This window comes from Rhodococcus sp. 06-221-2 (genome assembly GCF_002258365.1).
Taxonomy (GTDB): domain Bacteria; phylum Actinomycetota; class Actinomycetes; order Mycobacteriales; family Mycobacteriaceae; genus Rhodococcoides; species Rhodococcoides fascians.
The window spans coordinates 1-45507 of sequence record NZ_NOYJ01000032.1 but is presented as its reverse complement, the minus strand read 5'-3'; the positions used below and the strand labels follow the sequence as shown (position 1 = coordinate 45507).

Genomic DNA, 45507 nt, shown 5'->3' with positions numbered 1-45507 from the left:
TCCTGAGCCAGGATCAAACTCTCCGTAAAAGACTCTCGATCAACAGTCGAAACTGCAAATCAGTCATAAACATAAAGAGTCAAATCACTAGCAAAAAAACTCAACTAGCATTTTAAAACAACACCCGACAACAACCACCACAAGCGGATGGCTGATACATCGAATGCTTTCACCAAATAAAATTCGGCACTGACATTCATCGACACACTGTTGAGTTCTCAAAGAACACGCACACACCATGGTCACCGTGTGAACGGCAACGCCCGGGGCTTACACGCTCGAACCCCAGACATGGCTGATAACCTCTGCCTTGTCTGGGTTGTTCAGGACGTACTCCGTACAACCTCGTTGTCCCGGTTTGTGAAGACCGGGTCGGTGTCCGTGTCGCTCTGACTCGACAAAAGTTACGCGAAGACCAACGCTTACGCAAATCGCCAGGTCAGATGTAATTTTCTTGTGAACATCTAGGTCGAGCGTTCAGTCAGACGACGGCGATGGCGTCTATCTCGACCAACATCTCCTCGCGCGGAAGCCCCGTGAACACGGTCGTCCGGCTCGGCAGCACGTCGCCTGTCGTGTTCGCCGAGACGAACTCGCCATAGGCGTCGTTCATGATCGAGAAGTCCTCACGCTTGGTCAGGTACACGCGCAGCATGACGACGTCGTCGAACGTCGCTCCGCCGGCTTCCACGATTGCCTTGACGTTCTCCAAGGTTCGAGTGGTCTGCGCGGCGACGTCACCTGGGAACAGGTATTCGCTCGTCGCCGGATCCACCGGGCCCTGACCCGAAACCTGCACGAACGGCCCTTTCCGCACCCCCTGGGAGAAGGTGTGTGCCGGGGCCGGGGCACCGGTGGTGCGGATTTCGATCTTTTCGCTCATGATTTTCCTTCCATCGAACTGTCGTTTGTCAGTGAGCGGTCATGTCGATCGGGCGGCCGCCAGCCCAGTCCTTCGGAAATTGCCGCTGCCGTGCCGCGCACTGCGGGCAGCGCAGCCAGTACCTGCTGATGGTCGAGCAACATGTCCGGTACCGACATGGACACCGCGGCCACCACGTCTCCGGTCCCGTTGCGCACCGCGCAGCCGATGCAATTGACGAAAGACTCGTGTTCTTCACGGTCCTCCGCAAAACCCTGCTGGTCCACGAGCTCGAGCTCGCGCAGGTACTGCTCCGGTGTGCTGATCGTGCGTTCCGTGAACGGCGTGTACGTGATGCGTCGAGCGATCTCTTCTCGTTCGGCGCGCGGGCGGCCTGCGACCAGTATCTTTCCCACCGCGGTGCAGTGCAGCGGTGCCGGCCGGCCGACGCGTGAGTACATCCGCACGCTCTGCTGTGCGTCGAACTTGTCGATGTAGATGACCTCCCCCGCCTCGTACGTGGCCAGGTGCACCGTCTGGCCCGTGTCGGAGTTCAGTGCAGCGAGATGCGGTCGCGCGACGGTGCGCACGTCTCGCTGCTCGAGCGCGTGATTTGCGAGCTCGAACAGCCTCGAACCGAGTTGGTACCGGTGATCTGCTCCATGGCTGACAAACCTGTCCGATTCCATGGTCCGAAGCAGTCGCAGCACCGTCGTCTTGTGTACACCGAGGACGGCGGCGAGTTCGTCGAGTGACTTGGATCCGTCCCCGAGCAAACCCAGGATCGTCAGCGCCCTCGACAAGCTCTGGCTCACAACGCCGCCTCGGTGTGCACCGCTGCCACGGCCGCGTAGTCGAGTGTCGCCCACGCATTGTCGTCGATTCCGGCCAGTGCTGCCAGCTCGTCGTGCGGCAGGACTTTTGCTACATCACCGTCGCCGGTCAATGCGCCTGCGGCACAGAGATGTCCGAATCGCACACGCTGCACCGCGCTGTATCCCATCAGCAACGCGGCCAGAAAGCCGCCGGCGAAAGCGTCACCTGCACCGATCTTTTCGACGACGTCGAGTGTCAATGCGGGAACGTCGACTCGCGCGACTCCCTCGAATGCCGTGACCGTGTGCGCATCGTTCTTGATCACCAGATGACGGGGCTCGGGAAACATCTCGCGTAGTTCCACCGGACTCGAGGTCCCGAACACCGAAGCGGCCTCGTCGGCACCCATCGACACGATGTCGCTACCGCGGACGTGCTCACCGAGGACGCGGGCCGCGTCGTCCGAACGCCCGGCCCACAAGGCCGGCCGATAGTTGAGATCGAAGCTGACAGTGGACGGGCCGGCCATGAGGCTTCGCGTCAATTGTTCCGCAGTGGGTGAGATGGCGACGGTGATGCCGGTGAAATGGACGATGTCGGCGCAGTCGATCGCCGCTCGCACCTCGCCGTGAATATCGTTGGGCGAGAGCGCAGTAGCAGCCGACAGAGACCGGTAGTACGTCATCGCGCTGTCTCCCAGAGGCAGGTCGTGACGGTGATCGGACCCCGATCCGCGCTCCTTGATGTAGAGGCCCGTCGGCCGCCCGTTATCGACGATCACGCCCGACGTGTCCACACCGGCAGCATCGAGTTCCGCGACCAGATATCGGCCGAACCCGTCGTCACCCACCCGCGAGACCCACGCAGCCTCGACACCCAGTTGGACGAGGACACGAGCCACGTTGGCTTCCGCACCTCCAGCCGTGCGATGGAACGTCTCCGACCGTTCCAGTGGGCCAGGGTCCGCGACGAGGACAGCGAGGCCTTCGCCTACACACACCACCCGGGGGGCTGCCATGTCCGTCTCCTCGAACTCTTGCGGGAATGCATCGTTGGATGCAGACTACAAATGAAAGACACGATACGCAACCGTCGTTGCATATAGCGCAACGCAAAACTCGAGGAGACTGCCGTGATCGACACTGCCGGAGTCGAGGCGCTGAGTCGACGACTCCTGGGGCCCGAACACAAATCGCTTCCAGCGAGATCGTGGGGACAGAGCGCCGAGAGCTTTCTGGCCACCGCGCCGCGGCTGTCGGAGTTCACCACCCCAGTACTCACCCTCGACAGGACACGCATCGCATCGAACGTCGATGTGATGGCGCAGTGGACCGCGAAGGCGGGCGTCCTCCTGGCACCCCACGGCAAAACGACCATGGCTCCCCAACTGTGGAAGCAGCAACTGGATGCGGGCTGCTGGGCCATCACCCTCGCTACCGGTTGGCAAGTTCAGGTGGCACGCGCATTCGGTGTGGAGAGAATCGTTCTCGCCAATGCCGAAGTCGATCCTGTTGCTCTGAATTGGGTTGCTGCCGAACTGGACTCGCATCCCGAGTTCGAGTTCTACTGCTGGGCGGACAGCGTCGCCACGGTGCGAGAGATGAACCGCATCCTTGCCGACCACGGCGATCGACCGGTGTCCGTCGTCGTCGAACTCGGCGGCGAGCACGGACGAACCGGCGCGCGAACGACCGAGGAGGCCGTCGCAGTAGGACGGGAGATCGCCGCGTCACCGCGCCTCGCACTGGCCGGTGTGGGCGGCTACGAGGGTGCCCTGAGCCACGACCGTTCCGAGGCCGGTCTCGCGGCAGTACGCACCTACCTCGACACTCTCGCCGCACTACATCGCACCTTCGATGCCGAAGGACTGTACGGCGATCACGCCATTGTGACCGCAGGCGGGAGCGCGTACCAGGATCTGGTGGTCGAACGCCTGCATTCTCTGACCTCGGGCAACGGCGTGCGCACCGACGTCGTGCTCCGATCCGGGGCCTACGTGGCGCACGACGACGGCTTCTATTCGCAGATCTCACCGCTGACTCCCGCCCGAACCGAGACGCCGTTGGTTTCTGCGATGCACGGATGGGCGCGAGTGGTGTCACGCCCCGAGCCCGGCCTCGCATTGCTGGACGCAGGTAAGCGCGACTTTCCTTTCGACGAAGGAATGCCCGTCCCGCAACGTGTTCGAGGTGATGAGCTCCTGGATCAGGGCGCGGAGGTGACGGCACTCAACGACCAGCATGCTTTTCTTCGACTACCGGCAGACGACGCCGACGCACTTCCGGTGGGGGCGGTGCTGCGGCTCGGCCTCTCTCACCCCTGCACTGCGTTCGACAAATGGCGTCTGATCCCCGTCGTGGACGACTCGGACAGCGACGACCCACTCGTGGTCGATCTGATACACACCTTTTTCTAGGAAGCAGAACTTGATGGCGGACACACTATTTCGCGGGTTCGACGTCATCGACGGCACCGGTTCCGCGCGGCTGCGTCGGGACGTTCTCGTCCGTGATGGCACCATTGCAGCACTCGTCGAGCCCGGAAGCCTTTCCAGTGCAGACAGAATCGTCGATGCAGCACCAGGTCACGTCCTGTCCCCCGGCTTCATCGACATGCATGCGCACTCCGATCTGGGGTTGCTGACCGATCCTGGGCACTTCGCCAAGATCAGCCAGGGTGTCACCACCGAGGTGATCGGACAGGACGGCATCGCGTACGCGCCCATCGACGATGCGACGTTGGACGTCATCCGGCGACAGATCGCCGGGTGGAACGGCAATCCCGTCGATCTGGACTTCTCCTGGCGAACGGTTGCCGAGTATCTCGCCCGACTCGACCGTGGCATCACCCCGAACGCCGCATATCTGGTTCCGCAGGGAACGCTGCGCTACCTGGCCGTCGGTGCCGATCGACGCCCCGCAACGCCGTCCGAGATCACCCACATGCAGGAGTTGCTGGCGCAGGGCTTGCAGGACGGTGCCGTCGGAATGTCGAGCGGACTGACCTACACACCCGGAATGTATGCCGACACAAGCGAATTGCGAGCACTGTGTGAGGTAGTGGCAGACTTCGGCGGGTTCTATGCTCCCCACACCCGGTCGTACGGCGCGGGTGCACTGGACGCCTACCAGGAGATGCTCGATCTCTCCAGAGAAACCGGATGCGCCCTTCATCTGACCCACGCAACGATGAACTTCGGTGTCAATCGTGGTCGGGCACGTGAATTTCTCGATCTTGTCGACTCCGCGATAGCCGACGGCTGCGACGTCACGCTCGATACGTATCCGTACCTACCCGGGGCCACGACTCTGTCTGCGCTGCTGCCGAGTTGGGCGATGTCGGGTGGGCCGGACCGAGCGCTGGAACGACTCGACGATCCGGCCGAGCGTCGCCGCATAGCGCAGGACGTCGATGTCGACGGCTCGGACGGCTGCCACGGAGTCACCGTCGAGTGGGAGACGATTCAGCTCAGTGGAGTATCGAACCCGGAACTCGACCGGTACGTCGGTCGCACGATGGCCGACATCTCGGCGGACGAAGGGCTCGAGCCGGTCGACGTGTTCTTCGACTTTCTACGCCGCGACGCTCTGGCCACGACCATCCTGCAGCATGTCGGGCACGAGGAGAACGTTCGCGAGATCATGCAGCATCCGCGCCACATGGGCGGCAGTGACGCCATTCTCGTAGGCGAAAAGCCACATCCGCGTGCGTGGGGAACGTTCCCCCGCTATCTGGGCCACTACGTGCGGGACGAGCGACTGCTCTCACTCGAGGAGTGCATCAATCACCTCACGGGTCGTCCGGCTGCACGGTTACGACTGCGCAGGCGCGGCACGATCGCCGTGGGTCATGCTGCCGATCTCGTGGTGTTCGACCCGGACACCGTTCGAGACACCGCCACGTTCGAAGAGCCCAAACAGCAGGCCGCGGGAATCAGCCACGTGATGGTGAACGGCTCGTTCGCGATAGACGATTTCCTTCCCACCCACTCCTTGGCAGGCCATGCCCTGCGTATGGACTCAGCCAGAAAGCAGACGTCGTGAATGCACTGACGGCAATTCTCGAAGACCGCGCACTTGCCGTGGTGCGCGCGCCGCACATCTCGGATCCTGCCGCACTCGCACACGCCCTGGCCGGCGGCGGAATTCGCGCTGTGGAGCTCACGTTCACCACGCCGGGAGTCCTCGACCTCATCCGGGCCGCATCCGATGCGGGTGCCATCGTCGGGGCCGGAACGGTCCTCACAGCCGATCAAGCCCGGGCCGCCCTGGACTCGGGTGCCAGTTTCGTCGTGACACCCGGGCTGCGGTCAGACGTCGCCGCCGTGGTGACCGCCGCGCGCATACCGCTGATGATGGGGGCACTCACCCCGTCCGAGGTGATGACCGCGCTCGACCTCGGTGCAGACGCGGTGAAGATCTTCCCGGCGCGCACCGTCGGACCGGCCTATTTCAAGGATCTGCTCGGTCCGTTCCCGGATGCACGTCTCGTCCCGTCCGGCGGCGTCAACGCCGCAAATGCCGCGCACTTTCTGGCAGCCGGAGCAGTGGCAGTAACTGCCGGCACGGATGTGGTGCCGCCGAATTCTGTTGCTACCGCTCAATGGGACGACATCGCAGCACGAGCCCGGGCATTCGTCCACGCCATCGAAACCGCCAACGAGAAAGAACTGTCATGAATTCTGCCGTCGACTGGCTGAGAACCTCGACACCCGGCCTTCTGGTGCTGTGCGGCATAGCAATCGCCGTGTTACTCGTCGTGATCATCAAGATCAAACTGGAACCGTTCGTCGCACTGCTCATCGTCGGACTCGGCCTGGCCCTGGCCGCCGGTCTTCCGGTCAATCAAATCGTCGGAACCGCGATCAAGAGCAACGAGTCGTTGCTCGAGACCGGCTTCGGCGGAATTCTCGGGCATATCGCCGTCATCATCGGCCTCGGCACCGTACTGGGGGCCATACTCGAAAAGTCCGGCGGCGCACAGGCGTTGACCGCCAAGTTGCTCGGAATATTCGGCGAGCGCGGCGCACCCGTCGCGATGGGCCTGCTCGGATTGATCTTCGGTATCCCGGTGTTCTTCGACATCGGCATCTTCGTGCTCGCCCCGCTGGTGTACGTCGCCGCGCGCCAAGGCGGAAAGTCGCTGGTGCTGTACGCGTTGCCGATGCTCGCCGGCTTGTCGATGACGCACGCATTCTTGCCGCCGCACCCCGGGCCGGTGGCACTCGGTGGACTGCTCGAGGTCAATCTCGGTTGGCTGATCCTGTTCGGCTTCATCTGTGGCATACCCGGATTCATCGCTGCGGGCCTGGTGTGGGGAAACTGGATCGGCAAGCGCATCATCGTCGAGGTTCCGGACGACTTCATCAACGACGGGGACGACTCGCCCCGCGACTCGAACGGTGGCGCCGGTGCCGTCACCACCGCACGACCGGTGGTCACGACGCCTCCCTCGGTGGGCACCATCGGCGCGATCATTGCAGTGCCCCTGGTCCTCATCCTCGGTGCCACCTTCGGCAGCATCCTCCTCGACCCGGGCAATCTGCTCGAAGTGCTGACATTCTTCGGCACTCCGGCCGTCGCGCTGCTCATTGCCGTGCTGATCGCGTTCTACGTTCTGGGTATACGCCGCGGGTCCACCGTTCAGGAGCTGAGCAAGCTCACAGGTGAGTCGCTGCGCCCGGTGGGCATGCTCTTGCTCGTCGTCGGCGCGGGTGCTTTCTTCGGAAAGGTCATCTCTGCCACAGGGATCGGCACCGCACTGGCCGACACCATGGCGGCGGCAGGTCTACCGATCATCGTCCTGGCGTACATCATCAGTTGTGCACTGCGTGTCGCACAGGGTTCGGCCACCGTCGCGATCGTCACCACCGGTGGCATCGTGGGCCCACTCGTCGCAGCGCAGGACTACTCGGCCCCCGCCGTCGCATTGATCGCCATGTCCATCGCAGCGGGCTCGATCATCGCGAGCCACGTCAACGACGGAGGCTTCTGGATCATCTCGAAGTTCTTCAACCTCACCGTCAAGCAGACGCTACAGACGTGGACCGTCCTCGAGACGATTCTGTCCGTGGTCAGCTTCGCGGTTGCCGGCATTCTCTTCGCGATCATCGCCTAACTCGACGGCGCGGTCGGGTGTCGATGTCGGCACCTGATCGCGCCACTGGGAGTGCACCTGATCACCGACGAAATGGGTGTTCTCTGCCGACATTTCGCGGCTGCCCGACCGTCCGACGAGATCGTCGATTCGGTCGTCCAGGCTGTGGGCGCGAGCCATGGCGTCCGACGTACGTGCTTCACCCTCCGAAGATTCGACCAGATCGGCCAAACGAACCAACGCAGCCACTCGTCCCGTCAATTGGGTCCATACGACTTCCAGTGCGCGGCGACGTGATTCGACCTGTTCCGCCGTGTCCTCGTCGACCATCGTCCGACCTATACGGATCAACTCCTCCCCTACCGACCGCAAAGACGTTGCGTCGACCGAGATTTCGGCAAGCTCGACGAACAGATCGACCTGGCTTCGCTGAAACTCGAAGTACGTCGACTGCCACGCCGGCGAGCGATGTATGCGATCGAACGAGGTGCCCGCGAGAAACAGCAGCGTGTCGTAGCGGTCCGAGAATCGATCGTCTTTGCGATCGATCAACTGATCGACCACCCCGGCTGCCCACTGCACCCGTTTGTCGATGGGCGTTCTACGCGCAAGCGTGCTGACTCGATCCTTTGCGGCGTCCGCCAACGTCAGACCTCGCTCGGCGAGCACCCCGAATTTGATGGGTGCGGGCGTGTGCATCAGTGCATCGAAGACCGCGTCGCGCTGTTCCAGGTCGAGATGAATACCTTCGCGACGTTCCTTGCGTGCCGCGCGGACGCCGTTGGCGTAATGCCGGTTCGACATCACCACCGTGGTTCGCAGATGCTCGATCCGCTTGTTCGACTCCGCGACTCGCAACTTGTAGACCAGGGCCGCGCCGGGCTTACCCGACGAATCCTTGGCACGCCATCGATCCCGCTCGTCCACCAACTGCCGCAAGGTTCCGAATCCCCCGACCGACGGGAGAGAACGCCCCGCACGCCACCGAGCAATGAGCACCGTTCTGGTTGCTCCATCGACCCTGCCCGCCGCGACGGCCGTTGCGGCGGCGTCGGACAAGGGCTCGGAATGGCCGGGTATCCGACAGTCGGCACAGAGGCGATGCACCCGGTCATCGAATCGAGCGCGCTGCTGTGCCGAATCGCCTGCATCGAACTGAGACATGATTTCTCCTCGGTCGCACCGCGGTCCGGCGTGCTCGCCTTCGAGTGTTCCAGAAAGTTCAGATCAACCCCTTCAGGGTTTCCTCGGTGTGCGGCTTCTTCTCGGCCAGCAAGGTGCGCGCCTCGTCCAGCCCCTCCCAGACATTCCACATCAGTACCCCACGCACGACGGAATCGTCATCGAGGTAGTAGACGACGCCATCCTTGCCGATCGTCTTCCAGTCCTCCACAGTGTTCAGCGACGTTGCCACCGTTCCGATTGCCTGGTAGCCGTCGTCGTACACGTCGGAGTAGAAGTACGGAGTGTAGGTGTAGGCCGCGCCGGCACCTGCCATGTTGCGGCCTGCCGATTTGCCCATCTCGGTTGCGTTGTCCACGTGCTCGATGCGTCGGCGACCGAGAATGGCGTCCGGATAGTTGGCCACGTCGCCGGCGGCGTAGATGTGCTCGTCCGCGGTGCGCAGGAACTCGTCGACGACGATGCCGTTGTCCACCTCGAGACCTGCCGCCTCGGCCAGGTCTGTGCTGGGCCGGACACCGAGGCCGAACACGACCCCATCTGCTTCCACCGCGGACCCGTCGTCCAATTGCAGCTGGACACGTGCCGACGCCTCCGCACCCGACGTGACCTTGGTTCCTCGGCGCACGGTGACCCCGTGATCGGAGAACCCTTTGTCGAATCCGGCGGCCAGCGAGCGGGGGAACATGTGGCTGCCCACGACGTCGTCGGACGTGACGAGCGTGACTTTGACACCCTGTTGAGACAGCGCTGCTGCGATTTCCGTTCCGATGTACCCGCCGCCCACCACCGCTATGTGCTCCGCGGTCTCGGTCAGTTCCCGCAACATCCGGTAATCGGCGAAGGTGCGGAAGTAGATCACTCGCGGACTGGGCGACAGGTCGATCTGCGTCGGCGCTGCGCCGGTTGCGAACAAGAGCGTTCCGTACTCGTGGGTCTCACCGGCCGCTGTCGTGACCGCCTGCTTAGACCGGTCCACCGACGCGATACGCGTACCCGTATGGACCTCGGCACCGGTGTCCGAGGCGGTACCGAGCGGAACCTGATCACGGCCGAACTCGCTGTCGGTCCACAACTTCTTCGACAACGCGGGGCGCGTGTACGGCTCGTCGGAGTCGGCTCCGAAGATCCCGATGGAGCCCGTTGCGTCGTGTTCACGAATCCCACGAGCAGCACTGTCGGCAACCATTCCGCCGCCGATGATCAGGTAGTCGTATCGCATCGCTCACTCCTTGCACGTGGGGGGTATCGACGACCTGGCTACCCGGAACGGCGTGAGCGCAACCACTCCGACGCCTCGGTTCGGAAGGCCGGATCAAATCGAACCGAACGAACTGTATGCAGCATCACACCCCGTAGAGGTTGGCCCAGGCCCGTCCAGTGGGCATCTTGGTTTGCGAGACGAAACATCGCGTTCACACATTTTGGGTTGTAACGGTTCGGCTCGGACTAACGACTCACACCTCAGGACGCGAACAAAAGGAGACGATGTGACTGTTCAGATCGATTCGCTCGCAGCTGGCACCAGCAATGCCGACAATGCGATCGCAGACGTCGACCAACTCTTCGACGAAGTTTCAACGCTGGACGCCAACATCCTCGACGCCATCGAGCGCCGCACCCGCTTGGCGCGCACCCTCGCTGCCGTGACGCCCGACGCCACCGTGTCGGACACCACAGCAGACCCCTACGCCGATCTCGGCAACGACGGCCGAGTTTTCTCGCGGATGCTTTCCCGCCTCGCGCAGATCACCCGGTAACGTCCTTCCCCCTTTATTTCGCAGTCCGCGACCCCGTCGAGCACGTCTCGGCGGGGTCGCGTCGTGTCTGGGCACGGCACCGGTGAATTTGTCGACGGACCGTTGTCAGTACCGGCACGACCGTTGTTCGACGGTCGTGCCGGTACCCGACGAATAGGTGTCATCCATGTCCCGTTTGCTGTTCGCCAATATGCCCGTCCGCGATGTCGTGGCCACCCGCGCATTCTTCGAGGGTCTCGGGTTCGAGTTCAACGAGATTTTCAGCGACGAGAACACCGCCTCGATGATCGTCAGCGACCAGGCCACGGTGATGTTTCTGGCCACATCGAGGTTCGGGGATTTCATCTCCGATTCGATCTGCGACACGACGTCGGCTCGTGAGGTACTGATGTGTATTTCGGCCGACAGCCGCGCCGAGGTCGACTCACTCACGGACGCGGCCATCGCCGCGGGTGGATCGAAGTGGATGGAACCGCAGGATCATGGGTTCATGTACGGCCGAGCATTCCGTGATCTGGACGATCACGTGTGGGAAGTGATGTGGATGGACCCCTCGGCCGTTCCGACGAGCTGATGTCGCTCAGAGGCGGTCGGGCAGTCCGAATCGATCGAACAGCGACAGATCGAAGAAGCAGGCGACATGCCCGACGCCTCGAGCGTCGACGTCGAGAACGTGTAGTTGGAACGGTCGATGTATTCCGTCCTCGCCCACCATGTAGAGCCCGTACGCAGGTTGACCGTTCGCTGATGTCGCCACCATCCGCATGTCGCCCGCTCCCTGGGCGGGGCAGTTGTTTCGGATGAGCGATCCGATCGTCTCGGCTCCCTGATACCAGCCGACGAACGGGGGCATCTCCCACACCGCGTCCGAGGTGAAGAGTGTGACCAGCCGGTCGATGTCGTAACGCTCGAAGCACTCCACGTACTGGGCCAGGAGCTGGCGCAGTTCGGCAGATTCGATGGGTTCCACGTTGTCCAGTTCCGGAGCGATCTCTTCGAGTCGCTCGCGGGCCCGCTGCAGGAGGCTGTTGACCGCAGTGGTCGTCGTGGCGAGAACCTCGGCGACCTCGGAGGCCTTCCACTGCAACACCTCGCGCATCAACAGCACTGCGCGTTGTCTCGACGACAGATGCTGCAGCGACGCCACGAACGCGAGGCGAACCGACTCCCTCCCCACCACCAACGTGGCCGGGTCGTTCGAGTCGGCCAGATCCGAGTCGGCAATCGGTTCGAGCCACGGCACCTCGTTGTTCTGCACCAGCTCGTCGGTCGGGCCCGAACTCGGCGCGCCGAGTCCGGTAGGAAGCGGACGCTTGGCTCGCCCCTCGAGGGCGGTGAGGCACGTGTTCGTTGCGATTCGATACAGCCAGGTGCGCAGCGACGATCGGCCCTCGTACTTGGCGTACCCCCGCCAGGCGCGGATGTAGGTCTCCTGGAGCATGTCCTCGGCGTCGTGGATGGACCCGGTCATGCGGTAACAGTGCGCCAACAGCTCGCGACGGAACGGATCGAACTGCGCGACGAAGTCGTCGTTCTGCACAGATGCCACGGTCATGCGGAAGAGCTTAAACCGGGTTCGGTCGCATCGACGGCCGATCGCGCGCCACCGCCGGGATTGGTCGGGCCTCTGGGTTAACCTCGGCTCGTGACATCGCTCAGCAGCATCGACGACTTGGTAGAAGAGCTGTATCTGCATCGTCGTCGCGCGTGGGAAGCCGCACTCGTCACCGCACAGAATTTTCTGGAGACCATCGCCGACGAGATACTCGAAGATGTCGACCGAGACAGACTCAATGCCCAGACCGCGCGGATCAAGGACCCTGGTAGATCTGCCGACAAACTCCGTCGATATCTGTCCGAGGGACGCATCAGCGAACCGCACGACGCCGACGCCGTGGCCGACGCACTGCCCGATCTGGTCGGCATCAAGGTGCTGTGCAAGACCCCACGGGACCAGCTCTCGTTCGTCACCGCACTCGAGCGCGCGTGTACCGATCCGAAATGCTCGGTGCGGTTCGCGCAGCCGCCCACCGACTACGTCTCGTTTCCCAAGCCGAGCGGATACCGGGCATATCACGCTGTGCTTGTCGTACGAGTGGCCACTCATCAGGGCGACCTCGACGTGAAGGTGGAGGTTCAGGTCAAGACTCGGCTGCAGGACGCGTGGGGCGAGCTGACCCACGAGGACATGTACAAGCCCGGTGAAGCACTCAAACCGACCAAGAAGCACACGGATTACGCCGCGCACATGGCGCACCTGCTCGATCAGGTCGACGCCATGGCCGACGATCTCGCCGCGCAGCTCGACTCGCTGACCGCCGCCTCGAAGGACGGCAGCGTGGTGGCACCCGACCCGATCCCCAAGGACCCCGACTTCATCCGGGCACGCGTCACGCGCACCGGCCCTCGCTACGCCCTGGCCGTCGGTCCGGACGGGCGCCGTGGGCTCGTCCCCGCACGGTCGGTCAAAGCCGTGATCGGCTCGACCGATCGCATCGCAGTCAACGATTACCTCGAGGTGGGCGACTACATCGACGTCGTCGTGGAGGACTCCGAGGACGCGCTGTACTACCACCTGACCTCGCAGCCGCCGCGACGCACGCAAGGAAAGAAACGCAAGCGCTGACCGGCGTTTCTCAGGAAGATCTCACGTCGGTCCGGTAGACATGCCATCTCGTGACCACTACCGAGAAATCCCAGGTCGTCACCGACGGCGATAGCGTCGCCGCAACTACGACCGGCACACGTGCCATCGGCCGTCTGCGCAGAAGACTCCGGTCTCCCGATGTGATGGTCCCGACCGTCGCGTTCGTACTCCTTGCATCGCTGTACTCGACGATGTCCGTTCTCGGCCACCGTCAACTGCGCACATCGGGCTTCGACCTCGGAATATTCGTGCAGCAGGTCGCGTCGTACTCGCAGTTTCGGGCTCCGACCTCCGATCTGCTGGGCACCGGCTACAACACCCTCGGTGATCACTTCTCGCCGATCACGGCCCTGCTGGGTCCGGTGTATCGCGTCTTCCCTCATGCCGAGACGCTGCTCGTCGCTCAGGCGGTTCTGTTCGCGCTCGCGGTGATTCCGATCAGTCGATTGGCGGTGCAGAAATTCGGCACTGTCGTCGGAACAGTGATTGCCGGCGCGTTCGGCCTGTCGTGGGGCGTACAAGCCGCGCTGAACTTCGACTTCCACGAAGTGGCCTTCGCGATGCCGTTACTGGCAATGTCCCTGGTGGCTCTCGTTCGCGAACGCTGGGTGCCCGCTCTGGCCTGGGCTCTTCCGCTGGTGTTCGTCAAAGAGGACATGGGTTTGACGGTCGTCGTCATCGGCGCACTGGTTGCCCTGTTCACCACCGGCCGCCCGCGCATCCTGGGCGCGATGACCGCGGTGTGGGGGCTGACCTGGGTGGTAGTGGCCGTCAAGGTGATCGTTCCCGCGCTGAGCTCCGACGACTCGTACGGCCAGGGCTCGAAATTGCCGCCCATCGGCGAAGGGATCGCCGATACCGCGCACGGGCTGGTTGCCGGAGACTCCCGGGCCGCGACGGCGTTTCTGCTGCTTGCCGTCACGGGGTTCTTCGCGCTGCGCTCTCCACTCCTGCTGGTCGCGGTACCGACGGTTGCCTGGCGATTCCTCAGCGACAACACCAACTTCTGGAAACCGATCTACCACTACAACGCCATTCTGATGGTGATCGTCTTCGTCGCCCTGATCGACGCCTTGGCACGCAGCGAGCGCCACGCCCAGCTGACCGAACGAGGTCGACGAGCGATCGTCGCCTTCGTCGCTGCATTCGCATTGGTGGCACTACCGTTCCTGCCCATGTCGCGGATGGTGCACGCCGAGGAGTGGCGAGTCGATCCACAAGCAGCCACTGCCCGCGACATCTCGGCGTGGATCCCGGCCGGTGACCGCGTTGCGGCGTCGAACAACCTCGTGGCACAACTCGTCGCCGACCACGACGTCTCGGTGTTTCCGCAGCGACCGACCGACTCGACCGTCCCGGATTGGATCGTCGTCAACCGAGAACGGCCCGCGGGTTGGCCGACCGACGAACGCGGCGATCGGCAGGCGATCGACCGGGCACTGACCACCGGATACGACGTCGTCTACTCCGTGGACGGTATCGAGGTGCTGCACCGCAACTGAGCGGTCCCTACTAAGGTTTCGATCAGTTCGGGCATTTCGATACCACGGGGTTCTCGAACTCTCGACATTCGACCGATCACGACAGCTACGGCAAGGCAGGTACAGGACATCGACGCTCGAACCGGCGACCTCGGCACCACCCGAACAGCATCGAAGCGGTCACCGTGGAATCGGAAGAATCCGTACCGCGCGCAGGTGTCGAGCAACCGATTGCTGTCCGGTCCCACCTCTGCAAAAGAAGTACGACACTTCTCGATCGACCTCGGTGACAGCGGAATCACCTACGAGGCGGGAGACGGATTCGGCGTCAAACCCGTCAACGACGCCGCACTGGTCTCGGCCGTCATCGACCGTCTCGGTGTCCCCGCAGACACGGCCGTCCACACCAAGTCCGGAGAAATCAGCCTCGCCCAGGCACTGACCACCGAATACGAAATCGGCATACCGTCGATGGACCTGATAGAAGCCATCGCCGAGCGGGCCGGTGATGCCGAACTCGACCACGTGCTGCAGAACGGCGACCGGGCGTCGTTCGACGCGTGGACATGGGGACGCGACGTCGCCGACGTTCTCGACCTCGATCGGTCGGGTGCTCTCGACCCCGCCGAATTCCTGGGCCTGCTCCGTCCCCTGCAGCACCGCGTCTATTCGATCTCGTCGTCGCCGACAGCGCACGAGGGAAGCGTTCACCTCACCGTGTCGACCGTGAGATACCGATCGGCCGAGCGAGATCGCGGCGGGGTGTGCTCGACGTACTTGGCAGATCGTGTCGGCGACGCGCAGGAAGCGGGAGTGTTTCTCTCGGCCAACAAGTCGTTCCGACTTCCTTCCGACGACACTCCGATCATCATGATCGGTCCGGGCACCGGAGTAGCACCGTTCCGTGCGTTTCTGCAGGAACGTCGGGCTCGCGGTGCGTCGGGCCGAAACTGGCTGTTCTTCGGGGACCAACATCGAGCGAGCGACTTCCTTTACGAGGACGAACTCACGGACTTCGAGCGTGACGGTCTGTTGACCAGGCTGGATCTGGCGTTCTCGCGCGACCAGTTCGAGAAGATCTATGTACAGCACCGCATGCGCGAGGCCGGAAAGCAGCTGTACGGCTGGCTCGAAGAAGGCGCACAGATCTACGTCTGCGGAGACGCGTCACGCATGGCGCAGGGAGTCGACGAGGCACTCCACGAGGTCGTCGCCGAACACGGTGGGCGCTCCTCCGACGCCGCGGAGGACTACGTGAACGACCTCAAGCGCGCCAAGCGCTATCTGCGCGACGTCTACTGACGGGCCGTTCTTGTCGGACCCCCTCGCTACCGTCACGGGCACAGCAATGAAGTTCTCGTCCGAGTAGAGGGTGTGCACCGTGAACGCAGTGCAGAACGACCATTTCGACTCCACCACCGCGCGTGCATGGGGCACGTTCACCGAGAATCTGCACGCGCACCTGCGGTCGCTGCCGATGCGGGACTACATCACTGTGACGGCCGCGCAAGCCAGCCCGGGCGAGCGCGGGCTCCGGCCGTACATCGACATCGCAGCAACTCGAGACGGGGCTCTGGTGTCGATCGCGTCGCTGCCCTCGCTGCTGTATCCACAGGCACCCGAGTCGGTCACCCTCGACGTTCAGCTGCTCGACTTCGGGTGGCTGGACCGAGGCAAGCCCGTCGCAGACGGGTCGGTCATCGATCTCACGCGAACGGATTCGAGGGCAGACGCTGCTCTCGTCGCCGAGATGGTGACCCGGGCGTTCCGCGAGCTGTGGAACGTTCCCCATCCGTCGTTTCTCAGCGTGTGGGGCGTCGCCGCAGACGGAGCCGCCTCGGGGCCGATCGACCTCCAGCGCGGAATCGTCGGCGTCCGGACCAGCGCTGCCGTGGACGGCAGTGCCGAGTCGACGCCGACCGATCCCCCGTCCGACATCACCGACGTTCCCGACGAACTGCGATCACTGCACACCCTGTGCCAATTGACCGGTCGAAAAGCCGACGCGCAAACAGTGCACTCGGTGTGCGTGGGGGCGGACATCGATGAACTCGGTGTACACGCGCTCGCCCTGCATCGCTCGGCTGCCGCACACTCGGACCGCAGCGCAGCCGAGGGAACAGGCACCTCGATCGCGGTGTGGACGGGACTGGCCCGAACCTGGCTGTTGGTTGCCCGCAGTATCGCAGCTGCAGCCGGATCGGACCGGCACGCCTGTCGCTGAACTGCTACAGAATCCTTCGCCGCAATCCGCTGGCCCGCAGGACCTGACGTTCGACTCCGGCTCGGATGGCCTCCTCGGTGCCGATCACCCGTACATGCGACCGCGCACGGGTGATCGCGGTGTAGAGCAACTCGCGAGTGAGCAGAGTCGATGCTTCGGCGGGCAACAGAACCGACACGGTGTCGTACTGACTTCCCTGGCTCCGGTGAATCGTCATCGCGTACACGGTCTGGACGGCAGAGAGGACGTTCGGGTGAATGAGAACGTGGCCGCGACCCCGCGCGAAAGCAGCCATCGGAGTTCCGTTCTCACCCGACACCACAACACCCGTGTCTCCGTTGTAGATTCGCGCTTCGTGATCGTTGGCCGTCACCAGCAGCGGCTGACCGGGGTACCAGTAGGCGGGGTCGACGAAGGCCTTGTTCGCTTCTCCCACCCACTCGAGTGCCAGCCGATCCCACAGCGCAACGCCCCACCGCCCCTCACGGTGCGCGCACAGAAGTCGATGCTTCTCCAGTCCCAGCAGCGCCGCGGCGGCGTCACCGCGGGTTGCCGCCGCTGTGACCTCGGCGGCGGTGTCGACCACGTCGGCCCGCAATGCGTCGGTGTCCTCGGGTGCATGGAACGAGATCTGGTCGTCACCGGATTCGAGTAGTTTCATCACCTCGTCACCGCGGCCGTCTCGAACTGCGACGGCCAGACGGGCGATCGCGCCACCGAATCGTCGACCGCGGCTGAGCCGAACCACTCCGCCGCGCAACCTGTCTCGCTCGAACGCACTGAGCGCCGCCTCGTCCGGATCCTCGGCTGCGTCGAAATCCGCGTCGACCAGGTGCGCCAACACAGGGTTCTCGGTGCCAGTGACCGGCCGTGCGACGAGGTCGGCCAACACTGCTCCGGCGTCGACGGACGTCAACTGATCGGGATCGCCCACCAGTATCAACCGCGATTCCGGTCGAACTGCTTCGAGCAGCCGGCACATCATCGTCAACGACACCATCGACGTCTCGTCGACGACCACCACGTCGTACGGCAGTCGATCGTGGGAGTCATGACGAAACCTGGTCTTGCTGCCCGGTTTCCACCCGAGCAGGCGATGCAGAGTCATTGCTTTCAGTTCTGCCGGGAGACCCAGCAGTCCCGCTTGCTCGGCCACCGACTCCTGCAGACGAGCGGCAGCCTTGCCGGTGGGGGCGGCAAGACCGATTCTCACATCGCTGCCGTGTTCTCGAACCAACAGCGCCAGAATTCGAGCCACCGTGTGGGTCTTACCGGTGCCCGGCCCGCCCGCTATGACCGTGGTCCAGTGCGTCGCCGCGAGGGCTGCTGCAATCCGCTGTCGATCGGGAGGGGTGGTGGGTGCGCCGGATTCGTCGATGAACAATTCGGCCAACGCACGGTCGATCTTTGCACCGTCGACGACGGGGTGCGACTGCGATCGAGCGTCGAGTATTCCTCGAACTGTGTTCTCCTGCAAGTGATATCGATCCAGGTACAGCAGTTCACCCAGGTCGGTGCGCACCAGCTTGAGCGGCGTCAGCGGCCCGTTGGCGCTGCCGACCACGAGCGGGCTGACCGCCAACCCGTCGAGAACGTCGGACAGATCGGGCCAGGGAAGAAGGCTCGGATCCACGTCCGATTCCTCGTCCACCGTGACATCACGCAGTCGCTGCAGGTCGAGACATATCGATCCGGATCGCACTGCGCGCACCGTCAGAGCCGTGGCGAGCAGCACCGGTTCGGAGGCTTCCCCGGCCAGGGCACCGAGCCGCAACGCCACGTGCACGTCGGCCGCTGTCAGTACACCGGCGTCGTTGAAGGACCGCAGAATTCCGCTGCCGCGCAGCGCCGTCGAGACACTCGTCATCGTTGCACCTTTCCGGCGAGCAGATCCGACAACTCGACCACCAGTGCCGCAGGCGGATCCCAGTCGAACACACCGCAGCCGGCCGGAGTCTGCGGCCCCACCATGCCCCGAACGAACAGGTACCGTACTCCGCCGAGATGCGTCTCCGGCCGGTAGTTCGGTTGACGCCATCGCAAATACCTGTGCAACGCAACGGCATACAGAATGGCCTGCAGCGGATAGTGCGACCGCATCATCTCCTGCGCCATCTTCTCGCGCGTGAAATTGCCGGTCGTCAGATCGCCTCGGGCCAGGCGGTTGGTCTTGTAGTCGACCACGATGTAGCGAGGGCCGGGTACCCGAAGAACGGAGTCGATACTTCCGGTGAGAAAGCCGCGCAGTGGGGTGGCTTCCACTGAATCGAGCAGATCGGCGTAGTCCGCGAGGACATCCGCCGGGTCGAGATGTCGACGCAGCAGCTGCGCAACCGATGTCAGAGTCACGCTCGAGTCCACCGGGTCGTCGCCTCCGGCCAAGGGCAGCTCGAAATCCAACTCGGCCAGGTGGTCGTTCGGCGCGATGTCGGCCAGCGTCCCGAAGCCCAGCGGTGTCTGCATCACCGGCAACAGAGCGGCTGCCAGAGCCGTCGGATCGACATCTGCCATCCGTGAGGCAACGGCAGCTCTGCAGCGTTGCTCGAGTTCGGACAGTAGATCGGCTGCGGAGGTATCGACGTGTTCGAGGGCCTCGTGCACCAGGGTTCCGAATGCGGCACCGGCCGGCATGCCGTTCATCGGTGACGCGATCCCGTCCACGGGCTCGTCCGGGTTCGCGCTTCCCAGCGGAGGTTCGACAGGCTCATCCGCTTTCTCGGGCCGCTCGGCCTCACTGGTCACCCCCACCTCCGGCTCGACGGGCGACGCATCGTGCGCGTGAGCGGTCAAGGCCGAGTAGGACGTTCGACGCCACAGCAAATCCAGAGCACGCCCGAAGCGAGCGGCAGTGACGTCGCGGTGTTCCTCCTCGGGTCGAACCCACTGCTGATCCGAGGGTGGTGTGGGGCCGACTGCCTCGATCGAGATCAGATCCGCTGACGGACCGACCCAGGATTGCACGCGGTTGGCGGTAGTGGCGTCGTCGAGCACCTTGTACGACGGCTCCGGCTGCGCAATCCCCGGAATGCGGCCGAACAGCATGCGGTGCAACGACGACGTAGCAGTGTTGCGTCCCGGTGCCCACCACAACACCACCTGGCACTGGGCTCTGGTGAGTCCCACGTACAGCAGCCGTAGTTCTTCTCCGGCTTCTTCACGATCGTTGACAAGCTTTCGTGCTGCGTAGCCGGCCCCGGAGGGACCGCCGACGTCCCGGATGCGGTGGCCGTCCTCGTGCAGCAGCAGGGTCGACGGTGAGCTGAAGTAGAGCGTGTCCCAGGCGTACGGAAGGTAGACGACGGGAAATTCCAGCCCCTTGCTCCCGTGCGTTGTCATGATCTGCACTGCCGCCGAGTCACTGTCGAGCCGGCGACTGCGATCGGTGGAACCGCCGGCTGCCGGTTCCTTGATTCGATCGGTGAGCCACCGAGTGAGAGCGGTGATTCCGTACGATTCGGATACCGCTGCGCGATTGAGCAGTTGGGCGATGTGCCGCAAGTCGGTCATCGTGCGCTCCCCCGCCTCGACCGCGAGCAACCGAGCATCGAGACCCGACTGAGCCGACACCCGCTCGAACACTGCAGCGAAACCCGCCTCGTCGAACAGCACGGAGTACTCACGCAGCCGGCTGCTCACCTGCGACAGAGCGTCCTCGGCCCCGGAATCGAGTTGGGCGGCAGTCCAACCGAGCAAAGGTGTCAGGGCTGCGAGTCTGACGCGGTCGGTGCGGTGCGGTTGTTCGATCGCCTGCAGTAGCCACAACCAGTGTCGAGCACTGTCGGTGCCGAAGACGCTGGTGCTGCTCGACACCACCGACGGCACACCCACTGCGTCGAGCGCATCTCGAATCAGCGCAACCTGTTTGGTCGTGCGAGTCAACACCGCGATATCCCGCGGTTCGACCGTCCTCGGCCCGTCCGGCCGGTCCATGACGGCGTTCCCGGACAGGAGCGTCACGATCTCGGCCGCCACATCTGCAGCCACCCGAGAGCGGAGTCGATCCACCGCCGGGAATCCCGAACGCAACGGTCCTGCTCCGGTTCGGGGCAGATAGCGCAGCCGCAACGGAGGATGTCCTGTCATGCGCGAGAACGGGTTCCGCGCTTCGACGCGATGGACGACGATGTCGTCGTGTCCGAGGGCGGCACCTCCGTAGAGATGGTCCAACGCGTCGAGGAGCCCGGAGTCGCTACGCCAGTTCGCCGTCAGCTCGTACAGATGATCGGCCGACTGCACCGCATCCAGATAACTCAGCACTTCGGCACCGCGGAAAGCGTAGATGGCCTGCTTCGGATCTCCGACGAGGATCAATGTCGTGTAGCCGTGAAAGCCCCGGCGCAGGATGTCCCACTGCATGGGGTCGGTGTCCTGGAATTCGTCGATCAACACGACACGGAACCGGTCTCGCACGCGCGCGCATGCTGCCTCCCCGTGCACGGGATCGGACAACACCGAGTGCAGCAGTCCGAGTAGATCGTTGTAGTCGCGGATGCCGAGAAGACGTTTGCGACGCTCGACCTCACGGCGGGCCTCCCGAGCGAACTGCACCCGCAGGGCGGCTTCCCGGTTGCCGTCGTCACCGTCGAGGTCGTCGATGTCGGGATACAGGATCGACTGTTGATCTCCGACGGCAGCCGCGGCCAGTTGTTGGGCGTCGCGTCGCCCGAACGGTGGTGCCTCGTCGTCGCCGCTGAACATCTGCAGATATAGATCGTCGACCACCTGCTCGAGCAGATCCGACACCGACTCGACGAACGTGGATTCGGGTTCGCGCTCACCCGCGATACCCAGCCCGTCGAGCATGCGTTGACAGAAGCTGTGCGTGGTGACGATCGTCCCAGCGTCGAAGTCCGACAGCGCTTTACGCAGACGTCGGCGCCGCTTGTCCACTTCGTCGTCGTCTGCCGCGGCGAGAAAGGCGACGAGAGGGTCGCGCGCATTACGCGCAGCATCCGGATCCCCGAGGTCTCGGGCGATCGACGCGAACCGGCTGCGGGTGCGATCGCGCAGTTCCTGGGTCGCGGCCCGACTGAACGTCACCAGAAGTAGATCCGAGATCTCGGCCAGTCCTTCGGCGATGTACCGCGCCGCAAGTCCGACGATCGCGTACGTCTTGCCCGTTCCTGCACTGGCCTCGAGCACGGTCGTCCCGGTGGGCATCGGACCGAGTAGGTCGAATCCGCGTGCGGCGGTCATGCGTTCCCCATGTTCTCTGCGGCCAGCAATGGATCCCACAACCGGCGGGAGAGAACTCCGAAGCGGCTCTGCTCGTTCGCGGGGTCGGTCTCGTCGTCGAGAGGGCTCGGATCGAGCAAGGTTCCGAACGAGAGCGTCGGGCCGTGCACGTATCGCAACGATCGGTCGGTGCCGTCACCGAAATCGCCGCGCCACGCCCAACCGGCAGATTCGTAACCGTCCTCGATCGATCCGCCGCCGAACCGCTTCTCCGCGTAGGCAGCTGCCGTCCCGGTCGAGATCGGCAGCGGCGCAACCAATCCGCGATCCCGCAGGTCCACCACGTCGCGGAGTACCGCGAGGGGATTCGGAGGGGTCGTCAGGCGGGACCGGCGAGGCGGACGCATTCCGCTGGCGCGCCCGATGGTGACCGCGCTCCACTCCCCCGGCTCGGACGCTGCCACCGCCAGCAGACGCACCCACGCCGCGAGCCTGTGCTTGGCCGCCAGCCGTGAGTAGGACGAACGCACGAGTGTCCGGTCGTGAATGCCGGTGACGGTACCGGTCAGACGTCGCCCATCACCGAGATCGACCACGATGTCGGTGGTCTCGGCCGGGCCTTCGTGAAACGGCGCGGCCGCGTCGGCGATGATTCCGACGACTCGGCGGATGTCGGACATCTCGCGTCGACCTTGATGAAACGGAGGCAACGTGCCCCGACGCCATTCGGCGTCGGCGCATTCGCCGATGTCCGTGCCGGCCAGCACCGCTGCCAACATCCGATCGCCGATGTTCCACCGAGACAACGGATCCAGTTCGATGTCGAGACTGTCCGCCAGATCGTCTTCGAGCTCGGGAACTCGAAACCCGAGACGTTGACGCAGAAACGCCTGAACCGGATTCTCCACGAACGCGATCACGTCCGCGAGTTCCACGTCGCCCGAATTCGCTGGGGGCAATGCATCTGGCAAGAACAACGGCACCGGCACGGACGGTCGCTGCTGAGACACGGCGCCCGCCAACGCCACCGTGTCGAAGCTGAACGGGTGTCGGGCCTCGAAATTGCGAGGATCGAAGGGCTGCAGCGGATGCCGGTGTTCGACGCTACGGCCGGCGGTCACGTCGAGGACGTCCATCAACTCGCGCAGTGGGATCGCGGGCGGCTTGGTCGATCCGTCGACGGGGTCGGCACCGGTGTAGAAGAGCAGTAGCTTTTCTTCGGCGGACATCACGGCGTCGAGCAGTAGCTGTCGGTCCTCGCTGCGGATGTCGCGTTCGCCGACGGCCGGGTCGCGTGCGAGGACGTCGTCTCCGTCGAGGCTGCCGACGCGGGGAAACACCTCGTCGTCGAGACCGAGAAGGATCACGACGCGGTGCGGGACCGATCGCATCGGCACCATCGTGCACACGGTGAGCTCTCCGGTGCGAAAGTTCGCTCGTGTGGGGCGGCCGGTGAGCCGGCCACCGAGCATGGCGCGCACGTCCGCCAGCCGCAGCTCGGCGGTGTCGCCGTGTTCGGCGGCCTCGGCGATCTCGCGATGCGCTTGCGCCAGTTGCCATTCGTCGGCGGTGGGCACGTCGGCGAGCAGATCGAGGGTGCGGCCGAGCTGCCGCGTCCATTCGGTCACGGGGGCGCGCCCGGACAGCGCCCGTAGTACCGAGGCGAGCCGGTCGACCAGCTCGGCGAATCTGCCCACAAGCCCGATGTCGTTACTGTCCACGTCGTCGAGGGGCAGCGCGAGGTCGAGATAGTCGTTCCCACTCTCGTCCGCCGCCACTCCGAGGAGAATACGGTCGAGTGCGGACTTGAAGGTGTTCTGCCGAAAGTTGTTCAACCCGAAGGATTCTCGTTGTCGCACCGTCAAACCCCAGCGGGCTCCGGACGTGGCGACCCATTCGCGGAGGCGTTCGAGGTCGTCGTCGGTGAACGAGAACTTCTGCCGCACCGGGCCGCTCGCCGCGAAATCGAGTAGTTCGCTGGCCGTCACTCGCCCCTCGGAGAAGTCGAGCACCGTAGCCACCACATCCAGTACCGGATTGGTGCGACGCAGGCCCCTATCGGCAAGCCGGACCCGCAGTCGATGACCGGGATGCACCAATGTGGCTTGGCCGAAATTGGCACGGATCAGCGGCGCATAGGTCTCGACGTCCGGGCACATGACGAGCACGTCACGGGGTTCGAGAGTCGGGTCGTCGGTGAACAGATGCAGCAGAGACTCGCGCAGCACCTCGACCTGGCGAGCAGGCCCATGACATGCGTGAATCTGCACGCTGCCGTCGGCGAACGCTGGATCGCCGACCGTCGTTGCGTCGGAGGGCACTTCGTCGCCGGCGATGTCGGATTGGATCGTTCCGAGCAAGGTCCGCGTTGGTTCGGGCCCTTCGTGGTGCACGGTGTGATCGGCGATCGAGCCGATGGTTGTTTGCAGTTCCCGCACGTCGCGCGACAGACTCGCCAGCAGCGGGTGCTCGACGGCCAGAGCGGTCACATCGTCGCGCCGTCGGGTGGCCGCCGGGATGTCGGCGAGTGTGGCCCACATCGACGGGCTGGGGTGCGGGATCCAGATGTGGACGTCGCGGTGGTGCGCGAGCGCGTGCAGGATGTCGAGCTGGTCGGCGGTCAGCCGAGTCGGACCGAACACCGACAACCTGGACGGTAGGTCCACCGCGTTCGGTTCCGATCGCAGTGTCGAACACGTATCGGGAAGGCGCTCGGCGGGACTCGGACTGCCGATCCGCTCGCGTACCAGGCTCCATATCCGCGGTTGCCACGTCAGGTCGTCGTCCAGTTCCTGGCCGAGCCCGTCGGTGAATCGTCCGGCGCGCCAGTCGCGCAGCATCTGGGGTCGCTGAGATCCGTAGGCGCGGAACAGCTCCGCGATGTGCGCGGCCGTCGACCAGCGGCGCCCTACCCGATGATCGTCCGACCCTGAACCCAGATGCTTGGAGAGCACCGCGGCCCACGGTTCGGTGCGGCAGTCGTCGATCACCGACAGCGCGGTCCACAGCACTCGATTGTGAGACCACGGGTCGTCGTCGGGATCGATGCCGTCGACCTCGGAGATGGTGCGCGTGACCAACCTCGCCGGGCTCGGAAACTCGATGTTCGCAGCTATTCCATCACCGTCGGGAGCACCCAGGACGCTCGACAGACGCTGGGTGAGCCACCGCTCGACACCTCTTGCCGGCACCGACACGATTTCGGGCACGAAGGCATCGGGCAGCGGCTCGGACAGTACATCGGCGAGGGCCGCAGCGAGCGTTCCTGCACGTTCGGCGCGGTGGAGCGTCAACACGGTCGAAGTCCCCTGCCTGCTCGTCTGAGAACGCCCGAATTCGGACTGGTGACGACCCTACTCGAGCCACCGACAAGTTCTGTCCGGTGAGTCGAGCCCTCGGCACCGGTCCGTATGTGCAGAACCCGACAGCAACGGAGGAGAACGGCATGTTCAGATACATTTTCGCGGTCGTGGCGGTCCGGGATATCGATATCGCGAACGCCTGGTACGAGAAGTTGTTCGACCGCCGGGCGGACAACAATCCGATGTCGACACTGGTGGAGTGGCAGGCCGCTCCCGGAGCATGGGTGCAGGTGACCGTCGATTCCGAGCGTGCAGGCTCGTCGCTGTTCAATGTGGCGGTCGACGACCTCGAATCGTTCGTGTCGGCGGCCCACTCGCGCGGAATCGACTTCGCCGACATCGTCGAAGCGAACAAGGGCGTTCGGCTGTCCACGGCCACGGATCCCGACGGCAATTCCATCACCGCTATCGGCGGTTTTCGCGAGCACTACTGAGCCGGGGCGTGCCGTCTCGGCTCGAGGTGTAACGACGCTCGCACGCGGTGCGACATGGTGGAAGGAAATGCGACCGCCCGGTTCGGAAGAACGTGGGGTTGCTCCCGTCTCGCGGACACCCTTCGCCGCGAGGCCGACACCCCGTGACCCGAGGACGATCCGACATGACCAGTGCCTACCCACCACCGTTCCAGCGCCCCGCACCCGAGCCAGCTCCTTCTCGACGCCCTCTCATCGGTGTGATCATTGCCTGTGGCGCAATCATTTTCGGTGCCGTCTTCTTGATCGGAGCGATCGCATCGTTCGAATTCGGTGCAGTACTCGTCGGAGCGTTGATGGTCGCCTCGGGCATCGCGTATCTGCGGTTGTCCCCCGAGCGTGGACGCAAGGGTTGGGCCGTACCGGCGATCGCTGTTCTTCCGGCATTGATCGTCATGGGAATGACGGGATCGACCGAACCCGAGAAGGTGGCCGTCACCCCGGTCGCGGCCGTGCCCGCGCTCCCCACCGTGACGACGACCTCCGCACGTCCGACGACCACCACACCGGCACCGACCACGACGACCACGGCCGCACCCACAACAGAGCCCGTCGCCGCGATCGTGGAAATACCGACGACGTCGGAGTACATCCCCGATCCCGAGCCCGTCTACATTCCCGAACCTGTCTACATCCCGGAGCCGGTGTACACACCCGAGCCCGTCTACACCGTTCCCGCGCCGTTGGCAGCGGTGCCGGAGAGCGTCTACTACGCAAACTGCTCCGCGGTGCGTGCAGCAGGCGCAGCCCCTATCTACGCCGGCGACCCGGGATACGCGAGCAAACTCGACCGCGACGGGGACGGGGTCGGCTGCGAGAACTAGTTCACCATCCGCCGTGTCAGCTCCGCAGCCTCGCGAGAGTATGCGACGAGCATGACGAGGTCGACGGATGGCCGCGCCGACTTGACGGCAAGGACCTGTCGAGTGATGGCGTCGTGCATCGGCCAACCGTAGGAGCCGGCCGAAATGAGTGGGAAAGCAATGGATTTCAGATTCATCGACGCCGCCAACGCCAGGCTGCGCAGGTAGCACAGGCGTAGTAGTTCGGATCTGTCTTCGTTCTTCGAATAGCGCGGGCCGACGGTGTGGATCACGCAACTGGCGCGCAACCTGCCTGCGGTGGTGGCCACAGCGGCACCGGTGTCGAGGCCGTGGGGCAGGGTGGTGGCCCGCAATGCCTTGCATTCCGCGAGGATCGTGGGGCCTCCGGCCCGATGCAGCGCGCCGTCCACCCCACCGCCGCCGAGGAGTCGGGTGTTGGCCGCATTGACGATCGCGTCTGCGGCCACCTCGGTGATATCACCGTGCACTACGTCGATGATCGTCATGCGTCGTCCTTTCTCTCGGCGATCGCGATGGCGATGCGATCGAGGTCGTCGGCGCGCAGCCCCGGGTAGCCGTGGACCAGCTCGCGCCACTGCGTCGGGACCGCCGACGCGCCCCACCGTGCACCGAGAAGTCCGCCTGCGATCGCGGCGGTGGTGTCGGTGTCCCCGCCTGCTCGGACACACAGTTCGAGCGCGGCAGGAAGGGGCAACGATGCGTCTGCCGCGCGATGTATCGCCCACCAGGCCGTTTGGAGCGCGTGCACGACCCAACCGTTCTTCGGGAAGTCGGTCGGCTCGCCCTCCCGAGCGCTGCCGAGCAGCGGCTGCCAGAAGTCCCGGACATCGGGTTCTTCGTGGCGCAGGAAGTCGGCGATACCGTCGTACGTTCCGTGTAGCACCGCGTGCCGGATCGCGTGCGACCACAGTTGACATGCCTGACCGGCACGAGGATCGGAGTGGGTCAGCGCGCTGATCCGCTCCGCAGCAGCCCGGCATCCGGTCACGTCGTCGAGATAGGCCAGCGCGACGGGCGCGGTCCGCATCAACGAGCCGTTTCCACCGGTCCGGCCGGTCAGCGACGCCGCGACCGCGGCCATCTCCGATCCGGTGCTCGCTCTCTGCGACAGCACTTTCCGGGTCTGATTGCCGACGTCGGGAGGATTCACCGCGAACCAGGCGCGGAAGTTCGCTGCCACCTCGTCGACGTCTCCGCCGATCTCGAGAGCGCTCGCAACGCACAGTGCCATCGACGTGTCATCGGTCCATTCCCCCGGGGCCCAGTCGAATGCGCCGCCGCCGATCATCGCAATGGCGGTCTCGTGCGTCGGATATCCGAATTCGTACCCCGCGCCCAACGCATCGCCCACTGCAGTGCCGAGCAGTACCCCACGCGCCCGATCCCGCTGATTGTCGGTCAAGTTCATTCGCTGCCCCTTAGATCGTTGTTGATCTAACAATAGATCAGACTTGCGCTAAGCTGCAACCCATGACGTGGACGGACCGAGACGGCAAGGCTCTGACCGATTACCCGCGACCTTCGGTTGCGGTCGATGTCGCGGTCCTGACGGTCCGTGAACAGCAGCTACAGGTCGTTGTCGTGCCCTCTGAGCGGGGCCTCGCACTTCCCGGAACGTTTCTGCGCCCGTCGGAAACCCTGACCGAAGCCGCCGAACGCGCACTCGAGTCCAAGGCGAACATCGTCGATCTGCAGTTCCACCAACTCAAGCTCTTCGACGAGCCCGGCCGCGACGACCGCGGTTGGGTGCTGTCGATGGCGCACGGCGCAGCCACACCGAGTCGATCACTGCCTGCGACAGCCGAATCGGTCGCCATCGACGGTGTGGTGCCGGGCTCGACGCTGGCGTTCGATCACAGCGAGATGGTCACCGAGGCAGTGCTGGACCTCCGAGCTCGCTACGCGCGAGAGATCGACCCTGCAGGATTCCTGGATTCCACCTTCACGCTCCTCGAACTGCGGTCGCTGTACGAAATCGTCTTCGATCGCGCGTTCTCCAAAGACACGTTTCGCCGCCACGTCATCACCGCACTCGAGGGAACGAGCACGACGACGACGGCAGGTGGCGGTCGCCCGGCCGAGTTGTATCGCCGGGCACCCGATGCTGCACTGGCCGCTTCCGCGGACTCGTTCCTTCGCGGCTAGAGGCGTCGCGCGACGAAACCGGACATGCCAGCGGATAAGCTGCGAGCCATGGGATCGAAGCGGCCTGCCAACCGCGGACAGAAACGTGCAGAAAAGACCAAGGCCCGGCAACGGCGTCACCAGCAATCCCGGCCGGCACCGACCGGTGTCGTATCCGAGCGGATCAGCGATCTGATCGACGGTTTCGTCGAGTGGCTCGACGAGAGCGAGATGTCGGAGCAGGCCGAGGCAATCTCACGGTTGGTGTCGTCGACACTGACCCAGTTGTCCGGTGCGCGCCACGGGTTCTCCCCCAGCGCGTGGATTCCCGCCGATGCGCACCTGCTGGTGGATGCTGCAGAACGCATTCTGCAGGAGGAATCGGAGACCGCCGAGGAACCGGCGGTGAACCTGGTTCTCACGTCGCTGCAGTATCTGACGTTCCTCGACGAGACCGATCTGTGGGACGGCAGCCCGGAGGACTACGCACACTGCATGGAAGACCTCTCCGACTTCCTCGAGGGCGACGAGCCCGACATGCTCGACGCAGACGACATCGATCTGCCGAACGTCTCGCTCGACCAGGAGCTTGCGGCCATTTCGGCTCTGCCGCTGTTGCCTGCGCTCGATGACATCGTTGCTCGCGTCGCCGACGGACTGGCAGTGTCGGACGACGTCCATCTACGCACCGCCGTCGGCCCGGCTCCACTCGACTCCGCCGCACTCGCCGAGTCCTCGGACGTTGCAGCCGTCGATTACTGGTCGACGGCCATCGCGACCGAATTGGTACGGATCGACGGCGACACGGCCAAGCTCGGCGACAACGCCCCGTCTCTGGCCAAGCGTGAGGCGGAGACCGTTCATGAGCTGGTTGCCGAACACGTCCGAGTGCAGCTGTCCGGAGACGCCGACGACCCCGACGTGTCCCGTTCGCTTGCCAACACGTTCGCGGTTCAAACCCTGCTGGCCGCGATGACCGACGAGCTGCCTCTGAACAACGAGGGCGAGGACTACGCCGATTTGGAAGGTGAGGACCTGCGGACGGCGCAGCTGATCGACCACCGGGTTCGATCTCTGATCGAGCAAGGCATTCTCGTGCGAATCGAAGAAGTCCTGGCGGTTCCACATGCGCTGCGTCCCGCTGTTCTGGACGGGGTGGCCGAGGCGCACCCTTTCGGGGCGCTGGACGAGGAGACGCACGAGCCGCTCGAGGACTCGGCGTCGTCGTGAACGCACTCGCGCGCGCCGAGACTCTGTCGGTGCTCGCCGCTAGCGTGACCGACGCCGCGTTATCTCAGCGCGATTCGGGTAAGGAGCCGACATGAGCGATTCACTCGAGTTCGACTTCGACGTCGACTCGGCATGGATGCACTTCCAGCGCCGGCTCGGCGAGTACGTCAGCGCCATGCGCGACGGTGACGCCTTGGTGATCGAGTCTCGATACGACAGCACGGACGGCGTTCCCGACACCGCGGCCTGCGTCCAGTTCTACGCCTGGGATCTCGACATGGTTCGCTGCGAGCTGCCCGCCAACGAGCACCTCCACAGTAGTCGCGCCATCACCGACGCTCAGCGAGAAGCACTGCACGCGTTGGGCTTTCGAACGTCTCGGGATTCCGAGCCGACACCACCCCACGTCGACCGCAATCGTTCGTGGTCCGATGATCTGGCGAAGAAGACGGTCGCGGTGTTCCGTGACATCTGGGGCCTGCCGCACCCGTCCTTTCTGAGTTCGCGGGCCACCGGACGCTACGACGTGCCGAGCTTCGAGGCCAGCACCGAACCCGTCGCCGCAGTCGTTCCACTGTGCGTGCAGCCCAAAGGCAAGGACCACCTGCAGCAACTGGTCGATCGTGCACTCGAACCCTGGTTCGGCTTTCCGCCCGATCACGACCCCGACGGCGACATTCCTCTGCGATTCGTCAACGGGACCGCATACGTCACGGTCAAATCCACCGAGCCGGTCGTCGAGATCAACTCGACGTTGGTACACGCGGTCACCGGTCGCACCCGCGCGGCCGAGTTGCTGGTCGATCTCAACGTGCAGCTTCCCGACGTGATGTTGCATCTCGTCCAGGACTGCATCGTGGCCCAGGTACGTGTCAGCGGATCACCGTTCGTGGCCGATCACCTGCTGTGGGCGGTCCGGATGCTCTCGCACGTGTGGGAGCAGGTCGACGACAAGTTCGCCGAGGACTTCGGGGGCAGGCTCGGCGAACCGACCCCTCCGGTCCTCGAAGGTGACGACTTCCCGGACGGTCTGCTCGCGTTGATTGAGCTGATCGCGGATTCGCCCGATGCTGTCGAGCCACGCACCGTCCTCGAGTGCTGCTCTTCGGACCGTGACGTGGTCGTGTCGTATCTCCGCATCAGCGCCGAGCAGGAGGCATCGTGGCGCGGCATGGCGGTAGCCGCGGACCTGGGCGACGAACACTGCGATGTGGACGAGGCGGATCGCGAGGCCGCGAACTGGGGTCGCGCAGTGGCTGCCCTGCGGGAGGTGCTGCGGAGCACCCCCGAACAGGTCACTCCTGTGGTCGATCCGTCGGCGATCCAATTGCAGCTGTTCGAGACCGACGAAGTCGCGGAGGTGTCCGACGAGCGTTCGGACGATCAGTAGCGCCATCCGAAACAGAAAAGTTTCGACGGGCTTCCCTTTCATGTTAACTGGGGTTACATTAACTCCATGTTCGCATCACGTTTGGAGAAGCCATGACACTGACGACCGGCACCACGTCCGTTTCGGTGGACATCGACGCCACGGACGAGCAGCAGTACAACGAAACACTCACGTTGCTGTCCGAGGGTTCGGTGCACAAACACTTCGATCCTTACGTCGACATCGACTGGGAGTCCGAGAAGTTCGCGGTTCCCGCGAACGATCCCCGCTGGGTACTGCCCGCCAAGACCGACCCCATCGGGGGCCATGACTGGTACAAGTCCCTGCCGCTGGACCGGCAGATCGAGATCGGTATGTGGCGTCAGGCCAATGTCGCCAAGGTCGGCCTGCAGTTCGAGAACATCCTGATCCGCGGCATGATGCAGTACGTATTCTCGCTGCCCAACGGTTCGGCCGAGGCGCGCTACTGCACCCACGAATCCATCGAAGAGTGCAACCACACCCTGATGTTCCAGGAGATGGTCAATCGGGTGGGTTCCGACGCTCCCGGCATGAGTCGACCGATGAAGATGCTCTCGCCGTTCATCCCCCTGTTCGCGACGCTGCTACCCGAGTTGTTCTTCGTCGGCGTCCTCGCAGGCGAGGAACCCATCGACCACATCCAGAAGTCGGTGCTTCGCTCGGGCGAAGAGATCCATCCGATCATGCAGAGCGTGATGGCCATTCACGTGGCCGAGGAGGCTCGGCACATCTCCTTCGCGCACCAGCTCCTGCGTCGTCGTGTGCCCAAGATGTCCAGGATCGGACGCTTCCTGCTGTCGCTGGCCTTCCCGGTCACGATGCGCATTCTGTGCGACGTCATCGTCATCCCGCCGAAGAAATTCTGGACGAAGTTCGACATTCCGAAGAGTGTCAAGAAGGACCTCTTCTGGGGAACCGAGCAGTCGCAGCACGCTCTGCAGGACTACTTCGGTGATGTGCGCATGCTGGCCACCGATACCGGAATGATGAACCGGGCGGCTCGCCTGATGTGGAAGCTGTGTGGAATCGACGGCAAGGCATCACGTTTCCGTAGTGAGCCGGACCGCAGCTCCAGCCAGTTCGCCGCATAGCCCTCTCGACACCCCACGCGCCAGTTATCCGTACAGCAGCGCCCGCCGTCAGGAACCCCACATGCCCCACGTCGTCACCCAATCATGTTGCAGCGACGCGTCGTGCGTCTACGCGTGCCCCGTCAACTGCATACACCCCACCCCCGACGAGCCGGACTTCCTGACGGCGGAAATGCTGCACATCGACCCGCAATCGTGTGTCGACTGTGGTGCCTGTGTGTCGGCCTGCCCGGTGGACGCCATCGTTCCCCAGGCCAAACTGACCGAGGCTCAACTTCCGTTCCTGACCATCAACGCCGACTTCTACAAGCAGGAGCGGCCGCCACGGCCGATTCTGGCTCCGGTCACGCCGGCCGCCTCGGTGTCGAGAGATCGCCAACCGCTCCGAGTGGCGATCGTCGGGTCCGGACCCTCGGCGATGTACGCGGCCGACGAGCTGCTCACGCAGCCGGGGGTCAGCGTCGATGTCTACGATCGGCTTCCGCAACCGCACGGTCTGGCACGCCTGGGTGTTGCACCCGACCACCAGAAGACGCGTCAAGTGTCACGGCTGTTCGAAACCATCTCGGCGCAAAAGGGATTCACCTATCACCTCGGCGTCGAGGTAGGAAAAGACGTGACGCACGACGAGTTGATGGACACCCATCACGCTGTGATCTATGCGGTCGGAGCGTCGTCGGATCGCGAACTCGGTATCCCCGGAGCCGAACTGCCCGGGCGCACGTCGGCGACCGACTTCGTCGCCTGGTACAACGGCCATCCCGATCACGCTCACCGCACGTTCGATCTGTCACACGAACGAGCGGTCGTCATCGGCAACGGCAACGTCGCACTCGACGTGGCCCGGATCCTGACCATGGACCCCGACGCACTCGCCGCGACCGACATCGCCCCCCACGCCTTGGAAGCGCTGCGCCACAGTGCCATTCGAGAGGTGATGGTCGTCGGTCGGCGTGGCGTGGCGCAATCCGCGTTCACCGTGCCCGAATTCGCGGGACTGCTGACCGTCCCCGATATCGATCTCACCGTCGATCGCAGCGAGCTCGCACTGGATCCGGTGACGGTACGACTGGCCGGCACCAACGACCTGCCTCACGCCGTCGCCCAGAAGCTGCAACTGCTGCGGCACGTCGACGAGTCACCCGAGCACATCGACGGCCGAAAGCGCGTCACGCTGCGCTACCTGCTCTCCCCCACTCGAATCCTGGGCACGGATCGGGTCACCGGGGTCGAGTTCGAGCGCATGGGTCTGACCGCCGACACCGACGATGTGGTGCGCAGTACCGCCACCGGCGAGATCGAAACGATCGACGCCGGCCTCGTCCTCACCTCCATCGGATACCGCGGCGTCGCGCTGCCGGGAATTCCGTTCGATCACGCAGTCGGCATCATCCCCAACCTCGGCGGCCGCGTCCTCGAGGAAGTGGGCGGATCCCCGTCGACCGGTACGTACGTCACCGGGTGGATCAAGAGAGGACCTTCGGGCTTCATCGGCACCAACAAGTCGTGTGCTCAGGAGACCGTCGGACATCTGGTCGACGACTTCAACGCAGGCCGCCTGACCGATCCGATCGATCTGCCGAGCGCATGGACGGCGGGCTCGGGTCGAGGGTCGCTGCGTCGCTCGAAAGACAAATTGCTGGCACTGCGCCGATCCTGACCGATCGGCTCCGACACCCCACCCGGTCGGGATCAATGCGACTGTCAGTCGTTCTGAGTGCAACAAAGCCACATTCATCCGGGCAGGGGTGAGGTTGAAGCGTCTACTATTAGGGTAGGTACTTTCATCGGCCACCGATTCGCGGCGGGCCAACACCTCGAGGAGACCGAGATGCCGGGCCTGCGTCGCATCACAGCCACAGCCGCTGTCCCATTTGTCGGAATTGCCATCGCGCTCGCGTGCGCCGCACCGGCGCAGGCCCTGCCCACACCGGGCGATCTGGCAGATGTGCCGGCGCGGACGTCGATCTCGTACGAACACGTTCCGACGGGTACGTACGTCGGCAGCGCAGAGGACAATTCGGCGCGCCCGGGGTTGTCGACGGTCAAGCTCTACATGGCCGACTACGTCGTGCGTTTCGGAGACGGTTCGCCGCGAGATCGCGACCTGGCCGCACGCATGGTCCAGGTCAGTGACGACGGTGCCGCCTCGGTACTCGACAACAAATATCCCCAGGCCATCGATTCGACGGCAACGGAGTTCGGACTCACCTCTACCTCGCGGGGCGGTTTCTGGGGCAGTTCCTACACCAGCACAGCCGACACCGTGCGATTCCTGGCGGCGAAGAAGCGAACAGACCCCGCCAGCCCGGTCCTCGGCTGGATGAACTCCGCCGCACCGGTTGCAGCCGACGGAACCGTGCAGGACTGGGGCACCCAGCAACTACCCGGCGTGACCGGTAGCAAATGGGGATGGGCCGACGACGGATCGAGCGTGGTTGCGTCCGCGTCGATCGGTGACGAATTCGTCGTGGCTTCCAACACGTATGGACCGCGCCGCTCACAGACCGACGACGTCCTGGCAGCGCTCGGCGGCGTCGAGTTGACGGCACCGCCCGCTGCTTCTCCTGTACCGAACCTTCCCGTGATTCCCGGCCTGCCGTCGGTGGAAGAACTGCTGCTGATGCTCGCTCCTCGCTGACATGTTCGAATAACTTGTCGGACCCCTCCCCTACTCTGCGATTCACCGAAAAGTTCGGGGACCACACCGGGGGACGTGGAGGGGACGACGATGAGTCGTATCGATCTGGACAGCTTTCAAAATATTCACCGCACCGGTCAAATCCGGCCGGACGCGGATCCGGTTCGCCTCGTCGAAATGGGCCTCGACTACGCCACTCGAGGGTCAGGGTGGAAGGCGTACGTTCGGCTGGTTGCAGACCGTCTCGCGAAACTCGAGTGCACGCCCGAAGTCGATCCTGCGTACGCCGTATCAGCACGGATACTCGACCACTCTGTCGACAGGTTGTTCGAGATCGGTTGGCAGCCGGCCGAACTCGCGCACGCTACTCGAAAGATGGTCGGGGGCGCGGCCGGATTGCTCGTGGTGGAGGCGGTCGCCACCCATGCGGGGCGTTCCTCTGCCCTCACCAACGCACCCGATTCCTGGCGAGAGCAACTGATCGATCTGAAAATCGATTCCACCGCAGGCGTGTCCGTCGAACGCCTCCGAAGGTGGTGTGCGAGGCCTCGGGTCTCCACGTCCGACTCCTGGAACACGGTGTTGACCGTCCTCGGTCATACGACCGCACTGGGTTCACTCGACAAGCTGGTTCCCATTCCATCGCAGTGGTCGTCGGTTCGATCCTCGCCCGCACCGTCATCGGCCCACAAGAGTGGCGTCTCGGATCCCAAGATGCTGGGCAAGATCCGGGGGTTACTGGCAAAGGCGGAGTCCACCCAGTTTCCGGCCGAGGCCGAGGCGTTTTCGGCGAAGGCTCAAGATCTCATGACCCGCTATGCCATCGACCATGCGCTGCTCGAGTCCGACAACCCGCGCGGTTCGATCGGCGACGTGACCACCCGCCGCATCTTGGTCGACAGTCCGTACTCGGAGGCCAAGTCTCTTCTCCTGCACAGTGTTTGCGAAGCAAATGGTGCCCGAACCCTGTGGTACAAGCGATTCGCTCTGGTCAACATCGTCGGGCTCGAAGTCGATCTGGATTTGTGCGAACTGCTGTTCACATCGCTACTCGTGCAGTCTTCTCGCGCACTCGACGAACTCGCCGAATCACCGGAAGCCCGAGGTCGCAGCTTCAGGAAATCTTTTCTGATCGCGTACGCCCACCGTATCGGCCAGCGCTTGCTGGAAGCTCGGGAGCGAGCTACAAAGGCGGCGTCGGAGCATCACGGTAGCGCCTTGCTGCCGATCTTGGCCGAGCGCAGCGATGCCGTGAACAAGGCATTCACGGCCATGTATCCCTCGACAACGGAGGTGCGTATCGAGGCACGCGATCATGCGGGTCGACGTGCAGGCCGTGCCGCCGCCGAACGCGCCGACCTTACCGGTGGGCGCGAACGTATCGACAAATCAGATCTGGCCTCGTAGTGCGCGCTACATTGGCTGACATGACCGGTCTGGATACTCCGCTGACACCACTTCGCTTTCTCGAACGCGCTGCAGAGGTTCATCCCCACAAGATCGCCGTAGAGGATGGTCCGCGCACCTTCACCTACGAACAGTTCGCCGCCGCCGTCACCCGGCTCGCGCATGCACTGCGCGCGTCGGGGGTCGGCCACGGCGATCGGGTGGCCTACATTGCGTCGAACTCGGCAGAGCTGCTGTTCGCGCATTACGCGGTGCCACTGGCCGGTGCCGTTCTGGTCGCGATCAACACCAGGCTCTCGCCGGACGAAGTTCGGTACATCTGCGATCACTCCGGTTCGGTTCTGTTGGTGGGTGATTCGGCACTGCTGGCCGGTCTCGGAACAGATCCCATCGCAGATTCGGTCACCGAGATCGTCGAGACCCCCTCGGTGGACGGCACGTACGACAGGCTGCCGCACACCACGCGATACGACGCGTTCCTCGAACGGGGCACGGACGAACCGATGGATTGGGAGGTCGACGACGAGACGTCGACCATCACGATCAACTACACCTCGGGCACCACCGGTCGACCCAAGGGCGTGATGTACACCCACCGCGGTGCTTACCTCAACTCCCTGGGAGAACTTCACCACCAGGGATTCGGGGTCGACACCCGATATCTGTGGACTCTGCCGATGTTCCACTGCAACGGGTGGTGCACCACGTGGGCGGTCACAGCCGCGTCCGGCACACACGTGTGCCTTCGCGGAGTGCGCGGCGACGCCATCTGGTCGGCCATCGACAACGGCGTCGATCACCTGGCCGGTGCGCCGACCGTGTTGACCACTCTCGCCACTGCTGCAGAGGCACATTCACTCGATCGACCGTTGACCATCGTCACTGCGGGAGCTCCTCCGAGCCCGACGATCATCGCCAAGATTCGAGCATTGGGAGCAACGCTCGTACACGTCTACGGCCTCACCGAAACCTACGGTCCGTATTCGGTGTGCGAGGCGAAGCAGGAATGGCTCGAACTGGACGCTGACGAACAGGCCCGTCGCTTGGCTCGACAAGGAGTCGGCATGCTCACCGCAGACCGTCTGCGCGTGGTCCGCGACAAGCCTGGCCCCAGTGGGGTTTTGATCGATGTCGAGCCCGACGGCACCGAAATGGGTGAGATCGTCATGCGCGGCAACAACGTCATGAAGGGGTATTACAACGACACAGCCGGAACGACACAGGCTTTCGCGGGCGGCTGGTTCCATTCCGGTGACCTCGGGGTGATGCATCCCGACGGCTACGTTCAGCTACTCGATCGCGCCAAGGACGTCGTCATTTCCGGCGGCGAGAACATCTCCACCATCGAGGTGGAACAGGCACTGGCGAGCCATCCTGCCGTCGCGGACGTTGCGGTCATCGGGGTGCCCGACGACAAGTGGGGAGAGCGGCCGAAGGCGTTCGTGGTGCTGGTGGCCGGCGTGGACGTCTCGGAAGCCGAGCTCGTGGCGCACGTGAAATCGGCCATCGCGTCGTACAAGGCTCCGCGCAACGTCGAGTTCATCGTCGAGCTGCCGAAGACATCGACGGGCAAGATCAGGAAGAAGGAGTTGCGCGACGCCGAGTGGGGCACGTCCGCGTCCAAGATCAACGGATAGCAACTCTGGTCACGCCATCTGCACACCGGCGATTTCGGTGACGCCGCCCTTGCCGTCGAACGACAGCTGCCGAAATGCCACCTTCTCGACGAAGAACCTGTCGTGGCTCACCAGAATCACCGCGCCGGGAAAGGCCGTCAGCGCACGTTCGAGCACCTGGGTGCTCTGTAGGTCGAGGTGGTTGGTGGGCTCGTCGAGCACGATGACGCCTGCGCCGAACAACAGGCACTGCGCCAATGCAACTCGTGCCTTCTGCCCTCCGGACAGCACGCCGATCTTCGATTTGAGATCCATCTCGGAGAACTGCAGCAACGTGAGAAAGCGGTGGACTTCCTTCTTCGTCGCCGTCAGAGCGAGACTGCCCGGCATCGCGTTGACCGAGTGTGACACGGTGTCGTCGAGATCGAGATCGGCGAGCACCTGGTTGTAATAGATGAACGACGGTGCCTTGGTCTTCCATTTGATCTTGCCACTGTCGGGTTGCTCGGCACCGACGAGAATGTCGACCAGCGTGGTCTTTCCGCATCCATTGGGTCCGGTGATGGCGATACGGTCACCGCGGTGCACGGTGAACGAGATGTTCTCGAAGAGTCGTTGCTCGCCATAGCTTTTCGAGATTTCCGTGATCTCCGCCAGGTTGTCGTGCACATGCAAACCGCCGTAGATTGCGGTGACCACCGTGTCGACCGGCCGGGGGCTCTTGCTCTTCTTGATGTTCGCCAGTCGACGTTTGAGCACTCCGCTGGGGTTCTTCACTGCTTCCTTACGATCACTGATCGCTTCTTGCTCGTAGGCCAGCAGCTGCTGTTCGTTGCTGAACTCACGTTCGAGGTTCTTGAGTCGAAACTGCTTCTGCTGCACGTATTCCGAGTAGCTACCGTCGTAGGTCTGCAGGTGATGGTTCTCGATTTCGACGATGCTGGTGACGACCTGCTCGAGGAATGCGCGGTCGTGCGAGACAACGAGTAGCGCACCGCGGAAGTCTCGTAGCCAGCGTTCGAGCCACGCGATTCCGGCAACATCGAGGAAGTTCGTCGGCTCGTCGAGGAGCAGGACGTCCGGGGCCTCGATGAGGATCTTGGCCAACGCCGCGCGGTTGCGCCAACCACCGGACAGTCGATCGACGGGGAGCTCCCGTCGTTCGGCGTTGAATCCGAGCATCGACAACACGGTGTCGATCTGTTGGTGGTAGGTCCAACCGCCACTGTTCTCCATGGCGTCGAGCAGTTCGGCTTGGCGGTCGACGAGCTTGTACATCTGCTTCTCGTCCAGGTCACCGCCCAATGCGGCCTCGACCTCGGCCAACTCGGTCTCGATTGCATGGACAGCACCGAAGAGAGATTCGAGCTCCGCTTGGATGCTGCGATCGCCGTCCAGTTCGGAGAACTGCGAGAAGTAGCCGATGCGAGCACCCTCGGTGACGTCGACGGTCCCCGAATCCGGGGTCTCTCGGCCGAGGAGAAGCTGTAGCAGGGTGGTCTTGCCCGTTCCGTTGCGGCCGATCAGACCGATGCGATCGCCGTCGGCGAGGCGGAAGAACACCTCACGCAACATCACCTTCTGGTCGTATCCCTTGGCAACGTCGTTCAAGCGAATCCAGCTCAAGCGTCCACTCCTGTAAAGCACGGGGTTCGCTGAGTCGTCGAACCGACTCGCTCACTGTAGTCGCGTCTGCGCGAACACTCCGCGTCGCCGATCAGTTGACCAGCCGCGGATCAGCTCCCCGGACTCGACATGCAGGCGCCGATCGGCGTCATACTTCCCAATCTGAGGAGCCGATCTCCCACGGGCACACTTATCGCCCTGTGATTGTCGCAAGTGAATCGTTCGGCGGGGACACGACGACTGGGTCGCGCCCTGACCACAGATCGAGAACTGCTTTGGGGCGTGCCAACAACTCTCGTGCGTAGTTCCGCACAACAGCGAGCGTGTTGCAGTCGATGCAGCCGGCAGTCACACCGTCGATCTCCAAATCCATGTCCTCGCACAGTGCGACGGCACGGGAGACATGAAGGGGTTGACTGATGATGAGTCCACGTTCGACGCCGAACGTCTCTTTCGCGCGGGCGCACGTGTCGTAGGTATCGATGCCGTGGTCGTCACCGACGATGACGTCAGGGTCGATTCCATGCTCGATCAGGTACTCGGTCATAGCCTGAATCTCGTTGCCGGACTTGCCGTCTGCATCACCGGAGACAAGGATTGCCTTGATCTTTCCTGCCTCCATCAACTGAATGGCGGTGTCGAGCCGACCGGCGAGAAAGCGCATCGGTTTGCCGTCTCGCACCTGGGCGCCGAGAACGATCCCTACCGGCGCGTCCGGTGCGTCGTCGACGTCGTAGACCTTGCCCGCCGTCGCGTACGCAACCCATCCGGCCGACGCCAGAACGACCGCGACCAGCGCGGCGACAACAGCGCACATCGCTTGTACCAGTCGCCGAACCAGTCCTCGAGGCTTTGCTGTCGTACTCATGATCTCGTTTCGTCGGCTGCGGAAAACTCAACGTAGCTCACGAAATCGGCGAACCGTCGATCGCGCAGCGCACCCTCATCGATTCCACAGTGAACCCTCAGAAGAACCCTGCCCGTCGCGGCAATTGTCGGACGAGTACCGTCTTACCAGTGAATCCGCTGCTGACCTCTCGACGCTACGTCGACTTGCGTCTGCAAGCCAGCGCTACCTGTTGACGGTCCTCTAGACCGCAACCTCTCCGTCGGGCACATCGTCCCGGTGAGCACTTTCTCGCCCACCTCTGTCGGCGTCTCTTCTTTTCGAAAGGCATAACCATGTCTGCGCCCAGCGCTACCCGTACGCGCCGTGTCCCCACCTGGGCAACCGCGTTCGGTCCACAAATCGTTGCCGGTCTCGTACTCGGTGTCGTGTTCGGGCTGATCGCTCGATCGATGCCCGACGCGGCCGACGGCAACGAAAACTGGTTGGTCGGTACCCTCTCGACCATCGGTTCGAGCTACGTCAAGCTGCTCACCGTCGCGGTCATTCCGCTGGTCTTCACGGCCATCGTCAGTTCCATCGCCAATCTTCGTGAAGTCACGAACGCTGCACGTCTGGCAATCCAGACGCTGTGGTGGTTCGCCATCACGGCGTTCATCGCGGTGATCATCGGCATCGTCATCGGTCTGGTCGCCCAGCCCGGATCGCGGACCAGCGCTGGGGCGGACTCGGCAGGAGATCCGTCCAGCGTCGGATCCTGGTGGTCGTTCCTCACCGGTTTGGTGCCGAACAACTTCCTCGCGCTCGGTGCGAAGACCACGGTTGCCGAGAGCGGTACCGCGACCACGTCGTTGAGCTTCAACATCCTGCAGTTGCTGGTGATCGCCGCTGCCATCGGTATCGCTGCACTCAAGGTCGGCAAGAAGGCCGAGCCCTTCCTCGCGTTCAACGCCTCGTTGCTGGCCATTGTCCAGAAGGTGCTGTGGTGGATCATTCGCCTCGCGCCGATCGGCACTGCTGCTCTGATCGGCAATGCTGTGGCCACCTACGGCTGGGACGCCATCGGTTCGCTCGGAGTGTTCACCGTCTCGATCTACGTCGGCCTGGCTGTTGTGTTCTTCGTGGTGTACCCGTTGATCGTTCGCGCTCATGGTCTTTCGGTGCGCGCCTTCTACTCGGGCGTGTGGCCCGCGACCCAGCTCGGTTTCGTCTCGCGATCGTCGATCGGCACTCTGCCTCTCACCGAGCGCGTCACCGAACGCAACCTGGGCGTGCCGCGTGAGTACGCCTCGTTTGCGGTACCGCTCGGGGCGACGACGAAGATGGACGGTTGCGCGGCAATCTATCCCGCCATCGCAGCACTGTTCGTCGCGCAGTTCTACGGTATCGACCTGACCATCACCGACTACCTGCTGATCATCGTCGTGTCTGTGATCGGTTCAGCGGCAACAGCAGGAACGACAGGCGCGACGGTGATGCTGACTCTTACGCTGTCGACCTTGGGACTGCCTCTCGCCGGCGTCGGCCTGCTGCTCGCAGTGGAACCGATCGTCGACATGGGCCGTACCGCGGTCAATGTCACCGGCCAGGCTCTGGTGCCGACCATCGTCGCCAAGCGGGAAGGCATCTTGAATCTCGAGCGCTACAACGCTCCGCGAAACGGCGATCCCTTCGTCGACGAGGAAGCCGAAGTGGAACTGGCTCGCTAGCAGGACGTTTCGAGCGACCGATCCCGACGACCGAGCAACTGGGTCGTCGGGATTTTTCGTCTATCGCGGTGGCGACAGCGCTTCGACCGATGCCGCGGTAGCACTGTCCACGGCCTCGACACTCGCGAAATTGTGTCGAAAGAACTCGCGCATGGTCTTGATGATCTCGATCTGCTGCTTGATCACAAAGCGAGCGGAGCCTTCTTCGCCGACAGCAAGGCGATGGAATTTGGCTCCGAGTTGTTGGGCTGACGGCAGATTGCCAAAAGCTTCAGGCCTCGACAGACCATTGGTCATCTCGAGCATCCTGGACAGGTCGAGCAAATAAATCTCGCATGCCCTGTCACACCGCTGGGCAACGTCCGATTCGACCGAGAGCTCGCCTGCGGAGGCTCGGTCCCGCAGCATCTGCCAATGAATGAGGTTGTCGGTGAGTCCGAACGATCTGTCGGTCATGCGTCTACTTCCTCACTTCGGTAGGTGCAGCTCGAGCTCGATTGCGTGCTCCATAACCTCTTCGCACGGATCACCCAAGGTGTCTTCTGAACCAATCGTGTCCACCACGAAAATGATCAGATTTCCGTTCACGTCAAGTGCGATGTCACATCCAGTTGGCGGGTTTCCTTGGTAGTCGGAGTTGTATTGAACTGCGTCACGCGAGCCGACCTGGACTGAGAGTTGCCGCTCGTTCTGTGGACTACGCAGATACTCGTCGATCGAGTTGATCGACGACATGACGGACAGGTAGTGCCAGGCCTCCGGCCCTCGTGCATCCCACGTGCAGTTCTTCCAACCCGGGTATGTGGTGATTCCTGCGAAGTCCGGCCGTTCCGTACTCACGTCCAAGCCGCTTGCTGTCACCGCAGATTTCGGGATAGTGCATGGATCGAATGGCTCTCGTGGACCCGGTGTCACCGCCGACGTGGATGTGTCCTCGCTCGCGACCGGGCTTCCATCTGTCGAGCCGACGCATCCCGTCAGCAACAGCACCGCGCTGCACGCCACAGCAATTCGACGTCCGGACATCACACGCATTCATCCAACCTCTCGACGCCGACGGCACTGACAGGTTGGACGCACGCAACGCGCGATCGGTTCCCTAGACGGGCTGCGAGGCCTCGATCTCCTGTGACTTCACGGAAGCAGGACTCCTACGTTCGGCTGCCCACACCCACAAGGCCAGCGAGATCAATGCGATCACTTCGGCAACGACGAGCACGCGCTCCACGTAGCCGAGGGTGACCACCCGATACCAGGGTCGCGTGCCGACGGCACCGACAACGAGTGCGTATGCGATCGGGAGCAGCGTGCAGACGGACAGCAGGCTCAGCCACAGTGTCGTTCGTGCCCGGACAGTCCATGGCCCCTGCCGAATCCAGGGCCGCGAGAACGCGAAGACCGCGACGGGGATGCTGACGAACGCCACTGCGGCACCGAGTCGGTGGATCGTCCCGCCGAGGCTCAGCGACGCGTCGTTCGACCAATCCTGCTTCGGCACGGCGACAACGGCAACAAGGCCGATCGTCCACAGCATCAGACACAAGGACGCTACCGAGGTGGGTCGGGTGAGCCGTTGTCGCACCGCGGCCAGCAGAGTGAAAGCAGAACCCAACGCGAGCAGGACGACCCCGATCGAGAACACCCACTGCTGTGCGCCGAGTCCGTATTCACTGATCGTGCGCCGAAGGTGCGAAGGCGTCTGCCATGCAGTGTGAGCATCGAGAACCAGAACGACCAGCGCTCCCAACGCGATCGACACGGTGCCGACCTCGGCCGGACGTATCGACACGAAGACCCCTCTCCCGGACGACGTCGGTCGCGTCCGACCTCCATGGTGCCCGAACCGTTGCTCGAACCCCCTTGACGGAGAATCCAGGGAGGCATAACGTACAACCAAATGGTTGTAGATGAGATGAAGGAAGCAGAAATCGACCGCCTCTTCCAGGCGTTCGCCGACACGACGCGGCGCGACATCGTGACGAGAGTGACGGACCGCGAGCACTCGGTATCCGAACTGGCCTCTCACTACGCCATGAGTTTTGCCGCTGTACAGAAGCACGTGGCGGTTCTCGAACGCGCTGCGGTTGTCACCAAGCACAAGCGCGGCCGGGAGCAGATCGTGCAGGTTCGGTTGGACACCATCGCTCGAGCACGGACCGTACTCGATGCCTACGAAGAGATCTGGCGACATCGCATCGACCGGATCGACGAGATACTCGGCGAAGACCCGAAGGGATAGCACCATGCCGTTCATCAGCTCATACAAGGACGCGGAGAACTTGACCGTAACGCTGGTCGCCGAGTTCGACGCGAAGGTCGACCGCGTATGGCGGATCTGGTCGGACCCTCGACAGCTCGAACGATGGTGGGGACCACCGACGTGGCCCGCGACCTTCGAGAGCCACGACTTCGTGCCGGGCGGTAAAGCGTCGTACTACATGACCGGCCCCGAGGGCGAAAAGGCCGCTGGCTGGTGGATTTTCACCGACATCACCGAGCCGACGACGCTCTCGTTCGACGACGGGTTCGCCGACGACTCGGGCAACCCGTCGCCGACGATGCCAGTCACTCACGCCACCGCGATTCTCGATGATCTCGACGGCAGAACGCGTATGACCATTCGGTCGCGCTTCGACTCCCTCGACCAGCTCGAACAACTCGTTGAGATGGGCATGGACGAAGGTATGGCCTTGGCACTGGGCCAGATCGACGCCATCGTTGCCGATTGATCGTTGTGCGCGGAAACTCGGTCTCTGCTACGAGTTTCCGCGCACATGCGGCGAAGCCGCTCTCATATGGAGGTCGGCCTGTCAACGACGGCATGGTGAAGCGGTGGCACGCACCGTCGTGTGTGCCACCGCTTCCTGTTGCCGGGATGGTGA

Annotated in this window: 38 protein-coding genes and 1 pseudogene; 23 read left to right on the top strand and 16 right to left on the bottom strand. The window is 63.7% G+C overall.

The annotated features are described in order from the left end of the window. Positions 1-481: 481 nt before the first annotated feature. From CH281_RS19450 to CH281_RS19440, 3 genes are read right to left on the bottom strand one after another with little or no spacing between them, the layout of a single operon-like run. Positions 482-883, bottom strand: coding sequence for a RidA family protein (locus CH281_RS19450; protein WP_032384918.1), 402 nt, complete (start codon positions 881-883; stop codon positions 482-484). Then, positions 880-1677 carry an IclR family transcriptional regulator gene (locus CH281_RS19445; RefSeq protein WP_052056490.1) on the bottom strand — a complete coding sequence of 266 codons (798 nt, stop codon included), beginning with the start codon at positions 1675-1677 and terminating at the stop codon, positions 880-882. The genes CH281_RS19450 and CH281_RS19445 overlap by 4 nt, the downstream gene beginning before the upstream one ends. After that, positions 1674-2696 (bottom strand): sugar kinase, encoded by a 1023-nt coding sequence (locus CH281_RS19440; RefSeq protein ID WP_052056462.1) that lies wholly within the window; start codon positions 2694-2696, stop codon positions 1674-1676. The genes CH281_RS19445 and CH281_RS19440 overlap by 4 nt, the downstream gene beginning before the upstream one ends. A gap of 114 nt (positions 2697-2810) precedes the next feature. Here CH281_RS19440 and CH281_RS19435 point away from each other — a divergent pair, with 114 nt between their 5' ends. From CH281_RS19435 to CH281_RS19420, 4 genes are read left to right on the top strand one after another with little or no spacing between them, the layout of a single operon-like run. Beyond that, a complete protein-coding gene (locus tag CH281_RS19435) occupies positions 2811-4094 on the top strand; it encodes an alanine racemase (protein ID WP_032384917.1) in 1284 nt (427 codons plus the stop codon). A 13-nt stretch (positions 4095-4107) separates the two neighbouring features. After that, positions 4108-5721 (top strand): N-acyl-D-amino-acid deacylase family protein, encoded by a 1614-nt coding sequence (locus tag CH281_RS19430; protein ID WP_032384916.1) that lies wholly within the window; start codon positions 4108-4110, stop codon positions 5719-5721. Beyond that, a complete protein-coding gene (locus CH281_RS19425) occupies positions 5718-6356 on the top strand; it encodes a bifunctional 4-hydroxy-2-oxoglutarate aldolase/2-dehydro-3-deoxy-phosphogluconate aldolase (protein WP_027497688.1) in 639 nt (212 codons plus the stop codon). Before CH281_RS19430 ends, CH281_RS19425 begins: the two co-directional genes overlap by 4 nt. Then, positions 6353-7795 (top strand): GntP family permease, encoded by a 1443-nt coding sequence (locus CH281_RS19420; protein WP_027497689.1) that lies wholly within the window; start codon positions 6353-6355, stop codon positions 7793-7795. The genes CH281_RS19425 and CH281_RS19420 overlap by 4 nt, the downstream gene beginning before the upstream one ends. Here CH281_RS19420 and CH281_RS19415 read toward each other — a convergent pair. Both CH281_RS19415 and CH281_RS19410 read right to left on the bottom strand, forming a co-directional pair. Continuing rightward, positions 7712-8938 carry a hypothetical protein gene (locus tag CH281_RS19415; RefSeq protein ID WP_052056460.1) on the bottom strand — a complete coding sequence of 409 codons (1227 nt, stop codon included), beginning with the start codon at positions 8936-8938 and terminating at the stop codon, positions 7712-7714. The genes CH281_RS19420 and CH281_RS19415 overlap by 84 nt on opposite strands. A 58-nt stretch (positions 8939-8996) precedes the next feature. Continuing rightward, positions 8997-10178: an NAD(P)/FAD-dependent oxidoreductase gene (locus CH281_RS19410; RefSeq protein ID WP_094695397.1), complete on the bottom strand. Its 1182-nt coding sequence runs from the start codon at positions 10176-10178 to the stop codon at positions 8997-8999. A 268-nt stretch (positions 10179-10446) separates the two neighbouring features. On the opposite strand from CH281_RS19410, the gene CH281_RS19405 reads away from it, so the two are divergent. Beyond that, the gene (locus tag CH281_RS19405) at positions 10447-10716 is read left to right on the top strand and encodes a hypothetical protein (protein ID WP_032364406.1); all 270 of its coding nucleotides are present in this window, start codon (positions 10447-10449) and stop codon (positions 10714-10716) included. 166 nt (positions 10717-10882) lie between these two features. Next, positions 10883-11290 (top strand): VOC family protein, encoded by a 408-nt coding sequence (locus CH281_RS19400; RefSeq protein ID WP_032364405.1) that lies wholly within the window; start codon positions 10883-10885, stop codon positions 11288-11290. A gap of 6 nt (positions 11291-11296) precedes the next feature. On the opposite strand, the gene CH281_RS19395 is transcribed toward CH281_RS19400, so the two are convergent. After that, positions 11297-12271: a sigma-70 family RNA polymerase sigma factor gene (locus tag CH281_RS19395; protein ID WP_027497693.1), complete on the bottom strand. Its 975-nt coding sequence runs from the start codon at positions 12269-12271 to the stop codon at positions 11297-11299. Between the two features lie 90 nt (positions 12272-12361). On the opposite strand from CH281_RS19395, the gene CH281_RS19390 reads away from it, so the two are divergent. From CH281_RS19390 to CH281_RS19375, 4 genes and pseudogenes are all read left to right on the top strand, one after another. Continuing rightward, positions 12362-13342 (top strand): GTP pyrophosphokinase, encoded by a 981-nt coding sequence (locus tag CH281_RS19390; protein ID WP_027497694.1) that lies wholly within the window; start codon positions 12362-12364, stop codon positions 13340-13342. Between the two features lie 50 nt (positions 13343-13392). Next, positions 13393-14865, top strand: a complete 1473-nt coding sequence (locus CH281_RS19385) for a DUF2079 domain-containing protein (RefSeq protein ID WP_179274241.1) — start codon at positions 13393-13395, stop codon at positions 14863-14865. A 111-nt stretch (positions 14866-14976) separates the two neighbouring features. Then, positions 14977-16146: pseudogene (locus CH281_RS19380) on the top strand (sulfite reductase subunit alpha); the annotation flags it as partial. Between the two features lie 79 nt (positions 16147-16225). Beyond that, complete coding sequence (locus CH281_RS19375; protein ID WP_057474886.1) at positions 16226-17068, top strand: TY-Chap domain-containing protein; 843 nt, start codon at positions 16226-16228, stop codon at positions 17066-17068. Between the two features lie 4 nt (positions 17069-17072). On the opposite strand, the gene recD is transcribed toward CH281_RS19375, so the two are convergent. Genes recD through recC form a run of 3 tightly spaced genes read right to left on the bottom strand, consistent with a single transcriptional unit; the run spans position 17073 to position 25539 of the window. Next, positions 17073-18935: an exodeoxyribonuclease V subunit alpha gene (gene recD / locus CH281_RS19370; RefSeq protein WP_032364403.1), complete on the bottom strand. Its 1863-nt coding sequence runs from the start codon at positions 18933-18935 to the stop codon at positions 17073-17075. Continuing rightward, positions 18932-22264 (bottom strand): UvrD-helicase domain-containing protein, encoded by a 3333-nt coding sequence (locus tag CH281_RS19365; RefSeq protein ID WP_032364402.1) that lies wholly within the window; start codon positions 22262-22264, stop codon positions 18932-18934. Before CH281_RS19365 ends, recD begins: the two co-directional genes overlap by 4 nt. Next, positions 22261-25539, bottom strand: a complete 3279-nt coding sequence (recC, locus tag CH281_RS19360; RefSeq protein WP_094695395.1) for an exodeoxyribonuclease V subunit gamma — start codon at positions 25537-25539, stop codon at positions 22261-22263. The genes CH281_RS19365 and recC overlap by 4 nt, the downstream gene beginning before the upstream one ends. A 149-nt stretch (positions 25540-25688) precedes the next feature. Between recC and CH281_RS19355 the strand changes: the two genes are divergently transcribed. Continuing rightward, positions 25689-26039, top strand: a complete 351-nt coding sequence (locus CH281_RS19355) for a VOC family protein (protein ID WP_094695400.1) — start codon at positions 25689-25691, stop codon at positions 26037-26039. A 164-nt stretch (positions 26040-26203) separates the two neighbouring features. After that, positions 26204-26902 carry an excalibur calcium-binding domain-containing protein gene (locus CH281_RS19350; protein ID WP_094695394.1) on the top strand — a complete coding sequence of 233 codons (699 nt, stop codon included), beginning with the start codon at positions 26204-26206 and terminating at the stop codon, positions 26900-26902. On the opposite strand, the gene CH281_RS19345 is transcribed toward CH281_RS19350, so the two are convergent. After that, a complete protein-coding gene (locus CH281_RS19345; RefSeq protein ID WP_032399150.1) occupies positions 26899-27408 on the bottom strand; it encodes an O-acetyl-ADP-ribose deacetylase in 510 nt (169 codons plus the stop codon). The two genes, CH281_RS19350 and CH281_RS19345, sit on opposite strands and share 4 nt — an antisense overlap. Next, positions 27405-28331, bottom strand: coding sequence for an ADP-ribosylglycohydrolase family protein (locus CH281_RS19340; RefSeq protein WP_032406463.1), 927 nt, complete (start codon positions 28329-28331; stop codon positions 27405-27407). The genes CH281_RS19345 and CH281_RS19340 overlap by 4 nt, the downstream gene beginning before the upstream one ends. A 62-nt stretch (positions 28332-28393) precedes the next feature. On the opposite strand from CH281_RS19340, the gene CH281_RS19335 reads away from it, so the two are divergent. The 8 genes from CH281_RS19335 to CH281_RS19300 all read left to right on the top strand — a co-directional run bounded on the left by CH281_RS19335 (position 28394) and on the right by CH281_RS19300 (position 38464). Then, positions 28394-29068 carry an NUDIX hydrolase gene (locus CH281_RS19335; protein WP_027497703.1) on the top strand — a complete coding sequence of 225 codons (675 nt, stop codon included), beginning with the start codon at positions 28394-28396 and terminating at the stop codon, positions 29066-29068. Between the two features lie 48 nt (positions 29069-29116). Then, complete coding sequence (locus CH281_RS19330) at positions 29117-30277, top strand: hypothetical protein (RefSeq protein WP_094695393.1); 1161 nt, start codon at positions 29117-29119, stop codon at positions 30275-30277. Positions 30278-30368: 91 nt separating this feature from the next. Then, on the top strand, positions 30369-31667 hold the full coding sequence (locus CH281_RS19325; protein ID WP_094695392.1) for a T3SS (YopN, CesT) and YbjN peptide-binding chaperone 1: 1299 nt from the start codon (positions 30369-30371) through the stop codon (positions 31665-31667). 92 nt (positions 31668-31759) lie between these two features. Beyond that, entirely contained in the window at positions 31760-32779 is a 1020-nt protein-coding gene (locus CH281_RS19320; protein WP_032372914.1) for an AurF N-oxygenase family protein, read from the top strand. Positions 32780-32840: 61 nt separating this feature from the next. Continuing rightward, positions 32841-34439, top strand: a complete 1599-nt coding sequence (locus tag CH281_RS19315) for an FAD-dependent oxidoreductase (protein ID WP_094695391.1) — start codon at positions 32841-32843, stop codon at positions 34437-34439. Positions 34440-34610: 171 nt separating this feature from the next. Further along, a complete protein-coding gene (locus CH281_RS19310) occupies positions 34611-35420 on the top strand; it encodes a hypothetical protein (protein WP_094695390.1) in 810 nt (269 codons plus the stop codon). 90 nt (positions 35421-35510) lie between these two features. Then, on the top strand, positions 35511-36827 hold the full coding sequence (locus CH281_RS19305) for a DUF2786 domain-containing protein (RefSeq protein ID WP_143544840.1): 1317 nt from the start codon (positions 35511-35513) through the stop codon (positions 36825-36827). 20 nt (positions 36828-36847) lie between these two features. Further along, a complete protein-coding gene (locus CH281_RS19300) occupies positions 36848-38464 on the top strand; it encodes an AMP-binding protein (protein ID WP_094695399.1) in 1617 nt (538 codons plus the stop codon). A 9-nt stretch (positions 38465-38473) separates the two neighbouring features. Here the strand turns inward: CH281_RS19300 and CH281_RS19295 are convergent, their stop codons facing one another. Both CH281_RS19295 and CH281_RS19290 read right to left on the bottom strand, forming a co-directional pair. Then, the gene (locus CH281_RS19295; protein WP_179274240.1) at positions 38474-40069 is read right to left on the bottom strand and encodes an ABC-F family ATP-binding cassette domain-containing protein; all 1596 of its coding nucleotides are present in this window, start codon (positions 40067-40069) and stop codon (positions 38474-38476) included. Between the two features lie 190 nt (positions 40070-40259). Beyond that, positions 40260-40937, bottom strand: a complete 678-nt coding sequence (locus CH281_RS19290; protein ID WP_052060508.1) for a SanA/YdcF family protein — start codon at positions 40935-40937, stop codon at positions 40260-40262. Positions 40938-41251: 314 nt separating this feature from the next. Here CH281_RS19290 and CH281_RS19285 point away from each other — a divergent pair, with 314 nt between their 5' ends. Next, positions 41252-42625, top strand: a complete 1374-nt coding sequence (locus tag CH281_RS19285; protein WP_027497711.1) for a dicarboxylate/amino acid:cation symporter — start codon at positions 41252-41254, stop codon at positions 42623-42625. 60 nt (positions 42626-42685) lie between these two features. On the opposite strand, the gene CH281_RS19280 is transcribed toward CH281_RS19285, so the two are convergent. The 3 genes from CH281_RS19280 to CH281_RS19270 all read right to left on the bottom strand — a co-directional run bounded on the left by CH281_RS19280 (position 42686) and on the right by CH281_RS19270 (position 44414). Further along, on the bottom strand, positions 42686-43081 hold the full coding sequence (locus CH281_RS19280) for a hypothetical protein (protein WP_094695388.1): 396 nt from the start codon (positions 43079-43081) through the stop codon (positions 42686-42688). Positions 43082-43093: 12 nt separating this feature from the next. Beyond that, entirely contained in the window at positions 43094-43651 is a 558-nt protein-coding gene (locus tag CH281_RS19275) for a DUF3558 domain-containing protein (RefSeq protein ID WP_237606539.1), read from the bottom strand. A gap of 73 nt (positions 43652-43724) precedes the next feature. Continuing rightward, on the bottom strand, positions 43725-44414 hold the full coding sequence (locus CH281_RS19270) for a DUF998 domain-containing protein (RefSeq protein ID WP_237606246.1): 690 nt from the start codon (positions 44412-44414) through the stop codon (positions 43725-43727). Between the two features lie 108 nt (positions 44415-44522). Here CH281_RS19270 and CH281_RS19265 point away from each other — a divergent pair, with 108 nt between their 5' ends. Beyond that, the gene (locus CH281_RS19265; protein ID WP_032406466.1) at positions 44523-44864 is read left to right on the top strand and encodes an ArsR/SmtB family transcription factor; all 342 of its coding nucleotides are present in this window, start codon (positions 44523-44525) and stop codon (positions 44862-44864) included. Between the two features lie 4 nt (positions 44865-44868). Further along, complete coding sequence (locus tag CH281_RS19260; protein WP_032406467.1) at positions 44869-45354, top strand: SRPBCC family protein; 486 nt, start codon at positions 44869-44871, stop codon at positions 45352-45354. Positions 45355-45507: the final 153 nt, after the last annotated feature.

Bases quoted from the DNA above. Each gene is read 5' to 3' on its own strand.
- CH281_RS19310 (WP_094695390.1), top strand. From the start codon at position 34,611: ATGCCGGGCCTGCGTCGCATCACAGCCACAGCCGCTGTCCCATTTGTC.
- CH281_RS19330 (WP_094695393.1), top strand. From the start codon at position 29,117: ATGGGATCGAAGCGGCCTGCCAACCGCGGACAGAAACGTGCAGAAAAG.
- CH281_RS19415 (WP_052056460.1), bottom strand. From the start codon at position 8,938: ATGTCTCAGTTCGATGCAGGCGATTCGGCACAGCAGCGCGCTCGATTC.
- CH281_RS19260 (WP_032406467.1), top strand. From the start codon at position 44,869: ATGCCGTTCATCAGCTCATACAAGGACGCGGAGAACTTGACCGTAACG.
- recD (WP_032364403.1), bottom strand. From the start codon at position 18,935: ATGACGAGTGTCTCGACGGCGCTGCGCGGCAGCGGAATTCTGCGGTCC.
- CH281_RS19350 (WP_094695394.1), top strand. From the start codon at position 26,204: ATGACCAGTGCCTACCCACCACCGTTCCAGCGCCCCGCACCCGAGCCA.
- CH281_RS19410 (WP_094695397.1), bottom strand. From the start codon at position 10,178: ATGCGATACGACTACCTGATCATCGGCGGCGGAATGGTTGCCGACAGT.
- CH281_RS19320 (WP_032372914.1), top strand. From the start codon at position 31,760: ATGACACTGACGACCGGCACCACGTCCGTTTCGGTGGACATCGACGCC.
- CH281_RS19300 (WP_094695399.1), top strand. From the start codon at position 36,848: ATGACCGGTCTGGATACTCCGCTGACACCACTTCGCTTTCTCGAACGC.
- CH281_RS19325 (WP_094695392.1), top strand. From the start codon at position 30,369: ATGAGCGATTCACTCGAGTTCGACTTCGACGTCGACTCGGCATGGATG.
- CH281_RS19365 (WP_032364402.1), bottom strand. From the start codon at position 22,264: ATGACCGCCGCACGCGGATTCGACCTACTCGGTCCGATGCCCACCGGG.
- CH281_RS19305 (WP_143544840.1), top strand. From the start codon at position 35,511: ATGAGTCGTATCGATCTGGACAGCTTTCAAAATATTCACCGCACCGGT.
- CH281_RS19340 (WP_032406463.1), bottom strand. From the start codon at position 28,331: ATGAACTTGACCGACAATCAGCGGGATCGGGCGCGTGGGGTACTGCTC.
- CH281_RS19285 (WP_027497711.1), top strand. From the start codon at position 41,252: ATGTCTGCGCCCAGCGCTACCCGTACGCGCCGTGTCCCCACCTGGGCA.
- CH281_RS19335 (WP_027497703.1), top strand. From the start codon at position 28,394: ATGACGTGGACGGACCGAGACGGCAAGGCTCTGACCGATTACCCGCGA.
- CH281_RS19400 (WP_032364405.1), top strand. From the start codon at position 10,883: ATGTCCCGTTTGCTGTTCGCCAATATGCCCGTCCGCGATGTCGTGGCC.
- CH281_RS19450 (WP_032384918.1), bottom strand. From the start codon at position 883: ATGAGCGAAAAGATCGAAATCCGCACCACCGGTGCCCCGGCCCCGGCA.
- CH281_RS19265 (WP_032406466.1), top strand. From the start codon at position 44,523: ATGGTTGTAGATGAGATGAAGGAAGCAGAAATCGACCGCCTCTTCCAG.
- CH281_RS19345 (WP_032399150.1), bottom strand. From the start codon at position 27,408: ATGACGATCATCGACGTAGTGCACGGTGATATCACCGAGGTGGCCGCA.
- CH281_RS19290 (WP_052060508.1), bottom strand. From the start codon at position 40,937: ATGAGTACGACAGCAAAGCCTCGAGGACTGGTTCGGCGACTGGTACAA.
- CH281_RS19280 (WP_094695388.1), bottom strand. From the start codon at position 43,081: ATGACCGACAGATCGTTCGGACTCACCGACAACCTCATTCATTGGCAG.
- CH281_RS19430 (WP_032384916.1), top strand. From the start codon at position 4,108: ATGGCGGACACACTATTTCGCGGGTTCGACGTCATCGACGGCACCGGT.
- CH281_RS19275 (WP_237606539.1), bottom strand. From the start codon at position 43,651: ATGTCCGGACGTCGAATTGCTGTGGCGTGCAGCGCGGTGCTGTTGCTG.
- CH281_RS19395 (WP_027497693.1), bottom strand. From the start codon at position 12,271: ATGACCGTGGCATCTGTGCAGAACGACGACTTCGTCGCGCAGTTCGAT.
- CH281_RS19440 (WP_052056462.1), bottom strand. From the start codon at position 2,696: ATGGCAGCCCCCCGGGTGGTGTGTGTAGGCGAAGGCCTCGCTGTCCTC.
- CH281_RS19355 (WP_094695400.1), top strand. From the start codon at position 25,689: ATGTTCAGATACATTTTCGCGGTCGTGGCGGTCCGGGATATCGATATC.
- CH281_RS19420 (WP_027497689.1), top strand. From the start codon at position 6,353: ATGAATTCTGCCGTCGACTGGCTGAGAACCTCGACACCCGGCCTTCTG.
- CH281_RS19315 (WP_094695391.1), top strand. From the start codon at position 32,841: ATGCCCCACGTCGTCACCCAATCATGTTGCAGCGACGCGTCGTGCGTC.